Source organism: Mesorhizobium sp. WSM4846 (genome assembly GCF_055811415.1).
Genome location: NZ_JBVVPZ010000003.1, coordinates 205,204 through 260,678, shown reverse-complemented (window position 1 = coordinate 260,678; position 55,475 = coordinate 205,204). Strand labels below are relative to the sequence as shown.

At 62.4% G+C, this 55,475-nt stretch carries 56 protein-coding genes and 3 pseudogenes (1 of these 59 running past the window's edge); 33 read left to right on the top strand and 26 right to left on the bottom strand.

From position 1 onward, the window contains the following. On the bottom strand, window positions 1-556 hold the start of the coding sequence (locus tag AC0L15_RS05245; protein ID WP_473495975.1) for an MFS transporter. It extends 692 nt beyond the left edge of the window; 556 of the gene's 1,248 nt are visible here — the first part of the coding sequence; the start codon lies at window positions 554-556; its stop codon lies off the left edge, out of view. A 191-nt stretch (window positions 557-747) separates the two neighbouring features. Between AC0L15_RS05245 and AC0L15_RS05240 the strand changes: the two genes are divergently transcribed. From AC0L15_RS05240 to AC0L15_RS05225, 4 genes are all read left to right on the top strand, one after another. Continuing rightward, window positions 748-1,407 carry an ArsR/SmtB family transcription factor gene (locus AC0L15_RS05240; protein WP_287246815.1) on the top strand — a complete coding sequence of 220 codons (660 nt, stop codon included), beginning with the start codon at window positions 748-750 and terminating at the stop codon, window positions 1,405-1,407. A gap of 89 nt (window positions 1,408-1,496) precedes the next feature. After that, complete coding sequence (locus AC0L15_RS05235; protein WP_473495974.1) at window positions 1,497-1,808, top strand: ArsR/SmtB family transcription factor; 312 nt, start codon at window positions 1,497-1,499, stop codon at window positions 1,806-1,808. Between the two features lie 4 nt (window positions 1,809-1,812). Further along, entirely contained in the window at window positions 1,813-2,298 is a 486-nt protein-coding gene (locus AC0L15_RS05230; RefSeq protein ID WP_287246814.1) for an SRPBCC family protein, read from the top strand. A 359-nt stretch (window positions 2,299-2,657) separates the two neighbouring features. Further along, window positions 2,658-4,529, top strand: a complete 1,872-nt coding sequence (locus AC0L15_RS05225; protein ID WP_287246813.1) for a tetratricopeptide repeat protein — start codon at window positions 2,658-2,660, stop codon at window positions 4,527-4,529. A gap of 182 nt (window positions 4,530-4,711) precedes the next feature. Here AC0L15_RS05225 and AC0L15_RS05220 read toward each other — a convergent pair whose 3' ends face one another. The 3 genes and pseudogenes from AC0L15_RS05220 to AC0L15_RS05210 form a co-directional block, all read right to left on the bottom strand. Further along, window positions 4,712-5,965: a DUF5996 family protein gene (locus AC0L15_RS05220; RefSeq protein WP_287246812.1), complete on the bottom strand. Its 1,254-nt coding sequence runs from the start codon at window positions 5,963-5,965 to the stop codon at window positions 4,712-4,714. Window positions 5,966-6,069: 104 nt separating this feature from the next. After that, a pseudogene (locus tag AC0L15_RS05215) lies at window positions 6,070-6,245 on the bottom strand (pirin-like C-terminal cupin domain-containing protein); the annotation flags it as partial. Between the two features lie 273 nt (window positions 6,246-6,518). Further along, window positions 6,519-7,439, bottom strand: a complete 921-nt coding sequence (locus tag AC0L15_RS05210; protein ID WP_473495973.1) for a LysR family transcriptional regulator — start codon at window positions 7,437-7,439, stop codon at window positions 6,519-6,521. A gap of 154 nt (window positions 7,440-7,593) precedes the next feature. On the opposite strand from AC0L15_RS05210, the pseudogene AC0L15_RS05205 reads away from it, so the two are divergent. Continuing rightward, a pseudogene (locus AC0L15_RS05205) lies at window positions 7,594-8,245 on the top strand (hydrolase). A 627-nt stretch (window positions 8,246-8,872) separates the two neighbouring features. On the opposite strand, the gene AC0L15_RS05200 reads toward AC0L15_RS05205, so the two are convergent. From AC0L15_RS05200 to AC0L15_RS05175, 6 genes are all read right to left on the bottom strand, one after another. Further along, the gene (locus AC0L15_RS05200) at window positions 8,873-9,079 is read right to left on the bottom strand and encodes a hypothetical protein (protein WP_287120178.1); all 207 of its coding nucleotides are present in this window, start codon (window positions 9,077-9,079) and stop codon (window positions 8,873-8,875) included. A 405-nt stretch (window positions 9,080-9,484) separates the two neighbouring features. Beyond that, the gene (locus AC0L15_RS05195; RefSeq protein WP_287238377.1) at window positions 9,485-10,009 is read right to left on the bottom strand and encodes a prepilin peptidase; all 525 of its coding nucleotides are present in this window, start codon (window positions 10,007-10,009) and stop codon (window positions 9,485-9,487) included. 9 nt (window positions 10,010-10,018) lie between these two features. Further along, window positions 10,019-10,561, bottom strand: a complete 543-nt coding sequence (locus AC0L15_RS05190; protein WP_473495972.1) for a tetratricopeptide repeat protein — start codon at window positions 10,559-10,561, stop codon at window positions 10,019-10,021. A gap of 57 nt (window positions 10,562-10,618) precedes the next feature. Next, window positions 10,619-11,569: a type II secretion system F family protein gene (locus AC0L15_RS05185; protein ID WP_287246809.1), complete on the bottom strand. Its 951-nt coding sequence runs from the start codon at window positions 11,567-11,569 to the stop codon at window positions 10,619-10,621. Between the two features lie 18 nt (window positions 11,570-11,587). Then, the gene (locus AC0L15_RS05180; protein WP_287238381.1) at window positions 11,588-12,559 is read right to left on the bottom strand and encodes a type II secretion system F family protein; all 972 of its coding nucleotides are present in this window, start codon (window positions 12,557-12,559) and stop codon (window positions 11,588-11,590) included. Beyond that, window positions 12,559-13,947 (bottom strand): CpaF family protein, encoded by a 1,389-nt coding sequence (locus AC0L15_RS05175; protein ID WP_287238382.1) that lies wholly within the window; start codon window positions 13,945-13,947, stop codon window positions 12,559-12,561. Before AC0L15_RS05175 ends, AC0L15_RS05180 begins: the two co-directional genes overlap by 1 nt. 520 nt (window positions 13,948-14,467) lie before the next feature. Here AC0L15_RS05175 and AC0L15_RS05170 point away from each other — a divergent pair. From AC0L15_RS05170 to AC0L15_RS05125, 10 genes are all read left to right on the top strand, one after another. Beyond that, a complete protein-coding gene (locus tag AC0L15_RS05170; RefSeq protein WP_287238383.1) occupies window positions 14,468-14,686 on the top strand; it encodes a Flp family type IVb pilin in 219 nt (72 codons plus the stop codon). A gap of 96 nt (window positions 14,687-14,782) precedes the next feature. Further along, the gene (gene cpaB, locus AC0L15_RS05165) at window positions 14,783-15,820 is read left to right on the top strand and encodes a Flp pilus assembly protein CpaB (protein WP_287246808.1); all 1,038 of its coding nucleotides are present in this window, start codon (window positions 14,783-14,785) and stop codon (window positions 15,818-15,820) included. 43 nt (window positions 15,821-15,863) lie between these two features. Next, a complete protein-coding gene (locus AC0L15_RS05160) occupies window positions 15,864-17,312 on the top strand; it encodes a type II and III secretion system protein family protein (protein WP_287238387.1) in 1,449 nt (482 codons plus the stop codon). After that, the gene (locus tag AC0L15_RS05155; protein WP_287064117.1) at window positions 17,296-17,586 is read left to right on the top strand and encodes a hypothetical protein; all 291 of its coding nucleotides are present in this window, start codon (window positions 17,296-17,298) and stop codon (window positions 17,584-17,586) included. Before AC0L15_RS05160 ends, AC0L15_RS05155 begins: the two co-directional genes overlap by 17 nt. A gap of 54 nt (window positions 17,587-17,640) precedes the next feature. Then, window positions 17,641-19,173, top strand: coding sequence for a TadE/TadG family type IV pilus assembly protein (locus AC0L15_RS05150; protein WP_287246807.1), 1,533 nt, complete (start codon window positions 17,641-17,643; stop codon window positions 19,171-19,173). A 5-nt stretch (window positions 19,174-19,178) separates the two neighbouring features. Next, a complete protein-coding gene (locus tag AC0L15_RS05145; RefSeq protein WP_287246806.1) occupies window positions 19,179-19,706 on the top strand; it encodes a TadE/TadG family type IV pilus assembly protein in 528 nt (175 codons plus the stop codon). A gap of 2 nt (window positions 19,707-19,708) precedes the next feature. Then, window positions 19,709-20,356 (top strand): TadE/TadG family type IV pilus assembly protein, encoded by a 648-nt coding sequence (locus tag AC0L15_RS05140; RefSeq protein ID WP_287246805.1) that lies wholly within the window; start codon window positions 19,709-19,711, stop codon window positions 20,354-20,356. Next, on the top strand, window positions 20,353-21,516 hold the full coding sequence (locus AC0L15_RS05135; protein WP_473495971.1) for a CpaE/TadZ family protein: 1,164 nt from the start codon (window positions 20,353-20,355) through the stop codon (window positions 21,514-21,516). Before AC0L15_RS05140 ends, AC0L15_RS05135 begins: the two co-directional genes overlap by 4 nt. Beyond that, the gene (locus tag AC0L15_RS05130; RefSeq protein WP_287246803.1) at window positions 21,500-22,090 is read left to right on the top strand and encodes a L,D-transpeptidase; all 591 of its coding nucleotides are present in this window, start codon (window positions 21,500-21,502) and stop codon (window positions 22,088-22,090) included. The genes AC0L15_RS05135 and AC0L15_RS05130 overlap by 17 nt, the downstream gene beginning before the upstream one ends. Next, the gene (locus AC0L15_RS05125) at window positions 22,087-22,674 is read left to right on the top strand and encodes a hypothetical protein (RefSeq protein WP_287246802.1); all 588 of its coding nucleotides are present in this window, start codon (window positions 22,087-22,089) and stop codon (window positions 22,672-22,674) included. Before AC0L15_RS05130 ends, AC0L15_RS05125 begins: the two co-directional genes overlap by 4 nt. A gap of 204 nt (window positions 22,675-22,878) precedes the next feature. Here AC0L15_RS05125 and AC0L15_RS05120 read toward each other — a convergent pair whose 3' ends face one another. Then, complete coding sequence (locus AC0L15_RS05120; RefSeq protein WP_287246801.1) at window positions 22,879-23,490, bottom strand: hypothetical protein; 612 nt, start codon at window positions 23,488-23,490, stop codon at window positions 22,879-22,881. A gap of 282 nt (window positions 23,491-23,772) precedes the next feature. On the opposite strand from AC0L15_RS05120, the pseudogene AC0L15_RS05115 reads away from it, so the two are divergent. Together AC0L15_RS05115 and AC0L15_RS05110 are read left to right on the top strand one after the other, a co-directional pair. Next, window positions 23,773-23,919 (top strand): annotated as a pseudogene (locus AC0L15_RS05115) (HlyD family type I secretion periplasmic adaptor subunit); the annotation flags it as partial. Then, entirely contained in the window at window positions 23,909-24,547 is a 639-nt protein-coding gene (locus tag AC0L15_RS05110) for a ribbon-helix-helix domain-containing protein (RefSeq protein WP_287246800.1), read from the top strand. The pseudogene AC0L15_RS05115 and the gene AC0L15_RS05110, both read left to right, overlap by 11 nt. Window positions 24,548-24,606: 59 nt before the next feature. Here AC0L15_RS05110 and AC0L15_RS05105 read toward each other — a convergent pair whose 3' ends face one another. Beyond that, window positions 24,607-25,500 (bottom strand): LysR family transcriptional regulator, encoded by an 894-nt coding sequence (locus AC0L15_RS05105; protein ID WP_473495970.1) that lies wholly within the window; start codon window positions 25,498-25,500, stop codon window positions 24,607-24,609. Window positions 25,501-25,842: 342 nt separating this feature from the next. On the opposite strand from AC0L15_RS05105, the gene AC0L15_RS05100 reads away from it, so the two are divergent. From AC0L15_RS05100 to AC0L15_RS05075, 6 genes are all read left to right on the top strand, one after another. After that, window positions 25,843-26,481, top strand: a complete 639-nt coding sequence (locus tag AC0L15_RS05100; RefSeq protein WP_287246798.1) for a (2Fe-2S)-binding protein — start codon at window positions 25,843-25,845, stop codon at window positions 26,479-26,481. A gap of 3 nt (window positions 26,482-26,484) precedes the next feature. After that, a complete protein-coding gene (locus AC0L15_RS05095) occupies window positions 26,485-27,483 on the top strand; it encodes an FAD binding domain-containing protein (protein ID WP_287246797.1) in 999 nt (332 codons plus the stop codon). Further along, window positions 27,480-29,597, top strand: a complete 2,118-nt coding sequence (locus tag AC0L15_RS05090; RefSeq protein WP_473495969.1) for a xanthine dehydrogenase family protein molybdopterin-binding subunit — start codon at window positions 27,480-27,482, stop codon at window positions 29,595-29,597. The genes AC0L15_RS05095 and AC0L15_RS05090 overlap by 4 nt, the downstream gene beginning before the upstream one ends. A gap of 137 nt (window positions 29,598-29,734) precedes the next feature. Next, window positions 29,735-30,130, top strand: a complete 396-nt coding sequence (locus tag AC0L15_RS05085) for a (R)-mandelonitrile lyase (RefSeq protein WP_287246796.1) — start codon at window positions 29,735-29,737, stop codon at window positions 30,128-30,130. Window positions 30,131-30,425: 295 nt separating this feature from the next. Next, window positions 30,426-31,148 carry an SDR family NAD(P)-dependent oxidoreductase gene (locus AC0L15_RS05080; protein WP_473495968.1) on the top strand — a complete coding sequence of 241 codons (723 nt, stop codon included), beginning with the start codon at window positions 30,426-30,428 and terminating at the stop codon, window positions 31,146-31,148. Continuing rightward, on the top strand, window positions 31,145-32,269 hold the full coding sequence (locus AC0L15_RS05075; RefSeq protein WP_287246794.1) for an S-adenosylmethionine:tRNA ribosyltransferase-isomerase: 1,125 nt from the start codon (window positions 31,145-31,147) through the stop codon (window positions 32,267-32,269). Before AC0L15_RS05080 ends, AC0L15_RS05075 begins: the two co-directional genes overlap by 4 nt. Window positions 32,270-32,554: 285 nt before the next feature. On the opposite strand, the gene AC0L15_RS05070 is transcribed toward AC0L15_RS05075, so the two are convergent. From AC0L15_RS05070 to AC0L15_RS05060, 3 genes are all read right to left on the bottom strand, one after another. Further along, window positions 32,555-34,378, bottom strand: coding sequence for an adenylate/guanylate cyclase domain-containing protein (locus AC0L15_RS05070; RefSeq protein ID WP_287246964.1), 1,824 nt, complete (start codon window positions 34,376-34,378; stop codon window positions 32,555-32,557). A 394-nt stretch (window positions 34,379-34,772) separates the two neighbouring features. Continuing rightward, on the bottom strand, window positions 34,773-34,901 hold the full coding sequence (locus AC0L15_RS05065) for a hypothetical protein (RefSeq protein ID WP_287246793.1): 129 nt from the start codon (window positions 34,899-34,901) through the stop codon (window positions 34,773-34,775). Between the two features lie 54 nt (window positions 34,902-34,955). Next, window positions 34,956-35,927: a quinone oxidoreductase family protein gene (locus tag AC0L15_RS05060; protein ID WP_473495967.1), complete on the bottom strand. Its 972-nt coding sequence runs from the start codon at window positions 35,925-35,927 to the stop codon at window positions 34,956-34,958. A 407-nt stretch (window positions 35,928-36,334) separates the two neighbouring features. Here AC0L15_RS05060 and AC0L15_RS05055 point away from each other — a divergent pair, with 407 nt between their 5' ends. The 4 genes from AC0L15_RS05055 (at window position 36,335) to AC0L15_RS05040 (ending at window position 38,225) form a co-directional block, all read left to right on the top strand. Further along, a complete protein-coding gene (locus AC0L15_RS05055; RefSeq protein WP_287246791.1) occupies window positions 36,335-36,658 on the top strand; it encodes a winged helix-turn-helix transcriptional regulator in 324 nt (107 codons plus the stop codon). Window positions 36,659-36,823: 165 nt separating this feature from the next. Beyond that, on the top strand, window positions 36,824-37,222 hold the full coding sequence (locus tag AC0L15_RS05050) for an ankyrin repeat domain-containing protein (RefSeq protein WP_473495966.1): 399 nt from the start codon (window positions 36,824-36,826) through the stop codon (window positions 37,220-37,222). Next, a complete protein-coding gene (locus AC0L15_RS05045; protein WP_473495965.1) occupies window positions 37,107-37,703 on the top strand; it encodes an ankyrin repeat domain-containing protein in 597 nt (198 codons plus the stop codon). Before AC0L15_RS05050 ends, AC0L15_RS05045 begins: the two co-directional genes overlap by 116 nt. A 333-nt stretch (window positions 37,704-38,036) precedes the next feature. Next, a complete protein-coding gene (locus AC0L15_RS05040) occupies window positions 38,037-38,225 on the top strand; it encodes a hypothetical protein (RefSeq protein ID WP_287246789.1) in 189 nt (62 codons plus the stop codon). A gap of 229 nt (window positions 38,226-38,454) precedes the next feature. Here the strand turns inward: AC0L15_RS05040 and AC0L15_RS05035 are convergent, their stop codons facing one another. Beyond that, a complete protein-coding gene (locus tag AC0L15_RS05035) occupies window positions 38,455-38,700 on the bottom strand; it encodes a DUF1127 domain-containing protein (protein WP_287246788.1) in 246 nt (81 codons plus the stop codon). 134 nt (window positions 38,701-38,834) lie between these two features. Here AC0L15_RS05035 and AC0L15_RS05030 point away from each other — a divergent pair, with 134 nt between their 5' ends. Further along, on the top strand, window positions 38,835-40,340 hold the full coding sequence (locus AC0L15_RS05030) for a winged helix-turn-helix domain-containing tetratricopeptide repeat protein (RefSeq protein ID WP_473495964.1): 1,506 nt from the start codon (window positions 38,835-38,837) through the stop codon (window positions 40,338-40,340). A 29-nt stretch (window positions 40,341-40,369) separates the two neighbouring features. On the opposite strand, the gene AC0L15_RS05025 is transcribed toward AC0L15_RS05030, so the two are convergent. Then, on the bottom strand, window positions 40,370-40,762 hold the full coding sequence (locus AC0L15_RS05025; RefSeq protein ID WP_287246786.1) for a GFA family protein: 393 nt from the start codon (window positions 40,760-40,762) through the stop codon (window positions 40,370-40,372). Between the two features lie 235 nt (window positions 40,763-40,997). On the opposite strand from AC0L15_RS05025, the gene AC0L15_RS05020 reads away from it, so the two are divergent. Then, entirely contained in the window at window positions 40,998-41,600 is a 603-nt protein-coding gene (locus tag AC0L15_RS05020) for an ArsR/SmtB family transcription factor (protein WP_287246785.1), read from the top strand. A gap of 172 nt (window positions 41,601-41,772) precedes the next feature. On the opposite strand, the gene AC0L15_RS05015 is transcribed toward AC0L15_RS05020, so the two are convergent. Further along, complete coding sequence (locus tag AC0L15_RS05015; protein ID WP_287246784.1) at window positions 41,773-42,741, bottom strand: LysR family transcriptional regulator; 969 nt, start codon at window positions 42,739-42,741, stop codon at window positions 41,773-41,775. On the opposite strand from AC0L15_RS05015, the gene AC0L15_RS05010 reads away from it, so the two are divergent. Beyond that, window positions 42,713-43,045 (top strand): hypothetical protein, encoded by a 333-nt coding sequence (locus AC0L15_RS05010; protein ID WP_287246783.1) that lies wholly within the window; start codon window positions 42,713-42,715, stop codon window positions 43,043-43,045. The two genes, AC0L15_RS05015 and AC0L15_RS05010, sit on opposite strands and share 29 nt — an antisense overlap. Before the next feature lie 96 nt (window positions 43,046-43,141). On the opposite strand, the gene secDF is transcribed toward AC0L15_RS05010, so the two are convergent. Next, window positions 43,142-45,697, bottom strand: a complete 2,556-nt coding sequence (secDF, locus tag AC0L15_RS05005; RefSeq protein WP_287246782.1) for a protein translocase subunit SecDF — start codon at window positions 45,695-45,697, stop codon at window positions 43,142-43,144. A 135-nt stretch (window positions 45,698-45,832) separates the two neighbouring features. After that, the gene (locus AC0L15_RS05000) at window positions 45,833-46,198 is read right to left on the bottom strand and encodes a hypothetical protein (RefSeq protein WP_287171476.1); all 366 of its coding nucleotides are present in this window, start codon (window positions 46,196-46,198) and stop codon (window positions 45,833-45,835) included. A 505-nt stretch (window positions 46,199-46,703) separates the two neighbouring features. On the opposite strand from AC0L15_RS05000, the gene AC0L15_RS04995 reads away from it, so the two are divergent. The 3 genes from AC0L15_RS04995 to AC0L15_RS04985 all read left to right on the top strand — a co-directional run bounded on the left by AC0L15_RS04995 (window position 46,704) and on the right by AC0L15_RS04985 (window position 50,505). Further along, the gene (locus AC0L15_RS04995) at window positions 46,704-47,666 is read left to right on the top strand and encodes a sugar-binding protein (RefSeq protein ID WP_236377999.1); all 963 of its coding nucleotides are present in this window, start codon (window positions 46,704-46,706) and stop codon (window positions 47,664-47,666) included. A 216-nt stretch (window positions 47,667-47,882) separates the two neighbouring features. Beyond that, the gene (locus tag AC0L15_RS04990) at window positions 47,883-49,427 is read left to right on the top strand and encodes a sugar ABC transporter ATP-binding protein (protein WP_287246963.1); all 1,545 of its coding nucleotides are present in this window, start codon (window positions 47,883-47,885) and stop codon (window positions 49,425-49,427) included. 82 nt (window positions 49,428-49,509) lie between these two features. Beyond that, window positions 49,510-50,505, top strand: a complete 996-nt coding sequence (locus tag AC0L15_RS04985) for an ABC transporter permease (RefSeq protein ID WP_027152073.1) — start codon at window positions 49,510-49,512, stop codon at window positions 50,503-50,505. Window positions 50,506-50,553: 48 nt separating this feature from the next. On the opposite strand, the gene phnN is transcribed toward AC0L15_RS04985, so the two are convergent. The 6 genes from phnN to iolE form a co-directional block, all read right to left on the bottom strand. After that, window positions 50,554-51,183 carry a phosphonate metabolism protein/1,5-bisphosphokinase (PRPP-forming) PhnN gene (phnN, locus tag AC0L15_RS04980; RefSeq protein WP_287246780.1) on the bottom strand — a complete coding sequence of 210 codons (630 nt, stop codon included), beginning with the start codon at window positions 51,181-51,183 and terminating at the stop codon, window positions 50,554-50,556. After that, entirely contained in the window at window positions 51,180-52,319 is a 1,140-nt protein-coding gene (locus AC0L15_RS04975; protein WP_287246779.1) for an alpha-D-ribose 1-methylphosphonate 5-triphosphate diphosphatase, read from the bottom strand. Before AC0L15_RS04975 ends, phnN begins: the two co-directional genes overlap by 4 nt. A 90-nt stretch (window positions 52,320-52,409) precedes the next feature. Next, window positions 52,410-53,117: a DUF1045 domain-containing protein gene (locus tag AC0L15_RS04970; protein ID WP_287246778.1), complete on the bottom strand. Its 708-nt coding sequence runs from the start codon at window positions 53,115-53,117 to the stop codon at window positions 52,410-52,412. A gap of 154 nt (window positions 53,118-53,271) precedes the next feature. Beyond that, complete coding sequence (gene iolB / locus AC0L15_RS04965; protein WP_236393319.1) at window positions 53,272-54,084, bottom strand: 5-deoxy-glucuronate isomerase; 813 nt, start codon at window positions 54,082-54,084, stop codon at window positions 53,272-53,274. 6 nt (window positions 54,085-54,090) lie between these two features. Further along, window positions 54,091-54,309, bottom strand: coding sequence for a DUF3329 domain-containing protein (locus AC0L15_RS04960; protein ID WP_287051263.1), 219 nt, complete (start codon window positions 54,307-54,309; stop codon window positions 54,091-54,093). 48 nt (window positions 54,310-54,357) lie between these two features. Beyond that, the gene (gene iolE, locus AC0L15_RS04955) at window positions 54,358-55,275 is read right to left on the bottom strand and encodes a myo-inosose-2 dehydratase (protein WP_287246777.1); all 918 of its coding nucleotides are present in this window, start codon (window positions 55,273-55,275) and stop codon (window positions 54,358-54,360) included. Window positions 55,276-55,475 lie beyond the last annotated feature (200 nt).

The following is a 55,475-nucleotide window of genomic DNA, read 5'->3' as shown; positions in this document are numbered from 1 at the left end:
CTGCGTAGCCGACGCCGAGATAGATCGGGATTGGTCGCAGACCGTAGCGACTGGCGAGATAGCCGGTGAGAAAGGCGGTGATCCCGACTGCCAGGTAACCGGCAAACTCGTTGAGCCCTACGGCGAGGCCACGCCCCTTCGGGCCGACAAGGTCGACCTTCATGATGACGGTCATCGACCAGGCGAAGCCCTGGCTGATGCCAAGCAGCGCGTTGGCGGCGATGACCCAGTTCCAGTCTGGCGCCCAAATGATCATGAAGGGCACCGGCAGGCCGAACAGCCAGCCGAGAACCAGCACGCGCTTGCGCCCCCATTTGTCGGCGAGCTGTCCGGAGACAAGGTTGGCCAGCGCCTTGACGACGCCGAAGCTGACGATGAAGGAGACGACCAGCGTGGTCGAGGCGAGCCCGAATTCCTCTGAGCCGATCAACGGCACGACGGTGCGTTCGATGCCGACCATGCCGCCGACGAATGCATTGATAAGCACAAGCAGCGCGAACTGCCGCCAGTTGGCCTTGAGACCGAGGCTCACTGCTGGCGCCGCGATCGTTGCCATGCGGCACCGGCATTGATGGCTCGGGTGCGCGCGGCGTCAGGCGGCGGGGGAATATCCGCCGTCATGGTAGCGATGCCAAGGCTGCTAAGGGATAGAAGGGGCTTCTCGGCCACGGACTTGTCTCCTCGGGGGCCGTGTGATACGCATCATTCAATAATTATGTTGAATGAACTAGCGTGGCTGCTACCCTGATGTCAATCCGCAATCCGAAGGAGGCACTTTACGAGCAGTTCGCGGTTGTCGCGAAGGCTCTGGGCAATCCGCAGAGGCTGGAACTGATCGAGCAACTCGCGCAGGGTCCACGCAGCGTGGAAGCCTTGGCCGCCAAGCTTGCGCTTCCGGTGGCGAATGTCTCGCAGCATCTCCAGGCGATGCGCCGCGCCGGACTGGTGACGTCAGAGCGCGATGGCAAGTTCGTCAATTACAGGCTCGCGGATGAAAGCGTACTTGCCGCCTTCGCCTCCATTCGAGTCGTTGCCGAGCGGCATTCGGCGGAGGTCGAACGCATCGTGAGGGGCTATTTCGACCGGCGCGACGATATGGAGCCCGTGTCACGGGAAGAACTGGCCGCGCGCATGAAAGACGGGCTCGTTACAGTCATCGACGTCCGACCGCCCGATGAGTTTGCGCTCGGACATCTGCCCGGCGCGATCAACGTCCCCCTCGGCCAACTGGAGCAGCGGTTGTCCGACCTCGCGGCGAAGCCCGAGATTGTCGCCTACTGCCGCGGTCCGTGGTGCGTGATGTCATTCGAGGCGGTCGCATTGCTGCGTGAGCACGGCTTCCGCGCACGCCGCATGGAAGATGGCCTGCCCGAATGGCGTGACGCGGGCTTAGCTGTCGAGGCTTGATCGACTTCAACTTCAAAGTCCCCCTCACTCAGTCCTTTTTGCCGTAGCAAGGTTGACATATCACGTTAGTCCGTGCTAACGCGTTAGTGGTGACTAACGTGAACAACAGCTGGACCGCCCTGGGCGACCCCACCAGGCGCACGATCTTCGAACTCTTGGTCGAGCATCCGCGTTCGGTTACCGAGTTGGCGAGTGCCCTGCCGGTGACCCGGTCGGCGGTCTCGCAGCATCTGAAGGTGTTGAAAGAGGCAGGGCTCGTTGCAGACACGCCGGCTGGCAAGCACCGCATCTACCGCGTCGAACCCGACGGGCTGGCGGCGCTTCGCACAGAGCTCGACCGGTTCTGGATGAAGACGCTCGCTGCCTTCAAGCAAGCTGTCGAACAACCGCGAAAGGAGTGAAAAAATGAACACGCAAGCAGCAGACACCTTGGTAAGGCACTCGATCGTGGTCGAGGCGCCGATCGAGCGCGCCTTCGAGGTCTTCACGGAGGATTTTGGCAAGTTCAAACCCAGGGAGCACAATCTGCTCGCCGTGCCGATCGCCGAGACCGTGTTCGAGCCGCGCGTCGGCGGCCATATTTATGATCGCGGCGCCGACGGCAGCGAGTGCCGCTGGGCGCGCGTGCTGGCTTATGAGCCGCCGCACCGTGTGCTGCTAAGTTGGGACATCAGTCCGCAATGGCGGTTGGAGACCGATCCGAACAAGGCCAGCGAGTGGGAAGTCCGCTTCACTGCCGAGACGGCTAATCGGACCCGCCTGGATCTCGAGCATCGCATACTGGAGCGCCACGGCGCCGGCTGGGAAAGCGTGCGCGATGGTGTCGCCGCCGATCAAGGCTGGCCGCTCTACCTGCAGCGATACGCCGACCTGTTCGGGCGTCGGGCCTGACGGCCACATCCGCATGCATCAGACCGAATCCGGTCTCGCGGCCTGCGTAAGCTCAGGAGTTATTCGCGGTGGCGACACTGCCGCGAATAACGTCCCTTCCCTACCCGGGGCCCGACTAGCGTAGGCGCATTAATCACACCGACCAGCATGCCCAACGCCGCTTCGGATGCGGGGACGGCTCCGCGCGAAGCGGATGATGGCTGACGAAGGTCAGGAACGGTATAGGCCACAATCGTCACGCATTTGTGAGCTGTGTTGATAAGCCTATTCGGGATTATGGGTCTAATCTTCGACTGTGCGTCGCCTTAAGTGTCAGTAGAATCGTCCGTGCATGGCCCGCCGCTCAGGGATAAATGCTGATGGAACGCAAGCTCGCGGCAATCATGGCCGCCGATATCGTCGGCTACAGCCTGCTGATGGCTGAAAACGAGGCTTCCACCTACGCGAAGCTGCGCGCTGTTTTTGATGAGCTCATTGATCCGACCATTGCCCGCCATGGCGGGCGCATCGTCAAGACGGCGGGAGACGGCTTTCTCGCCATGTTTCCCAGTGTCAACGAAGCGGTTGATGCGGCGCTGGCCATACAGGAAGGCTTCGACAAGGGCCCGTTCGAGCTTCGCATCGGCATCAATCTTGGCGATGTCATCGAAGATGACGGCGACGTATACGGCGACGGCGTCAATGTGGCCGCCCGTCTTGAGGCTATGTGCGATCCGGGGCAGATATTCGTCAGCGGCGCCGTGGTGATGGCGGCCGACCGCAACAGCGCGGACAGGTTCGTCCGCATCGGCCGCAGGCGGGCCAAGAACATTCCCGAACTTCTCAACGTCTACCGCGTAAGGCGCGCGGGCTCTGCGTGGTCGCCATGGCGGCACGTGCCGCAGGTGCTGCGCAGCACCGCTGCCCGCTGGTCTTATGGCGTAGCCGCCATAGCCCTCATCCTCATCGGCACCCAAATCCAGCCGCTCCCCCTGGCAGCCATGGTCAGCCGCATCCCGGGGGTCTTGTCGATGGACCAGAGCCGCACCGACCCCCGGCCGTCAGTGGCGGTCATGCCTTTTGCCGCGATGAGCGGCAGCGGCGAGCAATCGTATTTCGCGGACGGACTGGCCGAGGATGTGACGACAGCCCTTGCCCGCAATTCAGAGCTGCAGGTCATCGCGCGCGATTCCACCTACGCCGTGCACGGGCAGGGTACGGACGTGCGCAAGCTCGGGGCGAAGCTCGGCGTTGATTATGTGGTTGAAGGCAGCGCCCGCCGTGAAGGCGACCAGCTTCGCGTGTCGGCGCAGCTGATCGACGTCAAGACAGGCGCGCATCTGTGGTCGCGCAGTTTTGACCGGCAGGTCGCCGACGTGTTCACCGTCCAGAGCGAGCTGACCACTGAAATCGTCGCGCAGATCGCGCCCTATATCGGCAGGAGCGAGGCGGCGGCGGCAGCGGAACGCCCGACCGACAACCTGCAGGCCTATGACCTCGTGCTGCAGGCCCGCAACCGCTACCGGCACGGCGGCGATGACCCGCAGGAGATTCTGGAGGCGCGGGGCCTCTACCAGCGCGCCCTTGAAATGGACCCGTCCTATGCGGCCGCCCGCGCAGGCCTCGCGCTGACCTTTATCGCCAGCGTGGCGCAGAGGGGTGACGGCCGGGAAAACGCACCGGAACTCCATCTTGGGCTTAGCGAAGCTCGGCAGGCGGTCCGTCTCGACCCCAATCTTGGCCTTGGCTATCAGGTCATCAGCTTCGGGCTTGCCCTGCAGGGCGACTATTCAGGCGGCTTGCAGGCCGCGCGGCGCGCTGTCGAGCTCAACCCTAACGATCCCGACAGCATGATGGCGCTTGCAAAGGCGCAGGTTCGCTTCGGGCAATATGATGATGCCGTCGCCAACGCAGAGCGGGCCCGCCGCCTTCATCCTATGGCGCCCGAGTACTACGCCTATGTGCACGGGCAGGCGCTCTACGCGGCTGACCGCCGCGATGAGGCTTCCGCCGTCATAGAAGAGTGCCTGATCCGGGCGCCGCGCGATGCAAACTGCCTTCTGATTCAGGCCGCTTTGCAGAGCGGGGGCGGCGAGGTCGAGGCAGCCCAGCAGACGATGGCAAAGCTGGTCGAGGCGCATCCGGCATTCTCGCTGGAAGCAGAGCGCGCTTACCGCCGGTTCGGTGACAGGCCGCTGATGGAAGAGTTCCTGCAGGACCTCGCAAAGGCCAAGGCTCCTGAGTCCGCCTGACAGTTTTTACAGATCGACTTCAATCATATAGCGGTGCCCAGTTTCATCCATTTCGGCGCGCCAATTTTTGCCATTCCACGACGCCAACACCGAAAATCGCCGCTGGAACTACGTCCGCCGCTAACGGTGGTAAGAGTCGGTCGGAGCCGGTACGTTGGCGGGTGAAGGAAGTTACGAGCAGCCTATGACCGACGCAGCACGTCCTGCCATTCGAGATGACGGTCGATCTGCGCTTTTGCGAACGGACAAAGCGGAATGATGGCGACCCCTTCGCGCCGCGCAACCTCGACCGCCTGGCGTACCAGTCGCTCGCCGACCTTGCGGCCACGCAACGCCGCTGGAACTTCGGTATGGTCGATGATGATCAACCCTTCGCCGGCCCGGCTATAGGTCATCTCAGCTTCGATGCCGTCGACGAGCATCCGGTAGCGTCCCTTCGATGCGGTATCCTCCCGCTCGACCTTTTCGACGGTCAAGGGAGAGGCAGGGCCCGGCTGCTCGGCGTCATGCGGCCGCACCTGACCGCGCCGACCCGGCATGCAATCCAGTAGGTCGCGGTCCCATCTTCCGAGATCGGCCGCAGCGTCGTAGGTCGAGACGAGAAACTCCATAAGCGCCGCGTCGGGATTTGCAGCCGACTGAACGGCATCGTACGGCAGGATGAATTCCGATAGGCCGACATGCCAGAACGCGCCCTCGGGCCGGACCGAGGCGCCCCGGAAGCCACTCGGCGCCGGATAGGCGTAGGCGTAGAACGCGGGGTAATCGATGCCGCCACCGCCGGGCCAGAAACCGGTTGAGGAGACCTCGCGGTCGTAGGCTTCCTGTGCCACATCGTTGGGCAATGAAGGAATACCGCCGGGATGGAGAGGCGCGCGCCGCCCTGAAAAGCGGGTGACGGCCAGGTCAAAACTGCCCCAGAACAGGTGAACGGGACTGGACTTGCCAAGAAAGGAGGTCCGGAACCGATTGAATACCCTGTCGACCGCCACCGATGCGTGATGGAAGCGCTGAACGGCTTCCCGGTCATAGGGCCGGTCGCGATGATCTTCGGTGAACGGCACGGGGTTGGGCACCTCGTTCGGATTGCCGTTAAAGGTCGGCGTGCCTCCAAGTTCGGAAATCAACTGCACGAAATTGGCGTGGAACGCCGCGACTGTGGATGGCCCGAGCGCAAACGATGCCTTGCGACCATTGCCGCATGTGCCGACAACCATATGGTCCCGAAGGTCGAAGAGGATCTCAATGCCTGGGCCGTCGGGGATCGGCGAGGAGGTCAGGCCGCGCGGCGTGATATAGAAGGTCGCGTTCCAGGAATGGTTGAGCCATGGAGTATGAGCAAGCCGATATTTCCCTGCGATCTGCAAATAGAGATGCAGGGCCGAACACGTCTCGCGCCAGCCGAGGTAGTCCAGGTGGGGCCACTTGTTGCTCATTCTGCTTTCTCCATTCAGAAACATACCCGGCACGCGACGCGTCATCTCGTCTGAACCGCCCAGGTCCGTGCACTCAGGCGACCTCGTTCTAGCGCCGGTCAGTCTTAGCGCCGGTCAGTCCGGTATGGAATGTACTCATCTCGGTCATCGATCGGGAGATCGAAACGTCCCTCGCCCCAGTCCTCGGCGCGCCATTCGTCCTTCGCTTCTTCGATGCGGTCCTTCGAGGAGGCGACGAGTTCCACCAGATATAGCGCGGTCCGCTGAGCGTTGCGCCGCCGCCCGGTTCGATTGCTGGGTTCCAACTCATGCGCGTCATCCTCACTTAGGCCGTCCAGACAGCCTCGCCCTTGCCGATGCGAATGCCCGATTTCGACCAATCCGAACCGCGAGCGGGAAGAGCGCTTTCGGCCCGACAAAATGCCTAAACTGGCGAGCGACCGCCTCCCCAACTAGTCCTGTGATACGTCAAGCTGTGTCGCAGTAAGTGGAACGTGCGGGCAATGTCGTCGAGCTCAGCGGCTCGCAGAGAGCGACCGTCGAACGCAATTCTTTAATAAGGCTTCGCCCCGTTCGTGTTTTGACGGTCGAGACCCCAAACGTCCGGATTTCGTGCGAAGTACTCGATCAGCATCTCGGTGAGGACCCGGACTTTCCGTGTCGGGTGCTTACCCGGCGGTCGGACGACATACGCGCCTGCCGAAGGTGGGGGATAGCGTGTCATAATCGGAATGAGCGCTCCGGAGGTCACATAGCCATATGTGATGCAATCAGGGAGCCAAGCGATGCCGAGACCTGCCACTGCGGCGGCGGCAAGCGCCGCAGCGTTATCTGCCTTGAATCTGCCCTGCGGCTGAACTGTGACGATCTTGTCGCCATCCATGAACTGCCAGGCTTCCGTCCCCTGCATGAGGGCCTGATGGGTGACGAGCTCATCTGGCGTCTGAGGTGAACCGCTTGCTTTGACATAATCCGGACTTGCGACGAGCTTTCCATAGATCGGTCCGATGCGCTTCGCGATCAGGTTGGAGTCCTGAAGGTACCCGACCCGGATCGCGCAGTCGAAACCCTCTGCGATCAGATCAACGAAGCGATCGCTGTAGGAGGTATGGATGTGGAGCTGGGGGTGCTGATGCGCCATTTCCGCAAGCACGGGGGCGAAGTGGGTCGGGCCGAAAGTAAGTGGCATGGCAACTCTCAGGCGGCCGCGCAGCTCACCGGTTGGGAGGATCGTTTCCCTGGCCGTATCGATCTCGGCGCTGGCTCGGGCCGCATGATCCCTAAACGTGATCCCCGCTTCTGTGAGCGCGGCGCCGCGGGTCGTTCGTGCAAGAAGCTGGACGCCAAGCTCCGCTTCAACCCGAAAGAGCCGCCGACTGACGATTGACTTGGAGACGCCGAGCCGGCGGGCGGCGGCCGATACGCCCCCTGCATCGGCCACTGCAACGAATGTCTGTAGGTCTTCGATGTCCAATTCGGCGTTCCTCATTTCGCGACACAGCTTGCCCTACTATGGCACTACCGCATCGCGGAAAGGAACAGCAAATTGCGCCCAGGCAAAGTCGCCCGCTGGCGTATGTCTCCCGTGAACCCATTGCCGTCCATAGCGGCAGAGAAAGGAAGTTTTTATGACCCCTCGTAACGGCCTTTGATTCGCTTCTTCGTCCTGAAGACTCGGTCCTCGTTCTGATCGACCACCAACCTTATCAACTCGCGAACCTGAACAGCCACGATCCGCATATGGTGGTCAACAACACGACCGCGCTGGCGAAGCTAGCAAAAGCCTTCAATGTTCCGACCATTCTCACCAGCGTGATAGCGGCGCGCGGTGGACTTCTCTTTAAGCAGATCACCGACGTATTTCCGGACCAGGAAGTCATCGATCGCACCTGGGTGAACACCTGGCAGGACGAGAATGTGGTGAACGTCGTCAAGGCGACCGGTCGCAAGCAACTGATCATCGCCGGCCTGTGGACCGAGGTCTGCGTCGCAATGCCTGTCATCCAGGCCGCCGGCGAAGGCTGGGACGTGACCGTGATCACCGACGCGTCGGGCGGGATTTCGAAGGAGTCTCACGAAGTTGCCATCCAGCGCATGATCGCGGCCGGCGCGAACGTGATGACCGTGATGGCGCGCGCTGGCGAATGGCAACGCGATTGGGCGCGCACCGAGCATGTCGAGGAGCTGACCGAGATTCTCATCCAGCACTTCGGCGGCAGCGGCATCGCGTATCTTTGGGAGCAGCAGCTTCTCAACACGCCGGTGCGGAGCGAAGGCTGATCCGAGCCGGATGGCGAACATTTCGGTGAGCATCGGGCCGCCGCCCGGGTTGCGCCGATGCCGATTGTCGTAAGTCAGGCGACACAGCACTTCAGCAACCATCGGCTCTCGCCGCTTCGGAAAGGCATCAGTTCGCAAACTGTCATCGAGGCAGCCTGTTGAACTCACAGCGAGATTTGATCCGGGATCGCTACCATTGCGCCAGAATTTGGTAATCAGAACGTCAAAAAATCTGGCAGCGGGAGCCTGTTTTGCTCACACCCGAAATTCGGCGGTCCCGATCAGCCGATGAGTCGCCTTGAGTCAGTGCTGCGATAAGCAGAGAACAATCCAATTCCTCAGGGAATGAAAACCTTAGGTCACTCTGAGTCGCCATACGAAGCGATTTCAATCTGGCTGTCTTCGCGGCGCGTTCGGCACGCTCAGCCTCAGCCATCACCTTCGCTGAGCGAGTAATTTGCCTATTTTCCAGCCAACACATCTGTTCGATCCCGCAAAAAATTTCTTCTCGGACGCTTGCCGTAGTTTCCGGGCGGATTTGCGCGACCACCAAGGCCAGTTCGGATCCGATTCCGCCTTTCCTCTTGCCAGGCCCTTTTTCGCGCCGGTACGCCTTAATGCCCTGACTCAATTGCGCTTGTCGCCCTTCATTGTGATGAAGTCGGTTCGATCGTTGACGCTAAGATTCGCGTTGCCGCCAGGCGCGGGCCGATCGCCTTGGCAATAGCCGTTGGCTTGGCGCGCGGCGCCAAAGCGCGAGTAGCCCGAGCCGTGCAAATCATACTGCTTACGCTCGATGTGGCTGCGCTCTGGCCGGCGCCTATCAGGGGCCATCACCAAGATCGCCGCGGCAAATGACTAGCGGAACAGATACTTTGATAGCTCTGGATCGCCTCGTCTCCACATAATGTTATCCAGAAAGTAGTGATGCACGTTGATGAATATCCACGCTATGAAGAGGATCAGCGACGAGCCGAACACCTCTTTGTTGTACGGAACCAAAACGGACAACGCGATCGGGACCAGCCAGAAACCGAGAATCCCCAGAATTCCACCAACAATGATAAACCCAGCACCCGCAGCCTGTACATCGGGCCAAGAACGGACAGGACCTTGAATTCGGATTCTGTAGCGGCATTGTGCTGCTCATCACCTCAGCACTGGCGTCTGGCGCGCGAGCCGCTTGAGAACATAGACGCCCGAGATGTACAGCCAGGCAGTTGCTGCAGTCCTGTCCTCTCAGATCGCCGGGCCAGCATGGGGCATCAAGGTGACGTAGATCATGAACCCTATCGTGCAGATCGCTGCGAGCGAGATCGGCACGCCAAACGGCACAACGCCTTTGCGGTCCAGGTGCTGAACGTAGAGGCGGAAAGCGCCTGCGGGCAGCATGAACGGATTTTTGACGATCAACGCTGTGGCGAGCGCGAAAACCAGCAGCAGTACGGAGAACACAAGGAGGCCGCTGCCGCCGATCAGCAACGGCACCACCGCCATCAGCTTGACGTCGCCGGCCCCGACCTTGCGCAAAGCCCAGAACGGAAACAGCGCAACGAACAATAAAAGGCCGGCGATTGCGCTCAGGCCCATGTCCCACCACGACCCGGATTGCACCGACAGGAGCTGCAGCGAGCCCAGACCCAGGCAAAGCAGCAGCAGCACATTCTGGTTGGATATCTTCTGGGTGGTGAAGTCGAGCCAGGCAATCCTTGCCAGCAAAGGAATAGCTAGCCCCTTCAGCAGCAGCGATGCGGCGAGCAACATGCTATCGCCTTACCGCTCGAGATTCTTTACGCTGGACGACAGGAGCTTCAGATTGTTGGCCACGGTCGGATCGTTGGGCGCCAGCTCATAGGCCTTGAGGAAACTGCTGCGCGCGTCCTGCAGCTTGCCGCGCAGCAGGTAGGAATAGCCGACATTGTTGTAATATTCGGGCGTCCCGCCGACCAGCCGGTAGGCTTGGCGATAGGCGTGGTCGGAGAGGTCGAAGCGGCGGATGCGATCGCTGGAGGCGGCCAAGCCCATCCAGGCACCGCCATCGTTGGGCGCCAGTTGCGTCGCCTTGTAGAACAGGGCGCCGGCATTGCCGTAGTTTTCCGCGCGGAACTGGTTCTTGGCTTCGGCAACAGCCTGGTCGGAGGCATAGTACTCGACGTCGCTGACCGTCTTCAGACCGTCGAAAGCATCGCCAAAGGCTGTCACATCACCTTTCGAGGGCTCGTTGGTGCGGACGACGCCGCTATCAGCCGTCTGACAGCCGGAAAGCACGATGAGCAGCAAACCGGCTACGGCCGCGAGGCGCATTGGCCCTGTCATTTCGTCCCCCAAAAGAGTTCTCTCCGACTCTGTATTTCGACCAAAGCACAGACGTGCCTAGAAGAAAACACCCCTCATGCGAATGATCACCGGCAACATGATGATCATCATCACCACCGGGAAGATGCACAGTCCCAAGGGGATCATCATTTTGACCGGCAGCGAATTGGCACGCTCCTCGGCACTCAGAATTCTCTGGCTGCGCATTTCGTCGCTATAGACGCGCAGAGCCTCGGTCAGGCTGGTGCCGAGTTCTTCCGATTGCCGAAACAGCACTGCCAAAGCCCGCGCTTCGTCAAGTCCGACGCGGTCAGCGAGTTCGCGCAGTGCTTCCCGCAACGGCTTGCCGGCCCGCAGTTGCAGCGTCATGATCGACAGTTGAATGCCTAGCCATTTGTGCGTGCCGGCCAGTTCCTGGCTCACGCGCTCGACCGCCGCCTCCAGGCTCATGCCTGCGTCGGCACAGGTTATCATCATGTCCATGAAATCAGGAAAACCGCGGCGGTAGACCTGCTTTTGTCGTTTCTCGAAGCGATCGAGCATGACGCTTGGAACCACGAGACAGGCGAGCCCGAACAAGGCGGAACCGATCAACGGTACCAAACTGGGGAGTTGCGCTGGGAGCACCCGCGATAACAGCGCATAGGCGGCCAGAAAGCCGACACAGACCGCGCCAAGCCGCGACAAAGTATAAATGAGCGGAGCGCTCGATTGATAAAAGCCGGCGCGGAAGAGCTTCGCGTCCAAGGCGCTGGGTTGGTCCCGCTCCTTTTCGATTGATCGAAAATATGCATCGACTGGCCGCTGCGCTGCGATCTTGGCAAGCTGTTCCTGTCCAACGAGCGAACGGCGATCGGCAATACCTTCAGCCATCAGGCTTTGTGCGACCAGCTTCCGCGTCTGCAGTGCCGGCAAAAAGACGAGGGAGCCGAACAGGAACAGGGCCACCGCCGCCACGAAGACGGCAATGGAGACCAGAACGCTGAGATCCTGAATAGCCGAAAACAAGATTATGTCTCGCACCTGTCAGAAGTCGAAATTGACCATTCGATACATGATAAAGTCACCAAACAGCGCCCACGTCCCGAAAATCAGGAACACAGGAAAGATGATCGGATCGCCCCAGACGGTGCCGTAGTAGGCCGGGGCAACAAGCTGGAGCGTCAGGAACATCACGATCGGGAACAGCGAGATGATCCATGCCGATACACGGCCTTCGGCCGAAAGCGCCCTGATCTTCATCCTGAGTTTCTGCCTTTCGCGCAGCACTGACGAAAGATTGGACAGGATCCCAGTCAAATTGCCGCCGGTCTTGGCCTGGATCGACAGCGATACCGACAATAGATGAAGGCCCTCGAAGCCGACACGCTGCGAAAGTTTCCGCACCGCCTGTTCCATGCTGAGGCCAAAGGTAATCTCGTCGGAAACGATGCCGAATTCGGTACCGAGCGGATCGGGCATTTCGCGGGCGACGAGACCAACCGCCACGGAAGCTGGATGTCCGGCGCGCAGCGAACGAACGATCATGTCGAGTGCGTCAGGGAGTTGCTTCGCGAATTTCTGTATCCGCTTGTTGCGAGCGCGGCGAAGAACCAGAAGCGGCAGCACAAATCCGACAACTACAAAAACAATGGACGACACCAAGGTCGAGAAGCCTAGAAATATCGAGAGCAGCAACGCCGGTGCCAGCCCTGCTAGAAGGAACTTCGCGGCGAAAGACAGCGGATTCCCGGTAATGCCGGACTGGGTATAGAGCCTGTTCAGCCAGATCAGGCCAAAGAGAAAGTCGCCCGAGGCTGTCAGCCCGCGCTCGCGCAGCAATCCTTGCAGGGTCCGTTCGGCCGGAACGTCATCAGCAAGCCGCCTCAGCCGATGGTTGATCGCGCCAATCCGTGACCGGCTCTTGGCAAAAGAAAGATACATAGCCTCGCCGGCGAGAATAACCGATGCCGCCGCAAGCACGTAAATAAAGTAGAGCAAAGTCTGACCGGTAGGCATCAGAGGGCAACCTGCGGATTGAAAGCATCCTTGGCGAAGTGGTGGCCCAACGTTGCTGCCTCCGGGGCAAAGCGTGGACGGACGCCAGTAGCGCGAAAATCGCCGATGATCTTTCCTTCCGGCGTCACCTCCCGGCGAACAAAATGGTAAATTTCCTGAAGCTGGACGACATTGCCTTCCATGCCGGTCAGTTCGGAGATGGAAACGACACGCCTGCCACCGTCCGCAAGACGCTGCGTCTGCACGATGATGTCGATGGCCGACGCGATCTGCGCTCGAATGGACTCATGGGTCATCGGCATGCCGGCCATGCCGACCATCTGTTCCAGCCGCGATATTGCATCGCGCGGCGTGTTGGCATGGATTGTGGTCATCGAACCTTCATGGCCGGTGTTCATCGCCTGCAGCATGTCGAAGGCTTCCTCGCCGCGAACCTCGCCGACGATGATGCGGTCGGGCCGCATGCGCAGCGCGTTCTTAAGCAGTTCGCGCTGGCGGACCTCGCCTTTTCCCTCGACATTGGGCGGACGCGTCTCCAGCCGGCCGACATGCGGCTGCTGCAGTTGCAGTTCCGCGGCGTCCTCGATGGTGATCAGGCGCTCCCTGGCCGGGATATAGCTCGACAGCGCGTTGAGCAGGGTGGTCTTGCCGCTGCCGGTGCCGCCTGAAACCAGGATCGACTTGCGTGCCTGCACGGCAATGCGCAGAAGATCGATCATCGGCTGGCGGATTGAATTGAACACCATCAGACGTTCGAGCGAATAGGGATTCTTCGAGAATTTGCGGATCGACACCAATGGGCCGTCGACCGAGATCGGCCGCACCGCGATGTTGACACGCGAGCCGTCTTCCAGTCGCGCGTCGACCATCGGCGCCGATTCATCGACGCGCCTGCCGATGGCCGAAACGATCTTGTTGATGACGCGCAGCAGGTGCGCCTCGTCGCGAAAGCGGATTTCGGTCTCCTCGATCATGCCGCGCCGCTCGATGAAGACGCGCTTATGGGTATTGATTAATATGTCGGTGATCGAGTCGTCCTTGAGCAGCGGCTCGATCGGCCCCAGCCCGAGCATCTCGTCGGCGGTCTCGCTGGTCAGCCGATCGAGTTCGCGAGCATTCAGCGGCACGGCGCGAGCGCGCACGAATTCGCGCACGATCGGCCGGATCTCGTTAAGGATTTCGTCCTTCGATGCGGTTTCAAGTGTGGCAAGATTGAACCGGTCGATCAGGTGACTGTGCAGTTCAACCTTGAGCGTCAGGAAATGGTCGCCATTCGATTCGGTGTCGGCTGCAGGGGAAAGCGCCGGCGCAACAGGCAATACCGCAATCGGCTCAAGCTTTGGCTCAATCCGCGGTTCGCCTGGCCCTTTTGTGAATCGACCCAGCATGACGCTTCCCCCGTTTAGTCCCCACGCTGAAACTAAGCGTTAACCAAGCTTGGCACAAGCGCCAGCCGCACCATGCAACTTAATACTTCAGACATAGTTAAGATCAAGCATCAGAAAACGCGACGTTTATTTGGTCAGCGCCGCTGTCCTAGGGAAAACGAGGACTCGCATTTCAATGCACAGTGCTTTTCTGCCACAAAGGCGTCATGGAGCCCACCTAAGGCCTTAGATATAAAGGGATATGCAGCATCGCTAATGCTGCCCCACTTCCGCCATACCACGGCCAAATTGTGAACGAATGGTTAAGACGGGTTGAAAAACGAGCCGAATCAATGTTTTGGTCCGCCTGAGGTCGGGCAATATTCTTGCCAAATCATGTATAGGAAAGTTAAGCAATCGTTAATCCCATTTGACTCTGATTTTCGTCGGGACTTAGATCGAGATGACGGGGGATGCTTGGGTATGGATTTCATCCTTGGCTCGTCTCGTCGGGTTCAAACCTCCAAAGGGAGAAATTGGCATGAAGAAGCTCATGACGATGACCCGGCAGTTCCGCGACGACGAAAACGGCGCTGCTATGGTCGAATATTCCATCCTTCTCGGCATCATCGCTGTTGCGGTCGTTCTGACCGTTATTGCCATCGGCGGCTGGGTCACGGGTCGTTTCGCGGGTCTCTGCACCGCGCTCGACGGCACGAGTGTTGGCACCTGCAACGCGGCTGCGGGCACAGGAAGCTGACCGCCTAATCACAATTCAGGCCCGGATCGTCCGATCCGGGCCTGAATTCAATCTCGGCAGACGAATTCCCGCACTGTGGGCTTGGGGCTTGGGTCTATGCGCGCCAATACAGTTATCATGATCGTTCTCGCCGGCGTGTTCGGCGTTCTGGCGGTGGTGCTTGCCAATATCTGGCTGGCCAGCCAGCGCAGCGCCATGGCGAAGGGAGATGTCCAACGCGACACGGTCGTCGTGGCTGCCGTCGCGCTGAAATTCGGAGACACGCTCACCGCCGATAAGTTGCGCGAAATTGCATGGCCGGCGGGTGCGGTTCCGGCCGGCGCGTTCAAGACGACCAAAGAAGCCCTGGCCGGCGACGGCACAAAACAGGCGCTGCAAGCGATCGGCACTAACGAGCCCATTCTCGCAACCAAGATCACCGGTCCCGGCCAGCGCGCCACGCTTTCGGCGGTGCTCGGCGAAGGTATGAAAGCTGTTTCTATCAGGGTCAACGATGTGCTCGGCGTCGCCGGATTTGTCTTCCCCGGCGACCGGGTCGACGTGCTTTTGACGCGTACGGCGCGTGGCGAAGGCGGCGCGGACAGAAGTTTTGTCGACGTGCTGCTGCAGAGCATGAAGGTGCTCGCCGTCGACCAGGTCGCCGACGAGAGCACGGAGAGCCCGACTGTGGTGAAATCGGTGACGCTCGAGGCCAGCACCAGGGACGCCCAGAAGCTTACCCTGGCCGCCGGTGCCGGCCAGTTGTCGCTAGCGCTTCGCCAGGCCGCCGCCAGCAGCGGCGAAACGACCGAACGCGTCACGCTTTCCGACCTGACCGGCGACACGCCGGCCGACGTCGCCGCAAGGCAGGCCGAACTCGCCAAGCAGGCAATAGCCGAGGCTGAAGCCGCAGCCGAACGTAAGCGCGCGGACGACAAGATCAATGGGCTGACCCAGGCCGTGGAACGGGTGGGAAGCAGGCTCGACCTGTTGAGCAGCGCAAAACCCGTTCCGGCAGTGGCCTCAGCACCCCAGGTGCAAGAAGTGGTTAAGGAAGTGATCAAATATGTGCAGCCGGAGCCGCCGGCGCGTGCGACAATCGGCGTCTTCAGGGGTGTGAAGCTCGAATCCTACGACGTGCCGCGACAAAAATAACGCTAGGGTATTGCCGAACGAATCGGCAAGGGGGGTAGTCTAGATGCGCATGTTCCGGGGACCACTGGCGGCTGCCGCGCTGGCCTGTTCGGTCATGTTACTGCCGATCGATCTTGCTGCTCATGCAGCCGATCGCAAGATCGATGTATCGAACCCCAGCGTCCACCGCATTTTCCTGCCCATGTCGCAGTCGGTGACGATCCAGGTGAACGCCACGCTGGGCGACATCGTCGTCGGCGACGAGAAGATCGCCGACGCCCAGCCAATGACCGACCGGACGCTCTATGTCATCGGCAAGACCGCCGGCACCACCACCGTCAACCTCTTTTCAGAAGACAAGCGCTCGCTTGGCGTGATCCAGATCGAGGTCGGCGTCGACGTGAGCGACATGGCGCAAGCGATCCGGCAGGTGGCGCCCAGGTCGCGCATCGATATCGGTTCTATCAACGGCAAGGTCAGGCTTGGCGGCCATGTCAAGGACGGCGCCACGCTGGCGGCGATCATGGAGGTCGCCCAGCAATATGGCCCCGACGCGATCATAAACGCAGTGACCGTCGACGATAGCCAGCAAGTAAACCTCGAAGTGCGGGTGCTGGAGGCCAAGCGCAATGCCGGCCGTGATCTTGGCGTCTCGATCAGGAGCACCAATGGCAGCGGCACGACCCGCACCGGGACGGGGATTGCCGCCGTCGATGAGGACAATGTGGTGCTGGGGCCGGGCGGTCTGCTTACCGGCCTTCTTTCGAACACCAACCCGTTCGCGGCGCTGATCACCCGCGTCATCGACAGCAACATCAAGGTCGACCTGATCATCGAGGCGCTCGAGGCCAAGGGCGTGGTGCGCACCCTAGCCGAACCCAACCTCACCACTCTTTCCGGTGAGGTTGCCAGCTTCAATGCCGGCGGCGAAGTACCTATCCGCGTCGACGACGGTGATGGCGAGATCAGCATCGAATACAAGCAGTTCGGCGTCAATCTGCTGTTCACGCCGGTCGTGCTCGCCAACGACAAGATCAACATCAGGTTGGCTCCGGAAGTCAGCGACCTCACCGGCTTCACCACCGCCGGTGACCCGATCTTCACCAACCGCAAGCTGTCTACCGTCGTCGAGTTGCGCGACGGCCAGAGCTTCGCGGTCGGCGGTCTTTTGTCCAGCAAGAACACCAAGATCCAGCGGCAGGTGCCGTGGCTCGGCCAGGTCCCGATCGTCGGGACGCTGTTCCGGAATTCAAGCAACCAGAAGGAAGAGACCGAACTGGTCGTGATCGTGACGCCGCGTATTGTGCGGCCGGTAAAGCCCGGGGAACAACTGGCGACGCCGTTCGACAAGACGCGGCCCGCCAACGACCCGGAACTCTTCATCCTCGGTCAGCTCGAAGTGACCAAGGACATGGTTCGCAAATATGAACTGGGCGAAGGCGTGGTCGGCCCCTATGGCCACATGCTCGACCTGAAATCCAAGGACAAGATGATCTATGTCAAAAAGAAATAGCGCCTTGATCCTGCTTTTGTGCGCCGGCGGGCTGACGGGCTGCGCCGCCGACTACCTGAACAATTACGAAACGGTGACACTGGCTGCCGGCGACACGCAGAAATACAATTCGCTGCTGCAGACGGTCGATCCGCTCAATCCGGCCTCCAGGAACACGGCGATCGAAGGCGACGGCGCGCGCGCTGCCGCTGTTGCCCAGAGTTACAAATTTCCACCACCACCACCGCCGCCGCCGGCCATAACGGTCAACGTCGGCAACACCGGGGTTGAATAGAAGGGTGCGGGTTTAGCGTCAGGCAAAGCGACTGGCGTCAGGGGAGCAAGGGCCATGCTGCGGATTGTTCGCGCGTTCTGGCACGATCAGAGGGGAATAGCGCTGATACTGGTCAGCATCACGCTGCCGGCGATCATCGGCTTTTCCCTGCTGGCGATCGATATGAGCCGGGTCAACAACCTTCACAACGATCTTCAGAAGGGGGCGGATGCGTTTGCGCTCGCGGCGGCAGCGGAACTGGACGGAAGCAGCGGTTCCTGGGCGCGGGCCGAACGCGCTATGGCGACACTCGTAGACAATGAAAGCAATTTCTCCACGGCAGGCAGGTTCACCCTTACCTCCGGTCAGCCGGGGGGCACACAGCCCTGCAACAATGCTGGCAACATTTCCTGGTGCTTCCTCAAGGCGATCCCTGCCAACGACGGAACTAGGATTACAGCGGCCAATCAGGCCAACTATCTTGCGGATGCCATCCAGGCTGTCGGAGAGGCGGAAACACGGTTCATCCAGGTGACAGTCGCTCCCCAAGGGTTTGCCGCGATCTTTCCCGCCTCATTTGTGACATCCGGCGCCAGCGACAGCTTCAATGTCGGGGCAGTCGCGGTAGCGGGCTTCACCTCCGGCGTCTGCGATTTCACACCGGTCTTCATGTGCAACCCCTATGAGATGGTGAACGGGACAAACAATGCCGGCGGCTATACGCTTGAGCAGGCCGTTGCCAATCCGGCCGTCCGTCGCAGGCTGATCGAACTGCGGAAGGTCGGAAACGGGGCTGCCGCTGGTCCAGGCAACTTTGGCTTCCTCGAGCCCCCGCAAGGCGTCGGAAACGGAGCTCAAGCGCTGGCCCAGACGATCGCGACGTCAACCCCGGTCGGCTGCTACAATGCCGAGAACGTAACGACGAAGACCGGTCAGAATGCCGGCCCGGTGCAAGATGCCTTCAACGTTCGTTTCGGGATTGGAGCCAACGGTAACCACTTCGACAGCCCCGAGTACGGTCCGGCCGCCAATGTCCGAAAGGGGGCGATACAGACCACCGGCAGCACTAATCAATGCCCTTCCATGAACAAACTTTCATTCACCGAAGCCGGAACGATGGGCCTTCCGCGCGACGCGACCACTCCGTATCTGGGCGGCCGGATGGGCGACGGAAATTGGAATTTCTCTGGCTATTGGAGCACCAACTTCGGTTCAGCTAGCTATCCATCTTCATGGAATACGACCAAGCCGACGCGCTATGAGGTGTACCGTTACGAGATATCGGCCGGGTTGGTGGGCACCGCATCGACCGGTGGAGAGATTGGGACACCGTCGGCAGCTTGCCAACCGCCTGTCACCACAGTTGATCGTCGGCTGCTTTATGGCGCGATCCTGAACTGCAATGCGCTCGAAGCAGCGGGCCACGATCTGTCCGGTCACAGCACTAATCTGCCCGTCGAAGCCTTTGCCAGCTTCTTCCTCACTGAACCTGTTCCCTCGGCGTCTGAGGACGCGTCGGTGATGGTCGAACTGGTCGACGTAACCGGCGGTGCCGGCCAGGGCACGCTCGACAGTTTCCTCCGCGACGAAGCTCAGCTTTACCGGTGATGGCGATGATCGGAGGGCTGTACCATCATCTCCACAGATTTCGACGCGAGCAGCGCGGCACGGCTCTCGTAGAAATGGCGCTGATCGCACCACTGATGCTGGCGTTGTCGGCGGGCGTGTTCGAGTTCGGCAATCTGATCCACAAAAAGCTGCTGATGGAGGCTGGCCTGTCGGACGCGGCGCGCTTTGCCGCGCGCTGCAACAGCCAGCTGTACACCAAGGCCGGGCTAGCGGCGATCAACTGCGCAGATATCGCCACCAACATCGCGGTATTCGGCGATGCCGCGGGGACAGGGAGTGCGCGCATTGCCGGCTGGCAGAAGGCGAATGTGACAGTGACCATTGCCGCCTCAGGCTCATGCCATGACGCGGTGGTCGCAGGTGTCACCCGATATCGCGCTACAACTGCACAGGTCTGCATCGTCAGGGCGGCGGGGACGTTGGCCTATAGCGGCATCGGAATGCTGTCGCTGGTCGGCATCGGGCCGATGACCCTCAATGGCTTTCACGAGGAGCGGTTGATCCGGTTCTGATCATGATCAGGCGTTTCGCAAAATCGGAAGACGGCGCGACGATGGTGGAGATGGCCATCGTATCTACACTGCTGTTTACTGTTGTCCTCGGCTTCGTCGATTTCGGTTACGCCCTCTATCAGTGGAACGCCGCCAACAAGGCCGTCCAGTTAGGCGCGCGCCTGGCGTCTATTTCCGACCCGGTTGCCACCGCGCTTGCGACGGCCGCACCGACGACGACACCGGGCGCTCCGGTCATCGCTGCGGCCTACGGACCATTCACCTGCACTTATACTGCTGGCACAGGGGCTTGCAGTAATGGCGGCACCTTCAATGCCGCCAATTTCAGCCGTATCTTTCGGGGCGACACGACAGTCACCAATGACGATGCCTGTCCGATCATCACCCCAGCCCAGCAACCCACTACGCGGCCTGGAATGTGTCATTTCTTTCCTGGCTTGCGGCGCGACAATGTTGTCATCGCGTATTCCGCCACCGGCTTGGGCTACCAGACCCGGATGGGCGGTCCGGTGCCGACAATCACCGTCCGCCTGCAGAACCGGACCTTCCAGTTCTTCTTCCTCGGCGGCCTGCTCGGGTTCGGAAATCTCACCATGCCCTCCATGCTGAGCACGGTTACAGGCGAAGACCTGAGGAGCACATCGCCATGAACGCCATCAACACCAAGGTGTCCCCGACCAAACGAAAGCAGGTGGCCCTGTTTTCGTCGGATCCGCAGTTCAAGCGCGAGGTGGCGACGCGGCTCGATGCGCTGGCCATCTACGATGTCAGGATTTCCGAGACGGCTGACTTCCTCAAGGGCCCGCCCCCCGAGACGCGCCCGGGCATCGTCATCCTCGACCTGGCCAATGGCGAGTTGCTCGGCGAGCCCGGCATCGTCGCGGCGCGCGCCTTGTGGGCGACCGTGCCGCTGATCGCGGTCTCCGACGAATTGACCTCCGAACAGACGCGCATCCTGGTTCGCATGAACGCCTCGGACTGGCTGCACAAGCCGCTCGACGCCAAAGAACTGCTGAACGCGGTCACCTTCCACGACACCGGCAACCAGGGTACAAAGAGCCGCATCATCACTTTCATCAGCGCCAGCGGCGGCGCCGGCGCCACGACGATCGCTCTGTCGGCGGCGGAATACCTGGCCTCGAAATCCACCGAACGGGCGGCTTCGACCTGCCTCGTCGACCTCGATTTCCAGAGCGCCAATTGCGGCGCCTATCTCAACCTGTTCAACCAGTTCGACCTGGCCGGCATTATCGGCCAGCCGGAAAGGCTCGATGTCGAACTGATGGACGTCATCAAGCTCGCTCGCCCGTCCGGCCTGACCCTCTATTCATTCGAGAGGCCGCAACTGCCGTTTGAGCCGCAGGGCGCCGATTTCGTGTTCCGGCTGCTGGACCTCGTCGCCTACCGGTTCGACGACATCGTCATTGACCTGCCGAATATCGAAACCCCCTGGCAGAATTCCGTGCTTTCGACGAGCGACGAGATCTTCATCGTCTTCGAGCTCAATGTCGCCTCGCTGCGGCAAGGCAAGCGGCTCTACACGAAGATCCGCGAACTGCGCGGCAATTCGGTGAGCATCACGCTGGTCGCCAACAAGCATAAGCGCAAATGGTTCGGCAACCACTTTTCGCGCAGCGAACTCGAGAAGATCTTCAAGGCGCCGCACATCAAGTCGGTCGGCCTGGACAATGCGCTGCTGACCGACGCGCTGAACCGGGCCATCCTGCCTTCCGAAGTGGACGGGCGGGCGCGTTTCAACAAGGACCTGAAGCGGATGTTCAAAGAGCGGCTCGATGACGCAGCCCGGTAGATACCGCATCGTCCCGAGGCTTGCCGGCGCCTGCGTCATCGGACTGGCCTTGGGGATGCCGGCCTGGGAATTCGCCCAAGCCCGATCCGCGCTGTCCGACCGGCCGCCGCTGCCGGCAATGGGTCCCAGCCTGCGCAAGGCGGTTGCTCTCCAAACGGCCGAACGGCCCGGCACGATCATCATCCGCAAGGACGAGAAGGCGCTTTATCTGGTGACCCGGCAGGGCCGGGCGCTGCGCTACCAGATCAGCGTCGGGCGCGACGGCTTTGGTTGGACCGGCATCGTCAAGGTCGGGGCGAAAACGGAATGGCCGGAATGGCGCCCGCCCAGGGAAATGCGCGCCCGCCAGCCGGAGCTGCCGGAAATGGTGCCCGCCGGTCCCTACAATCCGCTCGGCGCCAGGGCACTCTATCTGCTGCGGGACGGGCGCGACACGCTCTACCGCATCCACGGCACCAACGATCCCAAGGGCATCGGCTTCGACGGAACATCGGGATGCTTCCGTCTTACCAACACTGATGTGATCGATCTTTTCAAGCGCGTCTCGGTCGGCGCAAAGGTGGTGGTCCAATGACGATGATCAGCGACCTGGATATGCCGGCAATCGACATTGGGCCGGCAACCCACACTGAAGATCAAGCTGCAGTGGGGAAACCGAGCAATGCAAGGATGATCGGCGTTGTCGCCGCCGGCGCCTTGCTGATCACGGCGGTGAACGTAACGGCCGCGGTCTATTTCTACCGCGGCATCAACGATCTGCGCCTTGTCGAACGGCGGCTGGAACAGCTCGGATCGTTCGAGCAACGGATCGCAGCCCGGCTCGATACGGTCAACAACGGCTTTCAAAGCCGGTTCGAAAAACTGGACAGTCAACTGCAGGGCAGCTTCAACGAAGTCAAAGGCAGTATTGCCCGGCTTGAACAGGAGCTGCCCCTGGACAGTGACGACGACATGTCGAGCATTGCGGAGCCTTCCGTGATCACGACCAGCACCATGGCGGAAGCAGCCACCGATCTCGAAGAAGCGACCGAACCCAGTATCGTCGATGTGCCGCGCCCGCTCAAAAGGAAGATCGCCGCGGCGCCCCCTCCCCCGAACGCCTCCTACCAGCGCATAGTGCAGCCTGACGGCAAGGTCCATTACAAGAAAATCAACTAGTTCCTCTCTACAGAGGATTTGGTTCTTAGCCTGAAAGGGACTGTCGACGGTCGCTGTCGGCCGGCCTTCAGCCGCCAATCTCCAACCCAACGTCTGCGATCAGCCCAAACACCTCAACTTCGTCATCCCAGGGTCTGCGCCGCGTCGCTTCGCTCCTTGCTCCGCCCTGGGATGACGAAGTTGGCACGGCTGTGCCCCGGGGTCCTAGAGATCCCGCTGCAGAGCAATAAGCCGTACGGCGAGCGCTTCGGAACGCTGTCGCGCTTCGCAGAGAAACGCAAAATGACAGTAGGCGCAGGCTGCAGTGCCGAGACCCAGCACCAGACTGTTCTGCCATGTGAAATCGAGCACCAGCGAGAATGGATGGCCGCTGGGCGCGGTGAACGCCGCTATCGTGCTCGCTGTTTCAGAATGGCTGCTGGAAGCGATCATCAGCCCGGCGAAGAGCAGAGCGGCGTGGTTGGCAAGGAAGAACGCGGCCGACTTTCTCGTCCGGCAAGCCATCCAGCAGAGGATCGATGCGGCGATCAGGATAGCGGCATCAAGGACCATTGAACCGCCGAGATAGAGGTCGACCTGCTGCCAGAACATCGTGGCCAAAGGGCGCAACTCAGCCCAGATCCGCCACAGGGCAGGGCTGGCCGGATAGGTTCCGAGCAGGAACGTCGCTGCTCGTTCCCCTGCCAGAATGAGAAGAATGAGAGCCGGGAAGGCAAAAAGCAGTAGCGGCTTGCGCGTCATGTTCCCTCGCCAATCGACAAGCAGAATAGACTGCAAAGATTGCGCGAGGCTTAAGGAAAGCGCCGCGAACAGCATTGATCACAGGCGCAGGCGCTTGCCGCAACCGCAGCGAGCGCCCGTTTTATGTGCCATTTTTGCTACATTCCCGAAACTTATGGCCCGAATTCGGTTCTTAGCCGGCCCTAGATCAACAAACACTCACGTATTCGAAGAATCTGTCGGATAATTTGTCAAAGCTTCGGTGAGAAGGCTTGGCCATAAAAAGTACCGGGCAGAAGCGTGGGTGGGGTAGAAACGAATACGATAATCAAAGTGGCCATTGGCAAGCGCCTTGGCCTCCTGATCACATTTGCGATTTCGACGATCGAACGGGATGGCGAGGCTTATCCGATCATCCCGGGCGTGATCTGCTCTGTCGACATCAAGACCAGCCGCAAGACGATCCTGAGTTCCCTTTTGAAGCCGATCAACAAGGCGCGTCAGGAGGCCATGAGTGAGCGCTAGCGCCACCTCTCCCTCCACCAATACCGATCAGCGACTCCTGCCGCTCGCCAAGGAGGATTTTGGCCTGGAATTTCGAGTTGTGGCGCGTGGCGGAACACGCCGCGGGATCCGTCTGGAGCGGGCTTTTTGGATATCGCTGAAGCAGATGGCTGAGAGCCGGAAGTGCTCGATCGGCATGCTCATAGATGAGATAGCCGGAGTTCAGGCACAGAGTGGCAATCTGACATCGGCGATCCGGGTAGCCTGCATACGCGGACAGGCGAAGGAAAACGTGACGTTGAGTAAGCTCGCGTCAATAACGACAATTAACGCCATACTGGTTGCCTGCCCCTCGCCTGCATTTGCCTTGACGTCATCGAAGAAGATCCTGACTTTCAATGTTCCGTTCCAGCAACTGGTGAAGCGCCAACTGCCTTCCGGACCAAAGGACGATGCGCGGCACGACCTCAAGCTGGCGTTGGACCTCAACGTCGCCGACATTTTTGCGCGCCTCGACATCAACGGTGAAACGCCGGTCACCAGCGGATTTGTCCTCGGCACGGGCGAACGTCGGTACCGTGGTCAATTGAACGTCGTGCGGGCGCCGGTGATCGAGCCGGAGCTGCTGATGGCGTTCGTCTTCGGCTGACCGGTTCCGGCGGTACTGAACGGTCAATCCTGGCCGAAGACGCTTCGCACTGCATTGCCTCAACCCGAGAAGCGGAGCGCATCGACGAGCAGGGCGAAAGCCGGCGACGCTTGGCGACGGCTTGGATAGTAGAGGTGATATCCCGGCCAGGGCGGGGACCACTCCTTAAGCACCCGCATCAGGCGGCCGCTTTCCAGATGACGCTCCGCGACATCCTCCGGCACATAGGCGAGGCCGAAACCAGCCAGCGCCGCCTCGAGAATCTCGAGGGTGCCATTGAGGACAATCTGGCCGTCCACCCGCACCTTCAGCTCGCGACCATCGCGCTCGAAATCCCAGGCCCAAAGCCCGCCATTGATGGAAAAGCGCTGGTTGATGCAAACGTGTTCGGTCAGCTCCTGCGGCGTCGTTGGCGGCGGCCGCCTGGCGAAATACGACTTCGTCCCGACGACGGCGAAGCGGATGTCCGGTCCGACGCGCACCGCGATCATGTCTTTTGCAACACGCTCTCCCATTCGCACGCCCGCGTCGAACCGTTCGGCAGCAATATCCGTCAGTGCGTTGTCGAGGAAGACCTCGACGGTGACGTCGGGATAGTCCGGCAGGAGCTTCGCCAGCTTCGGCCAGATGACGGCGTTGAGCGCGTGATCGCTTGCCGTGAGGCGAATGGTGCCGGCGGGCTTCTCCCGCAATTCGCTCAATGCTTCGACCTCGGCCTCGATCTCCTCAAAGCGCGGGCCGATATTGCGCAGCAGCCGCTCGCCGGCCTCTGTAGTCGAAACGCTTCGGGTCGTTCTCGTCAGCAGCCGAATGCCCAGCCGCTGTTCCAGATCGCGGACCGTGTGGCTGAGCGTGGACTGCGAAATTCCGAGCTGCGCAGCGGCGCGCGTGAAGCTGCCCTCCCGCGCAACCGCCAGAAAGGCCAGAAGCATATCTGTTCGTCCGCGCTGCATTTATGGTTTCGCCCCATAAGTTTGGGCGGATTATACGGACTAATCGAGGGAACTGCACACACTCAATCGATCGCGATTGCCGAGAGCACCGCAAATTTCCCGGACGGTGGCGCGAACCCGTCTGAGCAATGACGATGAAGGAAGAACCGGCGGCAGTTCATTCGCGTCGCTGCCATTCATGGCCCCGACCGATAGGTCCTATCGGGGAGCGGGCGCTAATCAAGGCGCCTCAAGCGCCCTAAGCTTTTAGCGTCGCACACGCACCCAGCGTGTCTTCGGGCCGGGGGCCATCCATATCTTGGGCCGCGAATTTGGCGGATCATCACGAAAGCGACAATCGACATGTCTGATAGCCAAAGAACTTCGACAGCCAGTTCGGACATAACGCGCCGGGAGCTCATGCAAGCGGCTGCTGTGACTGGCGGTGCTCTTTTAGGAGAACAATTCGTGCCCGGAGCTATATCTCCGGCGCTGGCACAGGCTGCCGGCGCCGCGACGGCGCCGCTCGATGTGTCGCTGCGCATCAACGGGACGGAGCACCGGCTTTCGCTCGACCCGCGCACGACGCTGCTGGATGCGCTGCGCGAGCACCTGCATCTGACGGGCTCGAAGAAGGGCTGCGGCCTCGGCCAGTGCGGCGCCTGCACGGTGTTGATGGATGGCATGCGCGTGAAGGCGTGCCTCTCGCTCGCGGCGCTCGCTCAGGGCCGCGAAATCAAAACCATCGAAGGATTGGCGCAGGGCGATGAACTCCACCCGTTGCAGGCGTCCTTCATCGAGCGCGATGCCTTCCAGTGCGGCTATTGCACGTCGGGGCAGATCATGGCCGGCGTCGCCTGCATCAGCGAAGGCCATGCCGGGTCGCCGCAGGAGATCCGCGAATGGATGAGCGGCAATCTGTGCCGTTGCGGCGCCTACGACCATATCGTCGCGGCCATCCAGGACGCGGCTGCCGTGTCCAACTCGTCGCAGGAGGGCTGAGCCATGCATCCCTTTGTGCTCGAACGTCCGCGGGATCTCTCTGCCGCACTCAGCTTCGGCGCTCAAGCCGGCCGCAATGATGCGCCGGTCGAATACATCGCCGGCGGCACCGACATGGTGCAGCTTCTGCAGGAGAATGTCCGCCGACCGGATCGGCTTGTGAGCCTCGCGGGAGTTCTCGACGACGGCATCGAGATCGGTCCGCAAGGCCTGAGGCTTGGCGCCGCCGCCACGATGGCGGAGGTGGCCGCCCATCAAGCTGTGGTCGAGCAGTTCCCTCTGATATCCCAGGCGCTGCTGAATTCGGCGAGCCCGCAGGTCCGCAACCAGGCGACCATGGGCGGCAATCTGCTTCAGCGCACACGCTGTCCCTACTTTCGCGATGTCGGCTACGAGGCATGCAACAAGCGCGTGCCTGGCTCCGGCTGCGCCGCATTGGACGGCGAGAACCGCTGGCACGCAGTTCTCGGCACGAGCGACAACTGTATCGCCGTTCACCCGTCGGACCTCGCGGTTGCCCTGGTGGCGCTCGATGCGTCGGTCGAGCTCCGAGGAACTGGCGGTGACCGTTCCGTGCCGCTCTCCGATCTCCATCGCCTTCCCCGCGATACGCCGCACCTCGAAACCGTCCTGAAACCGGGCGAAGTGATCACCGCGATCACGGTCCCGGCCAGGGCGGCAGGACTGCGGTCTCACTATCTCAAAGTACGCGATCGCGCCTCCTTCGAGTTCGCCGTGGTCTCGGCCGCAGTCGCAATCGAGACGGACGGCGCTCGCATCCGGCAGGCCCGCGTAGCGCTCGGCGGCGTTGGAACGAAACCCTGGCGCCTGTCGAACGTCGAGACCGCTCTCGCCGGCGCCGACTTCGAGCCAGCGGTGCTCCGCCAGGCGGCGGCGCTCGCAGCAGACGGCACACGGGGTCGCGGCCACAACGGTTTCAAGATCGAACTCATGCAGCGCGCCATCGTGCGTGCGGTCGAAATCGCGGGAGCACGCGCATGACTGCTGCCTTGATCGGAAAATCCGTCAGCCGCGTCGATGGCCGCCTGAAAGTTACCGGCGCCGCGACCTATGCCGCCGAGTTTGAGGTACCCAACCTCGCCCATGCCGCCGTCGTCAGGAGCATTGTCGCGAACGGCCGCATTGCATCCATCGACACGGCGGAGGCCGAACGGGCGCCCGGCGTAATCGCGGTTGTGACGCACAGCAACGCGCCCAGGCTCGCCTACCAGCCGCATAAGGGCCTCCCGGACGCAGCCGTTGGCGAGCGCCTGCATGTGCTGCAGGACGACCGAGTGACTCACCAGGGCCAGCCGATCGCGCTGGTGGTCGCCGAGACGCTTGAACAGGCGGTTTACGCGGCGGAGGTCGTGCGGGTTACCTACCGGCACGAAGCGGCGGCCACCGACATGGAAAGCGTCGATCCAGTTCTGCCTACCGGGAAACCGGCGGAGTGGGAGATACGGCGAGGCGAACCCGACAGCGCCTTCGAACAAGCGGAATTCCGGGTCGACCAGACCTATGTGATCCCGCGCGAGAACCACAATCCGATAGAGATGTTCGCCACCATTGCCTCATGGCAGGGCGACAGCCTGACCCTGTGGGACAAGACACAATGGGTGCACAACGTCGCCGAGGAGATCGCCGCCGTGTTCGGCATCGCTGCCGAGAACGTCCGTGTCATCTCGCCCTTCGTCGGCGGCGCGTTTGGTTCGGCGCTGCGCTGCTGGCCGCATGTCACGATCGCCGCGCTGGGCGCCCGTGTAGCCGGACGGCCAGTCAAGCTGGTGCTGTCGCGGCGCGAAATGTATTACGGCGTCGGCTACCGTCCTCACACGGTGCAGCGGGCCGCGCTTGGCGCCTCCCGTGACGGCCAGCTCCAGGCCATCCGGCACGAGGGCCACCAGGAGACCTCGACCTACGAGGAGTTCACCGAGGCGCTGCTCAGCGCGACCCGGTTCCTGCACTCCTGCCCGAACGTCCACACGCGCCATCGCATCGCGCCGATGAACGTCCACACGCCGACCTACATGCGCGCGCCCGGTGAGGCGAGCGGCATGTATGCGCTCGAATCGGCCATGGACGAGTTGGCGGTCGCGCTGAACATGGATCCCATCGAACTGCGGTTGCGCAACGAGCCGGACCGGGACGAATTCAAGGACCTCCCGTTCTCGAGCCGTTCGACCAGGGAATGCTACCGGGCCGCCGCCGAGCGTTTCGGGTGGGCACAAAGGAACGCCGCGCCGCGCTCCATGCGCGACGGGCGCTCGCTGATTGGCTGGGGCATGGCCAGCGCCACCTATCCGATGAACTATACACCCGCCTCGGCCATGGCCCGGCTCTTGCCGGACGGCACTGCCGAAGTGATGAGCGCAGCGAGCGACATGGGACCCGGCACATGGACATCGATGACGCAGGTCGCGGCGGACACGCTGGGCCTGCCGATCGAGCGGGTCAAGTTCACGCTTGGCGACACCCGCCTGCCGCGCGCCCCTATCCACGGCGGTTCCATGACCATGGCGAGCGTCGGCAGTGCGGTGCAGGCGGCTTGCCGCAAGGCGCGCGACGACGCGCTGGCACGCGCCGGCTCCAACGATCTTGAAGAGGCCATGGAGCGTCTCGGCCAAGTCATCGAGGCAACGGCCAACGTCGCTCCCGGAGATGAGACGAAGCGGTTTTCCATGCACGCCTTTGGCGCCGTGTTCGTGGAGGTTGCCGTCGATCCCGATCTCGGCGAGACGCGCGTGCGGCGCATGGTCGGCGCCTATGGCGCCGGCCGCGTCGTCAACCCAAAGATCGCGCGCAGCCAGTGCATCGGCGGCATGATCGGCGGCATCGGCATGGCCCTCATGGAGCACTCGGTTGTCGACCCCCGCAACGGGCGCGTCACCAATGCCAATCTCGCCGAATACGCCGTGCCGGTGCACGCCGACGCGCCGCCTGTCATGGACGTGATCTTCGTCGACGAGCACGACCCGCACGTGAACCCGCTCGGCGTGAAGGGCCTCGGCGAGATCGCGCTGGTCGGCGTCGCGCCGGCGATCGCCAATGCCATTTTCCATGCTACCGGAAAGCGCGTCCGCGAACTGCCGATCACGCCGGACAAGCTGCTCTGACCCACCTCGTCGAAAACGGAGGGGCTTGAGACATGATCATCACCCGCAGGGACGTCCTCGCCGCGACAAGTGCTTTTGCCGCTGTGGCTGCCGCAGGCCAGGTTGGCGCAGCTTCTGTCCAAGGAAGGAATGAGACAATGAAGATCACCCGAGTTGGATCACAGCCGTCCGGCCCCGGGCCGGCCGATTATTTTACCGGAGCCGTGCGCATCGATCCGCTCTTCCAGGCGCCCGACCCGGCGCGCGTCGGTGGCGCCAGCGTCACGTTCGAGCCTGGCGCCCGCACCGCCTGGCACACGCACCCACTCGGCCAGACGCTGATCGTCACGGCCGGTCTCGGCTGGGTCCAGCGCGAAGGCGCGACGGTCGAAGAAATCCGGCCAGGTGACGTCGTCTGGATTCCGCCTGGCGTGAAGCATTGGCACGGCGCGTCTGCGACCACGGCGATGACCCATCTCGCTATCCAGGAATCGCTTGATGGCAAGCCGGTCGAATGGCTGGAGAAAGTCAGCGACGAACAATACCGCAGCTGAACGTCAGCGGCACCCGGCGTCAGCACCTCTTCCCTTCTCCCCTTGTGGGAGAAGGTGGCCGAGCGAAGCTCGGTCGGATGAGGGGTGTTCCAGCTTGGCACCGCCGCACTCCGTCCAACACCCCTCAACCGTCTTGGCGCTGCGCGCCAATCCACCTTCTCCCACAAGGGGAGAAGGGAAGATCACGCCTCGAGCCAGACCTATCGTGTCGGCATCGATCCACGCAACGAATGCTTGACCTAAAGTTAACTTGAGCTTGTAGCATTGGCTTGCATGGATGGAAGGAGCATCGGCAATGCTGACCAATATGGATTTCCACGGACTCCGCGTCGCGGTCACGGGTGGCACGTCCGGCCTCGGACTGGCGCTTGTGCGGCAGCTCGCCGCGCAGGGTGCGAGCGTCGCCTTCGTCGCACGCACTGCCGCAAACGTCGAGCGCATCGCTGACGAGACGGGCGCACACGGCATTGTCGGCGACCTCGGCAAGAAGCACGACATCTACCCGATCGCGTTGCAGGTGACCGCCAGCCTCGGCGGGCTCGACGTCCTGATCAACAATGCATCGAGCCTCGGGCCGGTCCCCCTTGCGCTGCTTGCCGACACCGAGTGCGAGGATCTGGAAAAATCGCTTGCGGTCAATCTCGTCGGCGCGTGTCGGCTGACCAAAGCGCTGTTCGGTGCGCTTGCCACGTCGGCGCGCGAGGGCCGTGGCGCGCTGGTGATCAACATCTCCAGCGACGCGGCGGTGAACGCCTATCCCGGCTGGGGGGCGTATGGTGCGAGCAAGGCCGCTCTTGCCCATCTGACGGCGATCTGGGACGAGGAGGCGAAAGACGATGGCATAAGGTTCCTCGCGCTCGACCCCGGCGATATGGACACCCCGCTGCACGCGCTGGCGCTTCCTGACGCCGATCCGGCCACCTTGAAGCACCCGGATCTGGCAGCTGCCGAGATCATCGAAAAGCTGCTTGACGGATTGCCGGTCGGCGCAGCACTTCGCGCCGAGGCACGTGGATGATTGCCGCCGACCGTCCGGATCGGCGCTCCGCCAGGCTGTTGGTGGTCATGGCGGACGGCGCGATGACCGACCTGCCGCGCGCTGACCTGGCGAAGCTGTTCGAGCCCGGCGACCTGGTCGTCGCCAATGACGCCGCGACCTTGCCTGCCAGCTTGCACGGCACGCATGTCCCCAGCAGTGAAGCGATGGAGATCCGCCTGGCGGGCTGGCTGTCACTTGCCGATCCAACGCGATTCGTGGCGATTGCCTTCGGTGCGGGCGATCACCGCACGCGCACCGAAGATCGGCTGCCGCCGCCTCCACTGTCACCGGGCAATCGCCTTCGGCTCGGCCCGCTTGAAGCCGTTGTGGAGCGCCTTCTCGACCATCCCCGCCTTCTCGAGCTGCGCTTCTTGGGCAACCGCGCAGCTGTGCTTGCAGGACTGGCGCAGCACGGCCGGCCGATCCAATACGCGCATGTTCCCGAGCCGTTGGCACTTTGGGATGTTTGGACGAAGATTGCCGCCCGGCCGGTTGCGTTCGAGACGCCATCGGCAGGCTTTGCGCTCGACTGGCGCACGCTTCAAAGCTGGCGGCGGCACGACGTCGGCTTCGCAACACTCACGCATGCCACGGGCATTTCCTCCACCGGGGATCGCGCGCTCGACTCGCGCCTTCCCTTCGACGAGCCATACCGCATCCCCGAGCACACCACGGCGCAGGTCGCGCGGGCGAAGCTGCGCGGCAGCCGCATCATCGCGGTCGGCACGAGCGTCGTGCGCGCGCTTGAGGCGGCGGCCAATCCCGATGGCAGCGTGCGTGCAGGAAATGGCATTGCGACGGGCCGCGTCGCGCGGGACACGCCGCTTCGCGTGGTCGATACGATTCTCACAGGCGTCCACCAGCCGGGCGAAAGCCATTTCGAGCTCCTGCGCGCCTTTGCCGACGATGCTCTGCTCGCCAACGCCTCCGCAGCCTTCGCCGCGTGCCGATACCGCACGCATGAATTCGGCGATTCCATGCTGCTCATCGGCAACCGCTGTATTGGTCGCACGACCCAAACCGTGCGCGAGACGCAGCCTCTACTCTATAGGCGATCCGAGATCTTGGTTTTCCAGGGCTTCCGGAAAACCATGTTTTAACAGGTAATTGATTTAGAATACCTATTTTGACCTTAGTAGCTACGAATCGAGGGTCAGGAGTTCGCATCTCTTCGGGCGCGCCAATCGGCAGTACATTCCAAAATCGTGTCGCGACGTCCAGTTCTGACCCAACGGCGACTTTTTGTCTGGACCGTCGGTAGGTCTCGTCAGGGTGGAAACCGGAGTACGGCCAGAGAACTGTCCTTCCAGAAGCGACGCGGGATCAAGGGACGTCGCCTGGCCGGACGTGACGCGCAGGAGAGGGCATCTTTGCAACCGCGACGATCACTCCGGCACGCCGGAGATGCCCAACGCCTCGACGTAACTCTCGGCGAACACCTTGTCTCGCCACGGGTTGATCTGTCTCTGCAGGGTGAGCGTGTAGGTCGGGAACGCCTCCATCAGCCGCCGCGCCGCGGCCTGCGCCTCATCCAGCCGGTTGAGTTTGACCAGCGCCATGATCATCACCCGGTGCGAGGAGCCGTAGTTCGGCATCTCGTGCAGCGCGCGCTCTCCCCATGCCAGCGCTTCTTCGTAGCGCTCGAGCATCAGGTAGCTCATCCCGATGCCGGAGAGCGCGATGCCCTTCTCGGGGTCGACCGGGCTCAGCCGCATTGCCCTGTGAAAATGCTCGATCGCGACGAGCGGGCGGCTGGAATGTGCGTTCACCCAGCCGCTGCCCGTATGGCCTTGCGCCGAATTGGGGTTGAGTAGCAGGGATCGTTCGATCGTGCCCAGCGCCATCTCGTAGTCCTTCGCGCTGTAGGCGATCACCTGCGCGGCGAAGCGTAGGCTCGTGGGGTCGTCGCGCGCTTCAGCCAATACCTCGCGCGCCATGCGCGCGGCGACTCGGATATCGTCGGGCTCGTGCCAGCACTGGCTCACGGATAGGCTGCGGATATAGGCGCCGAGTGCCTTCGCCAAGTTGAAGCTGGGGTCGATGCTGAGCGCCTCGTTGGTGAGCCGGCGCACGTCGGCAAAGCCTTCGCGCGTCATGCTGTAGAAGCGCGGCAGCGCGCGAAGGTAGAGGTCGTAGGCGCTGATGTAGTCGGTCGGCTTCATGCGCGCCTGCTTGATCTCCTGCAGCCGGATGCTCGGCTCGACGGCGCCGACGACGCTCTCGGTCACCTTGTCCTGCAGGTCGAAGATGTCGCTCACGTCGCCCTCGAAGCGGTCGGCCCAGACATGGTGTCCGCTGATCGCGTCCACCAACTGCCCACTGATGCGCACCCGCGATCCTGCTCTGCGGATGCTGCCTTCGAGCACGTAGCGGACGCCCAGCTCGCGTCCGACCTGGCGCAGGTCCACCGCCCGGCCCTTGTAGGTGAAGGACGAATTGCGGGCGATCACGAAGAAGGAGTTCACCCGGCTCAATCCCGTGATGATGTCCTCCACCAGCCCGTCGGCGAAGTATTCCTGGTCGGGGTCGCCGCTCATGTTGGTGAAAGGCAGAACCGCGATCGAGGGTTTCTCGGGCAGGGGAGGCAGTGCAGCCACCGAGGCGCTGGCGTCGGTCTCGACGCGGTAGGCGCGCACAGGCCGCTCGATGTTCTTGAGGCGCAGGTCGCCGAGCGGCGTGAAGCCGCAGTCGAGCTTGCCCTGAAGGTGGTCGTAGGCGGTGCCCGAGACGACCACGGTGCCGGGATCGGCGATGCTTTCGAGGCGGGCGGCGATGTTGACCCCGTCGCCGTAGAGGTCGCCGTCCTCCTCGCAGACCACGTCGCCGAGATTGACGCCGATGCGGAAGCGAATCCGCTCATCCTCGGGCGTCTCCGCCTCGTGTTCTGCCAGGGCCTGCTGGATCGCCATCGCCGAGGTCACCGCATAAACGACGCTCGCGAACTCGCACAGCATGCCGTCGCCGGTGAGCTTGACGATCCGACCCTGGTGCTCGGAGACCAGCGGTTCGAGGAGGTCCTTGCGGTAGATCTTCAGCCGCTCGAGCGTGCCGCGCTCGTCGCGCTCCGTCAGGCGCGAATAGCCGACCACGTCGCAAGCCAGGATCGCTGCGAGGCGGCGCTGCGTGGTTATTGCACCGCTCAGCCAAGCGCCTGCACGCGGGCCGCCCCGCGTCCATGTCCTGCCAACTTCCGGACGCCCTATATGCATGGTGCCCATCTCTCCCAGTCGTCGCCGATACAGAACGGAGAACGCAGCTGACCTTGCCTTCACGAGACTTCGCTATCCCGCTTGCGAGACGTGGAGCGTTCCAGTCGCCGCGCTAACAGCCAACCGACGACACGCCCACGCAGCCTCTGGGACGCTGACCACTCTCCCAGAAGGCCGGAAATATTTCCTGCTCTGTGTAACCGGTTGACGCCACCGTGGCGGGTGCTTTGTCACCGCGATGTAACAGCGAGATGCCCTACGAACGCCCGCATCACACCAGACGTTCGCGCTTAGAGGTGTGCTGAGGTCGGCAAGTGGCGCAAAGCCGATCCTCCGCTCCGAGAAGTGATCTTAGAAATCAATGGGCGCAGCAATGACATAGCGGTGCCCAATTTCATCCTCTCCGACGCGCCATTTGCAGCCGATAGTCGGTGACCGCAAACGGCAGGACATTTTTTTGTTTCTGGCAGATCAGCGGCGATCGGCGGATGGGAAAGCGCCAGCACATTTCCATGGCTGCCATGATCCTGTTCCGCCGTCGCAACGCCTGGTGATGTCTGATGGATCCACCCTTTGCTCAACTCACCCGCAAAGCGAGCTTGCCGACGTAGTGGGTGGCAAGCGCTCGGTGCGCATCAACAACCCTGTCGAACGGGAATGTACGGGCGACATGGACGTCGAACGGGCCAGAGTCGATCAGGCGGTTAAGCTTGTCGGTCGCGTCCTGGCTGCGTGCGCCGTTGTAGCGAATGAGCTCCACGCCGGGCCGGACTTTTGGGTCGGGCATCGCGCCGTGCGGGCAGGCGACCCGACCGCCGTCGCGCACTGACGTCAGCGCGCGGTCGGCCGCCTCACTGCTTACGGTGACAAGGGCAGCATCGAGGCCGCCGGCGGCGAATTCACGAGCGGCCGCCACCACGTCGTCCTTGCGCCCATTGACGACGGCGTCGGCGCCCAGCCGCTGCGATAGCGCCACGCCGTCATCGCCCGAAGCCACCGCCAATACACGGGCGCCCAATCGTTTTGCGAGTTGGATGGCCATGTGCCCGATACCGCCGCTGGCACCGAAGATCATTATTGTATCGCCCTGCTTTAGGCCGACCTCTTCCAGGCCGCTGAGCGCGGTCAACGCATCCCAGCCCATAACGCCCGCTTGCTCGATCGTGAGCTTGGCGGGGATGAGCGAAACGTTGTCCGCATCCGTCACTGCGTAGGTGGCGTAGGTTCCACCCTTGGGAAGTGGCATGGATGCAGCGTACACCCGGTCGCCTTCCTTGAAGCGGCTAACTTGGCCGCCAACGGCGACGACTGCGCCCGCGCAGTCCCAGCCGAGCACATAGGGGAATGTCGACGGCATTCCGAAAGCCCCGTCGTAGAGACCCTCACGCTCGAGCGCGTCCCACGAGGCCACGCCCGCCACTTCGACCCGGATTAGGACATCGCTCGGCCCGACCTCGGGCACTGGCACGGCTCGCACAGTAACCAGCTCGGCTCCACCGAACCCGTCGATGGCGGCGGCCTGCATTGTATCCGGTTTTGCATTCGACATGCTTTTTCTCCTGGGAACCTGTTGGTCATGAAACGGCCACCGCTTCCAGCGGTCGTCAATCGAGCCTCGCCGACGTGATTTGCTGTTTCGCGCCGGCGAAGCAGGAGTTCGCTTTTTGTAGGCGTTCCATGATTGGTTGATGATGAAGGCTTGGATCGCCTCCTGGCTCTTCTGCTGTCCTGTCCCGGATGGTCGTGCGATATCCCGCTCCAGGCAGCGCACGGGCGGGTTCCGATCCCATACGTCCAGTGTCCAGGGCACCGATTGCAGGCATCATTCCGACATCCCATATTTTGATTGGCGCAACGCTCGGCTCGCTTGTCGTCCGAGGGAGAGCTATGATTTGGGAAGCGCGACACCAATACGCACGGATGCGTAAGTGGTTACCTGCCGGTAAGGAGGGCAAGGTGAACAAACCCACCGAGAATGGTTTTGCAACCGCGATAAAGATGGTCTCCGGCCAGTGGAAGCTGGACATCATCTGCGAACTCGGCGCGACACCACACAGGTTCGGCCGGCTGCGGCAGTCAATTCCGGCGATCAGCGAAAAGATGCTGACGCAGCAGCTGCGAGAACTCGAGGCAGACGGGCTTGTGAACCGAAAAGTCCATCCCGGTTCTCCGGCGAAAGTCGTCTATTCGTTGACGGAAAACGGATCGACGCTCTGTGCTGGGGCAGAGGGCTTATGCCGCTGGGGTGAACAGTTCCATTGCTCGGGTCAGCCGGAATGATCGCCGCGATGAAGCGACTGCGGTTCGCACTTTCACGTCGCTGACGATATATACCCGGCGAGACTTTCCAACGGCCGATGACGAGGATATCGTCGACGAACTGTCGAACCAGCGCCTTGTTGGCCGTCCTCCAGTTTGACAGTGGGGTGCCGGATGCGCGGGTTTTTGCTGTTCATTCTGTTGGTGCTTGCACCGATTGCATCGCATGCCGCCGCCATCCACGACGCCGCGAAAACGGGCGATGTCGCGGCGATTGCGGCAGCGCTCGACGCAGGCGCCGATGTCGATGAGAGCGATGGGCAAGCCACACCACTCTATCTTGCGGTCAGGGGCAGGCATTTTGCGGCGGCAAAACTGCTCATCGAACGCGGTGCCGACGTCAACGCCGCCCCGACGCCGGGTTTTGGGTCCTGCCCTCATGCCGGCTCTGGCGAAACGCCGGATCGATTTGATCAATCTGTTGCTGGAGAGGGGCGGAAATCCAAATTCGCAGCGCAACCGCGAAAACGCCCTTCACATCGCCGCCAGATCCGGTTGCCTCGTTTGCGTGAAGGCACTGGTTGAGGCCGGCGCGGATGTGAATGCGAAGACAAAGGACGGCAAGACATCGCTCCATCTGGCGAAATTCAAGGGGCAACGCGAAGTGGCTGATTATCTCATCGCGCACGGCGTCATCTTGCCAACGCCAGCCCCGATCTCGAAGAAGTTGGCTGCCGCCGACGTGGAGAAAGGCCGAGCCTCCTTCTCCCGCCTCTGTGCCTACTGCCACAATGCCGTGCCGGACGAAGGGGCCAATCAGGGACCGACTTTGTGGAACGTCGTCGGTCGCGACAAAGCATCTGTGGCCAAGAGGCGTTACTCCGACGCCTTGCTGGCATGGCAGGGTGTCTGGACATACGAGGACCTGAACAAATTTCTGCTTGAGCCCATGCTCACGACGCCGGGCGTTTACATGGAAGTGCCGGGTGCTCCGGACGAGACTGAAAGAACAAACATAATTGCCTACTTGCGCACACTCAGTGACAAGCCCATCCCGCTACCCTGAGCCCTCGCGCCCAGGAGTGGCGCGGCCGGGTTGCGCCGAAGCCGATGAGCGCTCGAATTCTGCATGGAGGTCACTTCGCTTCCCCTTGACCAATGACCGGTTGGTCCGATCTTGGCTGGGGCGGCGAGGGCAGTTTATGGGGCGCAAGTCGGACCGCTCCGAACGGTGATCTCAGAAAGGCGCAGCAACAATGTACGAGACCCCAGTTTCATCCTGTCCGGCGCGCCAAGCTACACTTTGGGCCAGACTGCAGTGCACGCTCCGCATGCCCAGCCTTTGAGTTCACCTCGACTTGGCTTTGAGTTGCGCCATCTAGCCAAAAATGAGGCAGCCATGCGTATGAAGTTCCTACTGGTGACATCAGCGACGATGATGGCGACAGTCGTTGCCCGCGCGGACAGTCAGTCCTCGAACACAAGCTCGAATAGCTCGTCGAACAACGGCGTTGTGCGTGAGCGGATTGTCGAGACCTACTGTGAAGACGACTATTGCGAGACCTACGTCAAGCGCAGGGTTTACTAGGAGGACCGATCCTCCCGTCGTTACCAGGACTATGATCGTCGCCGCTATCGCGACCGCTACACGGATGACGACGACGACTAGGGGAAAAAGGCCGCCCCGCTGACGCACGCGAACGCTCGATTTTGGGACCGGATCGGCGGCCCAGCTTCTCCCACCGTTCCGAAATGCTTTTGGCGCACCAAGGGCGAGGATGACGGTTATCGGCTTCGCGACCTTGCGGCGACGAGGATCATCGTCGCCAGAAGGGCTTGGCGATCTCTGCCTCGACCTGCCGTCTCGTCAGACCGATGTCGTCGATCAAATGGGGATTGTCCTTCGCCATTTGCTCAAGTTCCCAGCGAAAGCGTTTCCGGTCGTCCCACGCCGCGATAATGCTTCTCAGGGTCGCCAGGCTGTGCTGCCGACGCAATATTCCCGCCGGCTCCGCCGGCGTTCCCCCTGCCTGATGCGGGGCCGATGCAAGAGTATCGTTCATAGCAACCTCCAGAGGTTTGAGGTCCAGGGACCTTCGACCTGAAAGAGGCTGAATTCTGCAGGATACGAACAGCGTCGTAATTAAGCACTGCCAAATAGTTCTCAAAACTTCCAAACGGGCTATACATACGCCGCATGCAGGGATCGCGCTTTGCCTTTGGTCCGTTCGTGCTTGATTCCGGTGCGGGAACGCTGCTTCGCAACGATGTCCCCGTTGCCTTAGGCTACCGCGGGCTAAAGCTGCTTGCGGCGCTCGTTGGACGAGCCGGCGAGATCCTTGAGAAGGCCGAGTTGATGGACGCGGCGTGGCCGGGCACGGCCGTCGAGGAAGGCAACCTCACCGTACAGATCGCGCTGCTGCGAAAGCTGCTTGGCCCGGCTGCAGATGGCGGCGACTGGATCGCCACGGTTCCGCGCGTCGGCTACCGCTTCACGGGGCCTGTCGAACAACTCGGCGCGAAGCGAAAACCTTTGCCGCTGCCCGGCAAGCCATCGATAGCGGTGCTGCCCTTCGTCAATATCAGCAACGATCCCGAGCAGGAATCCTTCGCGGATGGCTTGACCGAAGACCTGATAACCGACCTGTCCAGGATCTCCGGCCTGTTCGTCATCGCACGCAACTCGGCCTTCGCCTACAAACGAAAGGCGATGGACGTGCGCGATATCGCGCAGGACCTCGGCGTGCTCTACCTGCTGGAGGGGAGCGCACGGCGCGCTGCGGGGCGCGTGCGCATCAACGCCCAATTGGTCGACGCAGTGAGTGGCGACCATTTGTGGGCAGAACGCTTCGATCGCAGCCTGGAAGACATTTTTGCCGTTCAGGACGAGGTCACCGGCAAGATCGTCGAGGCGTTGCTCGGCAGGCTGCGCGCACCGCCGCCGCGCAACCGGCCCAAAAGTCTTGAGGCCTACGATCTCTGCGTGCGGGCGCGCAAGCTGATGGATGACACGCCGCAGACGGCGCGCGAAGCGCATCTGATGCTTACCCGCGCGGTTTCGCTCGATCCGGAATATGCCGAGGCCTATCGCTGGCTTGCCATGAACCACTGGATGGGATGGGTGCATTCCGGCGGACCAACCGAAACGTCCCGTAGCGTTGCGTTGGAACTGGCGCGCAAAGCCGTGGCGATCGATCCGAACGATGCCGGCTGCCGCTGGGTTTTGGCTTACCTGCTTGCTTATGAGCGCAGCTTCGCCGAGGCGGATGCGGAATTCGCCAGGGCGATCGAGCTCGATCCGAACGAGGCCGATGCCTGGGCGGCATTGTCCGACATCGCGGTCCTGGCCGGACGGGTAAAGGAAGGCCTTGAGCATGTTCGCAAGGCGTTCCGGTTGAACCCGTTTCCGGCACGTTGGTACTATCTGACGCTTGGCCAGGCGCAATATGCGGCCGGCCAATACGAAGCCGCCGTCGAAACACTGCGCAGGGACGAGACTTATCGTACAAGCTCACGCCGCTTCCTGGCGGCAAGCCTTGCCCAACTGGGCCGGCTCGACGCGGCGCGCGCCGAGGCCGAACTGTTCCTCGTCGGCAACCCGCATTTTACAACCCGCCACTGGGCCGCGACGGAGCCATTCCGCGACGCTGCGACGCTCGAGCATTTCGTCGACGGCTTCCGCAAGGCCGGTCTTCCGGGGTGACGTGCCGGCTTTCGCACCCTTTGTGCGACCTAGTCCTCAAAGCGACTCGTGGCGTCACGATCGCGCTCGTACCGCCTCGTGAGCGGAAATAGCGGCAACCAGGACTCGCGACGGATTATCCAGCTTTCGTAGGTCGGCATCAGTTGGTCAGGGGCATCCAGCGATCCCAGGTTCACTTCGATTTCGTCTGCGGTGCGCCCGAAAATTGTCGAGCCGCAGCGGGGGCAGAAAAACCGCCCGGCATAGTCGCGCGTCTCGCCTTCGATCGTCACCGCATCCTGGGGGAACACCGCCGAAGCGTTAAAAAGCGCGCCATGGTGCTTGCGGCAGTCGAGACAATGACAGATGCCGACCCGGTATGGGAGCCCCGACGCCACAATCCGGACGTTGCCGCACAGGCAGCCGCCAGTGAATCGGTCCATGCTGCGTCTCCTCCAAAATCAAGCGGTCGCAATGGCTACAACGAACGGCACCGTCATTGCAATTGCCCCGTGCGGGGCCGTCTGCGGGACGCATCGACTTCCGCAGTGGGCGATAGCTGGCTCGCTTGCTGCAGCCGCAGCCAGCTGTAAAGTTCGGACGAAGCGGCCCTTTCGTTCTTGACAATTACACTCGTCAACGCGCATTGACAGGAATGATTGTCAATGTGAGGGCTGCATGCTCGATATCGAAGTCATAGATCGGCCGAGCGCGGCCGCCGCCGCGTTGGAGCCCGTTCGGAGTCAACTCCTTTCAGAACTGCGGGAGCCGGCCTCGGCCGCTACCCTCGCCACACGCCTCGGCCTTAAGCGGCAGAAGATCAATTACCACCTGCATGCTCTGGAGGAGCACGGGCTCGTCCAAGTTGCAGACACGCGCAAGTGGGGTGGCCTGACGGAGCGGCTCATGGTGGCGAGCGCCACAAGCTATGTCGTCTCGACGAGCGCACTGGGTCCGGTCGGCGCCGATCCGGACCGCACCCCGGACCGCCTGTCGGCAAGCTACCTGATCGCGCTCGGCGCCCGGCTGGTGCGGGAGATCGGAGCTCTGCAGCGCGCCGCCACCGGTGCCGGCAAGCGCTTGGCGACCTTGGCGATCGACACCGAAATCCGCTTCCGCTCCGCTGCCGACCGCGCCTCGTTCACGCGTGAATTGACTGAGGCCATCACCACGCTGGCGGCACGCTATCACGACGAAACTGCGCCGCAGGGACGGTCGCATCGCCTTGTCGTGACGGCGCATCCGTCACCAGCCAAACCGCGAGGAAAGGAGGTTCAGTAAAAAGATGCTGCCGGCGATCGCTCGGTCGATTCAGCAAGCATCGCAAAACGGGAGGAGCCAAAATGGCGAACCTGGCTTGGAAAGCACTTCCCAACGCCCGCGGAGTAGCGCTGCAGGGGAAACGCAATTGTCAGTTTCATCCACGCTGGCGGCGCCGACGAATCTTTCCGAGCTATGATTGCCGACTTCGTGCGGGCAAGCCGCTGGGGTGCTTCTGCGCAGTCTGCTCCGCAAGCAGATCAAAGAGCCATGCCACGCCCGCATCCATCATCGCGACCTTGGGAGCGACGGCGTTGAGCCGGAAGCCGGGCAACGGCAACGGGGCATCGAGGCTCAGCACGCCGGAACGCGCCGCATGCATGGCAACGAACCGCCGCGGCAGGGCCGAGATGAGGTCGGTCTCGGCGATGACCGCGAGCGCAAACATGAAGTTCGGAACCGTCAACGCAACCCGTCGCGCCCGGCCTTGCTTTGCCAGATGTTCATCGACGAAGCCGTAAGGATCGCCGCTGTCCGAGACGACCAGATGCTGCATGCTGCAGTATCGCTCCAGGCTCGGATCACGCGCGAACGGATGTCCAGGGCGCATGGCAATGACAAAGTCCTCTTCGTAGATGCAGCGCTTTTCGAAGCGAGGCGGGATGTCATCGGACGGAATGATCGCGATATCGATGGCGTGCGCCTCAAGATCGACAATCGCGCTCCGCCAGACGCGGGCTGGCGAGGGCAAGATCTGACGCACGCCGACGTCGATGCGTGGCGCAATCCGGCTGAGTTCGGCGAGGAGCGGGCGCAGGATCACGGCTGAGACACCGTCCGGTGCGCCGATTGCGAACCGGCGCATGGCCGTGGCGGGATCGAAGGGCGCGGCAGTCGCCATCACGCTGCGCACGCGCGCGAGAACGTCGGCGATCGGCGCGGCCAGTTCCGTTGCACGCGCCGTCGGCACCACGCCCTTGGGCGTTCTCAGGAACAGCGGATCGTTGAGGAGCCGGCGCAGCCGGCCGAGTCCGTGACTGACTGCCGATGGCGTCAGGTTAAGCCGGTCCGCCGCCCGGCCCACGTGGCCCTCTCCGAGCACGGCCTCGAAGAGGACGAGGAGATTGAGATCGGTGCGCGAAAGGTCAATTTCATTCAGCATATTCCTGAAATCATATCATTGGCTTCATCAAGATCAACATGCAATTCTGCCGGCTGAGCTGTACATCGCTCGGACGAACGCGAATGGCGGCTTGCGCATCGGCATGCAGACGCGCTCGTCCCGGGTGTCAGCCTGGAGCAGGGGGCCGCGCTGGCCCGCCGCTGACGCTTGTGCCGGCATTCACGACGAAATTGCCGCGCTCAGAACCTCCCAAGGTTCAGCGCCGCCGCCGTCCTTGCCGGTCGCCAAGATGATTGCCGCCGACTGGCTGCACGGCAACGAGGCGATGCGAGAGACGGTCTAGCCAGTTGGCGCATGACCCCGAAAATCGGAATCGATTCGCAAGCGATCATGCGCCAGATCAAAAGCTACAGCGGACCCAAAGAGATGGCACCGCCCATTACAAGGCCCGTTGCGCCGGCGGCTCTTTCGCCACTGCGGCTTCCTCCTGGCTGAGGGCGCCCGGCCGGAGCTTGAACAGGATCAGCAGCGGCCCGGCGACGAAGATGGAGGAATAGGTCCCGGCGAGGATGCCGAAGATCATTGCGACCGTGAAGGACTGGATCACCTCGCCGCCCCAGATCGAAAGCGCCGCCAGCGCAAACAGCGTGGTCACGCCGGTCAGGACCGTTCGCGCCAGCGTCTGGTTCATCGACAGGTCGAGCAGCTCGGCAATCGGCATCCTTTTATAGCGGCGCAGATTCTCGCGGACCCGGTCATAGACGACAACCGTATCGTTGATGGAATAGCCGACAATAGTCAGGATCGCGGCAATCGAGGTCAAATTGAACTCTATGCCGGCGACGACGTAGAAGCCGACCATCAGGATCACGTCGTGGAACGTCGAAATGATGGCGCCGAGCCCGAACTGCCACTCGAACCTGATCCAGATGTAGACGAGCATCGCCAGCAGCGAGGCGAGCACGCCCATTGTGCCGTTGAACGCGAGTTCGGACGACACTGTCGGACCGACGACCTCGATGCGGCGGAACTCGTAGTCGGTTTCGAGCGCGCTTCTTACCTTCCCGACGGCGGACTGTTCGGCAACGTCGCCGCCCCCCTGGGTGCCGATCCGGATCAGCACATCCCGGGCCGAGCCGAACTCCTGCACCTGCACCTCACCCAGATCGAGACCTGTCAGCCGCTCACGGATGTCGCCGATGTCGGCCTGCTGGCCCTTTGCCTGCACCTCGATGCTCGAACCACCGCGAAAGTCGATGCCGTAGTTCATGCCGACAGTGAAGAACAGCACCGCCGAAGCGATCGACAACAGCACGGACAGCGTGAAAGCGTATTTTCTGAATGCCATGAACGGCACGCGCGTGTCGTCGGGCACCAGCCGCATGACACCGGCGGGCATGGTTTTCGGCCGCTGCCGGCGAAGCCAGAACGCGACCAGCCAACGCGTCAGCGTGAACGCCGTGAACACGGTGGTGACGATACCGATGGCGAGTGTGACGGCAAACCCCTTGATCGGCCCCGAGCCGAGGAAGAACAGGATGACGGCGGCGATCAGCGTCGTCACATTGGCGTCGACGACAGTCGCCAGCGCCTGTTTGAACCCGGAATCCATCGACTGCACGATCGAGCGCCCTTGGCGGTTCTCTTCGCGGACGCGCTCGAAGATGATGACGTTGGAATCGACCGCCATGCCCATCGTCAGCACGATGCCGGCGATGCCAGGCAGCGTCAGCGTCGCCCCGAGCACGGACAGGACGGCTATGATCAGTGCGACGTTCGCGAGGAGCGCGATATTCGCGATCAGCCCCAGTCGCCCATAGGCGAACAGCATGAAGCCGACGACGAGGACCCCGGCGATGATTGCCGCGAACTGGCCCGCCTCGATCGAATCGCTGCCGAGGCTCGGACCGACGGTGCGCTCCTCGACGATGGTGAGGTCGGCAGGCAGTGCACCGGCGCGCAGCAGGACCGCAAGATCGTTCGCGCTCTCCACCGTGAAACTGCCGGATATCTGCCCGGTGCCGCCCAGGATCGGTTCGCGAATCTGAGGCGCGGAGATCACCTCGTTGTCGAGGATGATCGCGAACAGGCGCCCGACATTGGCCTGGGTGGCCTGACCGAAGCGGGTGGCGCCGCGGCTGTCAAAGCGAAACGAGACCACCGGCTCGTTGGTGCGCTGGTCGAAGGTTGCCTGCGCATCGACAAGGTTTTCGCCGGAAACGATGATCCGGTTCTCGATCAGATGCGGAACCCGCGGCTCTTCCGTCGAATACATCACCGTTGAGCCCGCCGGCGGGCGGCCGGAGATCGCCTCCTCGACCGGGATCGACTGGTCGACCATCTGGAAGGTCAGCTTAGCCGTCTGTCCGAGGATATCCTTCAGCCGCTGCGGATCCTGCAGGCCCGGCACCTGGACCATGATGCGGTCCGATCCCTGGCGCTGGATGATCGGCTCGGTCGTGCCGAGTTCGTTGACGCGCCGGCTCACCACCTCGATCGATTGGGTCAGCGCTGCGGCGATCCGGTAGTCGATCCCGGCTTCGGTCAGCGTGAAGCGCAGCAGGCCCGGTTCCGGCTCGGTCATCTCCATCTCGGTCACCGAGCCGCTCATGAACATGCCCGTCGAGATCGGCTGCGCCAATCTTTCGAGCGCGCTCTTCGCCGCTTCGATCTGGCCTTGGTCGCGAATGCGGACCTGGATGGAATTGGCGGTGCCGGCAAGCCCGGTATAGCCGATCTGGGCATCGCGCAGCGATGTGCGGACCTCGTCGCGTGCCGATTCGAGACGTTCGTTGGCAAGGTCCTGCCGATCAATCTGGAGCAGGATGTGCGAGCCGCCCTGCAGGTCGAGTCCCAGCGTCAGCTGCTGCTTTGGCAGCCAATTCGGCAGCGATGCCAGAGTGGAGGCGGGAACCAAATTGGGAGCTGCGTAAAGAATACCGGCCAAGACCGTCAGCCAGATGAGAATGGTCTTCCAGCGCGAAAAATGCAGCATGTTCTTGTCCGTTCAGCCCATATCGGGCGCAAACCGCCTCCGACAAGAGCTTTGGCGTTCCGATCGGCGAGCAACTCGACGAACGGAACGCGGTGTGAAAGTTTTGCGGGTCTAGGGCCGCGGTCGCGGCCAGGTTCACGCCGTGAGAAGCGGAGGCGCGCGCGCATCAAAGGCGCGGATCGGCGACAGTTCCGGCCGGCCGTCAGACCATATGCCAAACGGCGCGGCTGACGCGGTTTCGAGCGGCAGCCGCAAATCCGGGATAATGCAAAACGGTTTGCCATCTCTCGCAATGACAGGTGTCTTGACACGGGAAGTCTCAGCACCGACGTGGCGCGCAATGCTGCGGGCAAGGGCAGTCGGGTGTGTGACCGGCTCGGTCGCGCCGATTTGGCCTTTGGCTAGGTCTTGCGCAACCTGGTCGGCTGTTGCCGCAGGAATGGTCCAGATCAGAAAGAGCAACGAAGCCAGCAGCCGCAGACCGGCACCCAGGCTGAGCACGACGCCGGGCCCGTCCCGTCCTCGGCCGCCTCGTCTCATCCCATCGCTACGGCTTTCATACACTGCGACCAATACGCTTTCGCTTTCGTTGCCTCGGTAAGCGGCGAGCCGCTTTCCTGGTCTAACTACAGCACTTGCGTTGCGAATTGAAGCGCAGCTTTCACGGGACTGGAAGGTGGCTGCAGAAGCTGTTCTCAGGTACCCGAACCGGATACTGGTATACTCGTATACCAGTATCCGCGAATTTGCCTCCCACAGGAGCCTCATCTGCATAGCTTTGGCCACCTTCGTCCGGGACGTTTGCGCTGCGGGGCAACGCTCCACGATCACGAAATATCAGACAAATCGGACTATTTACGAGCAGCCAATGAGTCTCTAGAGTTCAGATCGCGGCTGGGATGGCGCCGTTCTTTCGCTGCCAGCACCCTTGAGGAGGAGGGCGTCCAAGCCGCATTCGACAAAGTTCAGATCAGCGAAAATGACTGGATCAAATGGGAGGTTGAACATGAAATCTGCGATACGAAATGCGTCCGTCGCCGCAGCGGCCCTGGCTCTCGGTCTGTCCTTCACGGCGATCGCCGGTGCCCAGGACAAACCGACGCTGGCCTTCGTCGTCAACGGCGCTTCCGATTTCTGGAAGGCGGCCGAAGCCGGCGTCAAGAAGGCCCAGGCCGAATTGCCCAACTACAATCTCGAGCTCAAATATCCGGAACAGTCGTCGGTCGCCATCCAGCAGCGGCTGATGGATGATCTGGTGACGGCCGGCGTCAAGGCGATCATGGTTTCGGCCGTCGATCCCAAGACCTCGACCGACGGGCTCAACAAGATCGCCTCGGAGACGGCGCTGTTCACCACCGACAGCGACGCGCCGCAGACCAAGCGTATCGCCTATATCGGCTCGTCCAACATCGATGCCGGCAAGCAGGCGGCCGAGATCGCCAAGAAGGCGATGCCCGACGGCGGCAAATGCCTCGGCTTCGTCGGCCTGCTCGGCGCCGACAATGCCAAAGAGCGCATCGAAGGCATGAAGGAAGGGCTCGCCGGCACCAAGATCGAGTTGATCGACGTGCGTGGCGACGACATCGACCAGGCCCGCGCCAAGAAGAACGTCGAGGACGCGCTGGTCGCCAGCCCCGACGTCACCTGCATGGTCGGCTTCTATTCCTACAACACGCCGCGCATCTATGAAGCGCTGCGCGACGCCGGCAAGCTCGGCCAGATCACGGTCGTCGGCTTCGACGACGATCCGATCACGCTCGGCGGCGTCAAAGAAGGCACCGTTGCCGCCACCGTCGTGCAGCAGCCGTTCGAATGGGCCTACCAGGGCATGAAGCTGATGGCGGCCTATCTCGAGGGCGACAAGTCGGGCATTCCGGAGAACGGCCTGATCATCATCCCGACCAAGATCATCGGCAAGGACGACGTCGACGCCTATGCCGCCAATCTGAAAGCGATGTCCGGAAACTGAGCGTCGTCGGCGCTGGCCCCTCATCCCCCTTCTTCCCGTGCAGAACGGGGAGAAGGGCATTGGTTGCAACGCTGGCGAATCCTCCGTTTTTTACGGGGAGAGGGTTAGGGGGAGGGCAGCGCGACGCTGGCGTGACTGGCTCCTCTTGTTATTGACGGGCCTGATCAGGCTCATCAATCTGCGGGGAGGCTGGCCCGCCAACTGCTGTCAGGCATGATGAACTATTCCGACGCATCCATCGGCGCATCCACGATTGCCCCGTTCCTCAGTCTCGAGGCCGTGCGCAAGACCTATCCCGGCGTGGTCGCGCTGGACGGGTTTTCGCTGGAGGTAAGGCCTGGCGAGGTTATCGGCCTCGTCGGCGAAAACGGCGCCGGCAAGTCGACGCTGATGAAAATCCTCGGTGGCGTGACCACACCCGACACCGGCACGATCACCGTCGACGGCGTTGCCCATGACGGGCTGACCGTCGAGGCCAGCATCGGTTCCGGCATCGCTTTCGTCCACCAGGAACTCAACCTGTTCGAAAACCTCGACGTTGCTGCCAACATCTTTTTCGGCCGCGAGCCGTTGCGCGCCGGTCCGCTCAGGCTTGTCGACCGCACCAGGCTGCGCATGCTGGCGGCGCCGCTGCTCAAACGTGTGGGCGCCAATTTCTCGGCCGACACCCCGGTATCGGCGCTGTCGCTTGCCCAGCAGCAGATGGTCGAAATCGCCAAGGCGCTGTCGATCGAGGCGCGGCTGGTCATCCTCGACGAGCCGACGTCGAGCCTGCCCCTTGCCGAAACCGACAAGCTGCTCGATGTCATCAAGGCGTTGAAGGCCGACGGCATCAGCGTCATCTTCATCTCGCATCGCCTTCACGAGGTCGAGCGGGTTGCCGATCGCGTCGTGGTGCTGAGGGACGGCATGCTTGCCGGCACGCTGCCGAAGAACGCCATCAACCACGACCAGATGGTCAAGCTGATGATCGGCCGCATGTTGAAGGAGCGGGAGAAGGCCGCAGAATCGGCGCGCCCGCCCGGCGCCGTCGCGCTGTCGGCCAAGGCCGTTCGCACCAGCGCCTATCCAGACCGACAGGTCGATCTCGGCGTCAGGCGCGGCGAAATCCTTGGCCTGGCAGGCCTTGTCGGCTCCGGCCGGACCGAACTGGCGCGCGTGCTTTTCGGCATCGAGAAGAGCCTTGGCGGCGCGCTCCAGCTTGATGGAAAAGATCTGGTTCTTGGTTCGGCGGCCGACGCTGTGGCCAACGGGATCTTCCTCGTCCCCGAGGATCGCAAGCTGACCGGCATCCTGCTCGACCTGTCGATTGCCCAGAACATTTCGCTTCCCAATCTGCCGGCCCATGCCCGGCGATCCCTGGTCTCTGCCCGTGCCGAAGCCGTCACCGCCGAGAAGCAGAAACGCAATCTCGGCATCAAGGCGCCCTCGGTGGCGACGCGCACCGGCACGCTGTCGGGCGGCAACCAGCAAAAGGTGGTGCTGGCCAAGTGGCTGGCCATGAGCCCCAAGGTGATGATCCTCGACGAGCCGACGCGCGGCATCGACATCGGCGCCAAGGCGGAGATCTACGGGCTGATGCGGGCGCTGGCCGATGCCGGCGTCGCCGTGCTGATGATATCGAGCGACATGGAGGAGGTGATCGGCGTCTCCGACCGCATCGCCGTCATGCATGAGGGCCAGATCTCAGGCATTCTCGACAAGGAACAGTTCAGCCAGGAAAACGTGCTGCTGCTGGCCGTCGGCAAGCAGCCGAAATAGCTTTTGTTTGGCGCAGGTTCCGGTCGCAAAACCGCGCAACACTTTTGCGGAACCTGCTTAGGCAGGCATTGGGGAGAAGACGATGAGCAAGAAAGATCTCGGCCTGCTGATCCTGATCCTTGTGGTCGGAGCGGTGGTGGCGATCATCAACCCGCGTTTCCTGCTGCCGATCAACCTCGCCAACACATCGAACCTGATCGGGCTGTTCGGCATCCTGGCGATCGGCCAGGCCTTCGTCATCATCACCGGCGGCATCGAATTATCGGTCGGCTCGGTGGTTGCGCTGCTCGGCGTCCTGTTCGTCGATTTCATCGCCACGCGCGGCATGGCATGGCCGGTGGCACTGCCGCTGATCCTCGTGCTCGGCGGCATCATCGGGCTGGCACATGGCTGGCTGATCACGCGGCTCAAATTGCAGCCTTTCGTGGTGACGCTGTGCGGCCTGTTGATCTATCGCGGCGTGGCGCGGTTCTACACAGCCGACGGCACGGCGGGCTTCGCTTTCGGACAGAATTTCCCGGAACTCGAATTCCTGACCGCGGGGCGATCCTATGGCGTGCCAAACAGCTTCATCGCGCTGATCGTCATCGCCATCGTGATGTGGGTGGTGCTGCACCGTTCGGTGTTCGGCCGCTACCTCTACGCCATCGGCAAGAACGAGGAGGCGGCGAAATATTCGGGCATCCGCACCGGCCGCGTCGTCATGGCGGCCTATGTCATCTGCGGTGTGCTGACGGCGCTGTCGGCGATCTACTTCGCCATGTACACGCGCTCGATCTCGCCAGCCAGCCACGGCCAGTTCTACGAACTCTACGCCATTGCCGCAGCCGTGCTCGGCGGCTTCTCGCTGCGCGGCGGCGAAGGCTCGCTGATCGGCGTGATCCTAGGCACGGTTCTGCTGCAGGAACTGCAAAACCTCGTCAACCTGCTCGGCATCCCGTCCTCGCTCAATTTCGCGGTGATGGGCGGCGTGATTTTGATCGGCGTGCTGGTCGACCAGCAATGGGGCGTGTACCGGGAGCGGCGGCTGATGCTGGAGGCAACCCGCAAGGGCGTGGCCGGCGCCGCAGCGGAGTAGCGGCTCCGCCTCTCCCTTCTCCCACAGAGGGAGAAGATAAGAGGCGGCTTAAATCGTGCCCGACATGTCGGAGAACGCCATTGCCTTGCGCAGCACTTCGACAAAACGCTCGCCGGCCGCCTCGCGCGGGCCGCTGTTGTCGATCGAGGTGACGCCAGGCCCGGACAACGCCACATTGGCGCTGCGCGCTAGCCGCGCCAGCACTTCGCCGCGCGACTCGCGGCCGCGCATCGCCAGTCGCTCAGCCAGGATCTGCGGCGATGCGGTGATCTCGACGACAGCCAGATTGGTATAGCGATCGCGCAGCACCGGGATGATGGCGCGGGAGACATTGGCGATGGCGACGCGGCCATTGGCCACCGACCGGTCGACTTCAGCCGGGATGCCGTAGCGCAAGCCATGCGCCTCCCACGAGATGGCGAAGGCGCCATCCGCTTCCGCCTCGACGAAGGCCGCATCGGCCAGCGTGTCGTGATCCTCGCTCGTCGTGTCGCTCGGCCGGGTGATGACCCGGCGCACGAACTCCAGCCGGGTCTCGTCGGCAAACAGCGACCGGGCATAGCCGATCACCGTGTCCTTGCCGGCGCCGCTCGGCCCGACGACGGCGACAAACACGCCGTCGCGGATCGGAAACGCCGCGGCGGACAATTCACGCTCGATCGACGCCGACGCCATCACGCGACCCGACGTCCCTGCCGCCAGACCGTGCGGACAACCGGGACGTGATCGTCAAGACGGACGCGAACCAGGTCGGCCCGCCGGTCCTGCTCGATGACACCACGGTCGGCGAGGCCGACTGCCTCGGCCGGGTTCTTCGAAACCATCGCCACCGCCTGCGGCAGGGAGATGCCGTCGACCACGTCGCCGAGGAAAAACGCCGACTGGATCAGGCTGAAGGGGATGTAGTCGGACGACAATATGTCGAGCAAGCCTTCGCCGGCGAGTGTGCGGGCCGAAACATTGCCCGAATGCGAGGCGCCGCGCATGACGTTCGGGGCGCCCATCAGTACTCCGAGCCCTGCCGCCTTCGAAGCTTTTGCGGCCTCTTTGGTGGTCGGGAATTCGGCGACGCGGACGCCTTGTTCGATCGCCTCGTCGACATGGCCGGTCGTGGCGTCGTCATGGCTGGCCAGCACGATGCCGCGCTGATGGCAGGCGGCAGCGATGAAGGCGCGGTTCGGCCCCGAATTCGTCGCCGACTCCGCCATCCGCTTCTCGCAGAATTGCTGGAATTCGCGGTCCGTCAGCTTCAGCTTGCGCTGGTAGTAATAGGCATAGGTTTCCAAATCGACGAACTGGCGCTGTCCCGGCGCATGGTCCATCAGCGACGCCAGCTTGATCCTGTCATCGCCGTCAAAATGCGCGAAGGCTGCGAGGCAATCCGGCGCCGAAACCTCGCAGCGCAGATGGATGAAATGGTCGGCCCGCAGCCGGTCCTGCTGGACGCTGTTCTCGATCGCATCGGCCAGCTTGCGCATGTCGGCCGAATTCATGTCGGCGTCGTCGTCCATGCCGACGCGCAAGGCATCGAGCACGGTGGTGATGCCGGCGGTCGCCACTTGCGCGTCGTGGGCGAGCACCGCGGCGATCGGGTTCCAGCGCACCTTCGGCCGCGGCGCGTAATGGCCTTCGAGGTGGTCGGTGTGAAGCTCGACCAGCCCGGGAATGATGAAATCGCCGCCCATGTCCTCGCCGCTTCGGCCGGCGCCGGCATCGATCCCGGCGATCAAGCCGTCGCGCAGCACGATCGAGCCTTCGACGATCTGGTCGGCAAGCACGATGCGGGCATTGTTGAGAACGGTCTCGACGGTCATTTCAGGCAGTCCTTGGAGCATTTTGCAGCCAATTGAATCACCGATTGGGATGAGTTGGCGTCGCACAAAAGCGGTTAAACAAATTCTATTTCAGGCGGTTTTTCTCGCCGGGCGGCGCCCGAGCGCGTGATGGGAGAGCACCATGAACGGGGCGCCAGGTTCGGTTTCGACAAACAGGGTCAGCGCGTCCACCGGCACCGGCCGTTGCAGGACTCCCGCAAACAGGCTGTCGATTGCTGCGCGAAGACGAGGGCTTTCCTGTGACGAGGCCCGGCCGGACAGCGTCATATGAAAACGGAAGGTCTCGAAGACATAGGGGTAACCCCACTGGCAGAGATTGCGGAATTCAGCCGGCTTCAGCGAGTCAGGGCTGCGCCGTTCGATCTCAGCCTCGCTCAGCGGCGCGCGAAAACGGTCGAAGTCGCGCACGACGTCGTCGGCGAAGCGGTTGAGCGCCGGCAGCGGTCCTTCCGGCATCAGCGCGAAGAAGCCGTCGATCTGGCTGACGACCAGCCGCGGGATCGTCACCACCGGCGTCGTTTCGGCGAAATCGTCCAGTGCCGCGCGAAGCGCGGCTTCCGTTTCGTTCGAAGCCAGCCGGAAGGGCGCCTTCAGCGTCGCATGAAAGCCGTAGCGGCGCGCCGAAGCGGTATGGAAGGCGACTTCCGCCGCCGACAACTCGCCCACGGCCTCGACCGGCCTCGTGGCGGCGCCGAACGGGTCGCGGCCGAGCCAATTGGCGGCGATCCGCGCGAGCGGTTCGTCCTGCCGGGGGGTGAAATAGATAGCGTAGCGCATCGAAAGTCCTCGTCAACTCCCGCTGCCATAGGCGATTTGCATGACGAAATGACGAAGCTGATGATCGCTCCTGATAACAAACTTGTTCAGGCGGGTCATTAGCCGACGATTTTTTTCACCTTGGGCCAGTTTTCCGACCCGGACGGGCAGCGCCTCAGGCCTTCATCAGCCATTCGTGCTCGGGCGCGTTGTGGAATTTCCACGTCCGCTTCGGCCCGGCCATGACGTTGAGGTAGTAGAGGTCGTAGCCATGGCAGGCGGCGCAAGGGTGATAGCCCTTGGGCACCAGCACAACGTCGCCGTCCTCGATCGCCATCGCCTCGTCGAGCGAACGAGCGCCGTTCCGGTCGGCATCGGTGTAGACGCGCTGGAACGCAAAGCCCTGCGGCGGATTGAGGCGGTGGTAATAGGTCTCCTCGAGATAGGATTCGGCCGGCAGATTGTCCTGGTCATGCTTGTGCGGCGGATAGCTCGATGTGTGACCGCCGGGCGTGATGACCTCGACCACCAGCAATGAATCGGCCGGCTTGCCTTCCGGCAGGATGTTGGTGACATAGCGCGTGTTGGTGCCCTTACCGCGAACCTCCTGGCCGAGATCCTTCGGCGCAATGACGCGGACCGGCAGGCCGCCGCCGAGCCCCGGCGCCGAGCAGACCGCGAGTTCGAGACCGGTGTCGGCGGTCACCGACCAGTCAGAGCCTTGCGGCACATAGATCGACCACGGCTTGCCTTCGAAGGGCGACATGCGTTCGCCGAGCAGGCCGAGATCGTTGCCGCCAGCCTTGGCCTTGCCCTTGCCGGTGACGAACACCAGGCAGACTTCACGGCTCGCGGTTTGTCCGGAGACGGTCTCGCCGGGCCGCAACCGATGCAGATCGAAACCGACATAGGTCCAGCCGGCGTTTTGCGGCGTCACATGGGCGACGCGGCCATGGCCCTTATCGGCTTTGACGAGCAGTTTCGACATCTTGGCTCATTCCTTTGGTTCGGTGTCGGCCGAACCCTTGCCGCCGTCGGCCGGCTTGTAGAGATAGAAGAACTGCCAGACGGCATAGCCGGCGAAGCCGAGCGCGATCGTGCCCCAGAACGGCGCACCGGTGGCAAACTCGACCACGGCCCAGACCAGGCAGACGGCGACGATGGCAACGCGCCGCCACAGCGGCCGGAAGAACGGATGCTCGGAGTCCTTCATCGGATCAGCCCCCGCATCGGATCGCCCCGTCGCCGGGAATAGACTCGCTCAAGCATTGGGGAAGCCCTGTGTTTCCACCGTATAGCCGGCGGCCGTCATCACCCGCATCAACTCCTTATAGCCGACTTGCGCCATCTTGAGCGGCGGATTCTTCTTCGGGTCCTGCTCAGCCTCGACCACGAACCAGCCTTCATAGCCGTAGTTCGCCAGCCTTTCCACAATGGCACCAAAATCCAGCGACCCGTCGCCTGGCACCGTGAAGGCGCCGAGCGCTACGGCATCGAGGAAGGATTGCTTCTGGCGATCGAGTTTTTCGATGACGTCCATGCGCACGTCCTTGACATGGACATGGTTGATGCGCCGGTGATGATTGTCGATGGCGCGCAGCACGTCACCGCCGGCAAAAGCCAGATGGCCGGCATCGAGCAGCAGTGGAATGCCTTCTCCCGAATGACGCATGAAGGCGTCGAGCTCCGGCTCGGTCTCGACGACCGCCGCCATATGATGGTGATAGGAGAGCGGCATGCCTTGCTCGGCGCACCATTCGCCGAATTGGGTGAGGCGCCTTGCATAGGCCTTCATCTCGTCGTCCGAAAGCCTCGGCTTGGTGGCGAGCGGCTTTGAGCGGTCGCCCTGGATGGAGCGGCCGACCTCGCCGTAGACGATGCAGGGCGCGTCCACCGCCTTGAACAGATCGATCATCGGCTGGATGCGATCCTTATTCCTGGCCATGTCTTCGTCGACCAGCGTGCCGGAGAACCAGCCGCCGCACAGCGTGACGTCGGCCACCTTCAGGATCGGCAGCATGATTTTCGGATCACTGGGAAAACGGCGGCCCATTTCCATGCCGGTGAAGCCCGCCGAGCGCGACTGCGCCAAGCATTCCTCCAGCGACACGTCATCGCTGAGTTCCGCAAGATCGTCGTTCCACCATGCAATGGGGGACATGCCCAGTTTGGCTTTCAAGTCGTCACTCCAATGTTAGATCGTGTCCACCCTCCCCCCTTGTGGGGAGGGTCGCTGCGAAGCAGCGGGGTGGGGGTGCGGCGCCGGGGGCCCCCCCCCCCCCCGGGGGGGGGCGCCCCCCCCCCGGGGGGGGGGGGGGGGGGGGGGGGCCCCGCCCAACCCCACCCCCACCGACACCCCCGCGGGGTGGGATGGGGTGT

What these genes read in the sequence shown, in the direction of transcription:
- AC0L15_RS04985 (WP_027152073.1), top strand. Translation starts at nt 49,510, where the DNA reads ATGAGCAAGAAAGATCTCGGCCTGCTGATCCTGATCCTTGTGGTCGGA.
- AC0L15_RS05060 (WP_473495967.1), bottom strand. Translation starts at nt 35,927, where the DNA reads ATGTCGAATGCAAAACCGGATACAATGCAGGCCGCCGCCATCGACGGG.
- AC0L15_RS05085 (WP_287246796.1), top strand. Translation starts at nt 29,735, where the DNA reads ATGAAGATCACCCGAGTTGGATCACAGCCGTCCGGCCCCGGGCCGGCC.
- AC0L15_RS05040 (WP_287246789.1), top strand. Translation starts at nt 38,037, where the DNA reads ATGCGTATGAAGTTCCTACTGGTGACATCAGCGACGATGATGGCGACA.
- AC0L15_RS05140 (WP_287246805.1), top strand. Translation starts at nt 19,709, where the DNA reads ATGATCAGGCGTTTCGCAAAATCGGAAGACGGCGCGACGATGGTGGAG.
- AC0L15_RS05025 (WP_287246786.1), bottom strand. Translation starts at nt 40,762, where the DNA reads ATGGACCGATTCACTGGCGGCTGCCTGTGCGGCAACGTCCGGATTGTG.
- AC0L15_RS05175 (WP_287238382.1), bottom strand. Translation starts at nt 13,947, where the DNA reads ATGCTGGGTCGATTCACAAAAGGGCCAGGCGAACCGCGGATTGAGCCA.
- AC0L15_RS05130 (WP_287246803.1), top strand. Translation starts at nt 21,500, where the DNA reads ATGACGCAGCCCGGTAGATACCGCATCGTCCCGAGGCTTGCCGGCGCC.
- AC0L15_RS05145 (WP_287246806.1), top strand. Translation starts at nt 19,179, where the DNA reads ATGATCGGAGGGCTGTACCATCATCTCCACAGATTTCGACGCGAGCAG.
- AC0L15_RS05095 (WP_287246797.1), top strand. Translation starts at nt 26,485, where the DNA reads ATGCATCCCTTTGTGCTCGAACGTCCGCGGGATCTCTCTGCCGCACTC.
- AC0L15_RS05240 (WP_287246815.1), top strand. Translation starts at nt 748, where the DNA reads ATGTCAATCCGCAATCCGAAGGAGGCACTTTACGAGCAGTTCGCGGTT.
- AC0L15_RS05225 (WP_287246813.1), top strand. Translation starts at nt 2,658, where the DNA reads ATGGAACGCAAGCTCGCGGCAATCATGGCCGCCGATATCGTCGGCTAC.
- AC0L15_RS05105 (WP_473495970.1), bottom strand. Translation starts at nt 25,500, where the DNA reads ATGCAGCGCGGACGAACAGATATGCTTCTGGCCTTTCTGGCGGTTGCG.
- AC0L15_RS05230 (WP_287246814.1), top strand. Translation starts at nt 1,813, where the DNA reads ATGAACACGCAAGCAGCAGACACCTTGGTAAGGCACTCGATCGTGGTC.
- AC0L15_RS05030 (WP_473495964.1), top strand. Translation starts at nt 38,835, where the DNA reads ATGCAGGGATCGCGCTTTGCCTTTGGTCCGTTCGTGCTTGATTCCGGT.
- AC0L15_RS05020 (WP_287246785.1), top strand. Translation starts at nt 40,998, where the DNA reads ATGCTCGATATCGAAGTCATAGATCGGCCGAGCGCGGCCGCCGCCGCG.
- AC0L15_RS05075 (WP_287246794.1), top strand. Translation starts at nt 31,145, where the DNA reads ATGATTGCCGCCGACCGTCCGGATCGGCGCTCCGCCAGGCTGTTGGTG.
- AC0L15_RS05120 (WP_287246801.1), bottom strand. Translation starts at nt 23,490, where the DNA reads ATGCTGTTCGCGGCGCTTTCCTTAAGCCTCGCGCAATCTTTGCAGTCT.
- iolB (WP_236393319.1), bottom strand. Translation starts at nt 54,084, where the DNA reads ATGTCGAAACTGCTCGTCAAAGCCGATAAGGGCCATGGCCGCGTCGCC.
- AC0L15_RS04995 (WP_236377999.1), top strand. Translation starts at nt 46,704, where the DNA reads ATGAAATCTGCGATACGAAATGCGTCCGTCGCCGCAGCGGCCCTGGCT.
- AC0L15_RS05195 (WP_287238377.1), bottom strand. Translation starts at nt 10,009, where the DNA reads ATGTTGCTCGCCGCATCGCTGCTGCTGAAGGGGCTAGCTATTCCTTTG.
- AC0L15_RS05100 (WP_287246798.1), top strand. Translation starts at nt 25,843, where the DNA reads ATGTCTGATAGCCAAAGAACTTCGACAGCCAGTTCGGACATAACGCGC.
- AC0L15_RS05180 (WP_287238381.1), bottom strand. Translation starts at nt 12,559, where the DNA reads ATGCCTACCGGTCAGACTTTGCTCTACTTTATTTACGTGCTTGCGGCG.
- cpaB (WP_287246808.1), top strand. Translation starts at nt 14,783, where the DNA reads ATGCGCGCCAATACAGTTATCATGATCGTTCTCGCCGGCGTGTTCGGC.
- AC0L15_RS04975 (WP_287246779.1), bottom strand. Translation starts at nt 52,319, where the DNA reads ATGACCGTCGAGACCGTTCTCAACAATGCCCGCATCGTGCTTGCCGAC.
- AC0L15_RS04970 (WP_287246778.1), bottom strand. Translation starts at nt 53,117, where the DNA reads ATGCGCTACGCTATCTATTTCACCCCCCGGCAGGACGAACCGCTCGCG.
- AC0L15_RS05160 (WP_287238387.1), top strand. Translation starts at nt 15,864, where the DNA reads ATGCGCATGTTCCGGGGACCACTGGCGGCTGCCGCGCTGGCCTGTTCG.
- AC0L15_RS05150 (WP_287246807.1), top strand. Translation starts at nt 17,641, where the DNA reads ATGCTGCGGATTGTTCGCGCGTTCTGGCACGATCAGAGGGGAATAGCG.
- AC0L15_RS05170 (WP_287238383.1), top strand. Translation starts at nt 14,468, where the DNA reads ATGAAGAAGCTCATGACGATGACCCGGCAGTTCCGCGACGACGAAAAC.
- AC0L15_RS05065 (WP_287246793.1), bottom strand. Translation starts at nt 34,901, where the DNA reads ATGGCAGCCATGGAAATGTGCTGGCGCTTTCCCATCCGCCGATCGCCG.
- AC0L15_RS05090 (WP_473495969.1), top strand. Translation starts at nt 27,480, where the DNA reads ATGACTGCTGCCTTGATCGGAAAATCCGTCAGCCGCGTCGATGGCCGC.
- AC0L15_RS05125 (WP_287246802.1), top strand. Translation starts at nt 22,087, where the DNA reads ATGACGATGATCAGCGACCTGGATATGCCGGCAATCGACATTGGGCCG.
- AC0L15_RS05190 (WP_473495972.1), bottom strand. Translation starts at nt 10,561, where the DNA reads ATGACAGGGCCAATGCGCCTCGCGGCCGTAGCCGGTTTGCTGCTCATC.
- AC0L15_RS05035 (WP_287246788.1), bottom strand. Translation starts at nt 38,700, where the DNA reads ATGAACGATACTCTTGCATCGGCCCCGCATCAGGCAGGGGGAACGCCG.
- AC0L15_RS05135 (WP_473495971.1), top strand. Translation starts at nt 20,353, where the DNA reads ATGAACGCCATCAACACCAAGGTGTCCCCGACCAAACGAAAGCAGGTG.
- AC0L15_RS05220 (WP_287246812.1), bottom strand. Translation starts at nt 5,965, where the DNA reads ATGAGCAACAAGTGGCCCCACCTGGACTACCTCGGCTGGCGCGAGACG.
- AC0L15_RS04960 (WP_287051263.1), bottom strand. Translation starts at nt 54,309, where the DNA reads ATGAAGGACTCCGAGCATCCGTTCTTCCGGCCGCTGTGGCGGCGCGTT.
- AC0L15_RS05200 (WP_287120178.1), bottom strand. Translation starts at nt 9,079, where the DNA reads ATGGCCCCTGATAGGCGCCGGCCAGAGCGCAGCCACATCGAGCGTAAG.
- AC0L15_RS05070 (WP_287246964.1), bottom strand. Translation starts at nt 34,378, where the DNA reads ATGCATATAGGGCGTCCGGAAGTTGGCAGGACATGGACGCGGGGCGGC.
- AC0L15_RS05155 (WP_287064117.1), top strand. Translation starts at nt 17,296, where the DNA reads ATGTCAAAAAGAAATAGCGCCTTGATCCTGCTTTTGTGCGCCGGCGGG.
- AC0L15_RS05015 (WP_287246784.1), bottom strand. Translation starts at nt 42,741, where the DNA reads ATGCTGAATGAAATTGACCTTTCGCGCACCGATCTCAATCTCCTCGTC.
- secDF (WP_287246782.1), bottom strand. Translation starts at nt 45,697, where the DNA reads ATGCTGCATTTTTCGCGCTGGAAGACCATTCTCATCTGGCTGACGGTC.
- AC0L15_RS05080 (WP_473495968.1), top strand. Translation starts at nt 30,426, where the DNA reads ATGCTGACCAATATGGATTTCCACGGACTCCGCGTCGCGGTCACGGGT.
- AC0L15_RS04990 (WP_287246963.1), top strand. Translation starts at nt 47,883, where the DNA reads ATGAACTATTCCGACGCATCCATCGGCGCATCCACGATTGCCCCGTTC.